Annotated in this window: 42 protein-coding genes and 1 other RNA gene (1 of these 43 running past the window's edge); 26 read left to right on the top strand and 17 right to left on the bottom strand. The window is 46.4% G+C overall.

Annotated elements, in window-relative coordinates; all coding sequences use genetic code 11:
- On the bottom strand, positions 1–141 hold the beginning of the coding sequence (locus tag OEY64_06615) for a hypothetical protein (protein MDH5542620.1). Its footprint begins 1,650 nt before the window's first position; only the first 141 of its 1,791 coding nucleotides appear in the window; the start codon lies at positions 139–141; the stop codon falls past the left edge of the window.
- A gap of 303 nt (positions 142–444) precedes the next feature.
- Positions 445–1,914 (bottom strand): response regulator, encoded by a 1,470-nt coding sequence (locus tag OEY64_06610; GenBank protein MDH5542619.1) that lies wholly within the window; start codon positions 1,912–1,914, stop codon positions 445–447.
- 289 nt (positions 1,915–2,203) lie between these two features.
- Between OEY64_06610 and OEY64_06605 the strand changes: the two genes are divergently transcribed.
- Positions 2,204–3,607: an O-antigen ligase family protein gene (locus tag OEY64_06605; protein MDH5542618.1), complete on the top strand. Its 1,404-nt coding sequence runs from the start codon at positions 2,204–2,206 to the stop codon at positions 3,605–3,607.
- A gap of 9 nt (positions 3,608–3,616) precedes the next feature.
- Here the strand turns inward: OEY64_06605 and OEY64_06600 are convergent, their stop codons facing one another.
- The 5 genes from OEY64_06600 to OEY64_06580 all read right to left on the bottom strand — a co-directional run bounded on the left by OEY64_06600 (position 3,617) and on the right by OEY64_06580 (position 10,083).
- Positions 3,617–4,135 carry a hypothetical protein gene (locus OEY64_06600; protein ID MDH5542617.1) on the bottom strand — a complete coding sequence of 173 codons (519 nt, stop codon included), beginning with the start codon at positions 4,133–4,135 and terminating at the stop codon, positions 3,617–3,619.
- A gap of 194 nt (positions 4,136–4,329) precedes the next feature.
- Positions 4,330–6,537 (bottom strand): polysaccharide biosynthesis tyrosine autokinase, encoded by a 2,208-nt coding sequence (locus tag OEY64_06595; GenBank protein ID MDH5542616.1) that lies wholly within the window; start codon positions 6,535–6,537, stop codon positions 4,330–4,332.
- A gap of 55 nt (positions 6,538–6,592) precedes the next feature.
- Positions 6,593–7,051 carry a polysaccharide export protein gene (locus tag OEY64_06590; protein MDH5542615.1) on the bottom strand — a complete coding sequence of 153 codons (459 nt, stop codon included), beginning with the start codon at positions 7,049–7,051 and terminating at the stop codon, positions 6,593–6,595.
- 131 nt (positions 7,052–7,182) lie between these two features.
- Positions 7,183–8,319 (bottom strand): outer membrane beta-barrel protein, encoded by a 1,137-nt coding sequence (locus OEY64_06585; protein ID MDH5542614.1) that lies wholly within the window; start codon positions 8,317–8,319, stop codon positions 7,183–7,185.
- A 141-nt stretch (positions 8,320–8,460) separates the two neighbouring features.
- Positions 8,461–10,083 (bottom strand): hypothetical protein, encoded by a 1,623-nt coding sequence (locus OEY64_06580; protein MDH5542613.1) that lies wholly within the window; start codon positions 10,081–10,083, stop codon positions 8,461–8,463.
- Positions 10,084–10,597: 514 nt separating this feature from the next.
- Here OEY64_06580 and OEY64_06575 point away from each other — a divergent pair.
- From OEY64_06575 to OEY64_06565, 3 genes are read left to right on the top strand one after another with little or no spacing between them, the layout of a single operon-like run.
- On the top strand, positions 10,598–12,883 hold the full coding sequence (locus OEY64_06575; GenBank protein ID MDH5542612.1) for an adenylate/guanylate cyclase domain-containing protein: 2,286 nt from the start codon (positions 10,598–10,600) through the stop codon (positions 12,881–12,883).
- Positions 12,884–12,890: 7 nt separating this feature from the next.
- A complete protein-coding gene (locus tag OEY64_06570) occupies positions 12,891–13,265 on the top strand; it encodes a hypothetical protein (protein MDH5542611.1) in 375 nt (124 codons plus the stop codon).
- Positions 13,266–13,296: 31 nt separating this feature from the next.
- On the top strand, positions 13,297–14,019 hold the full coding sequence (locus OEY64_06565; GenBank protein ID MDH5542610.1) for a hypothetical protein: 723 nt from the start codon (positions 13,297–13,299) through the stop codon (positions 14,017–14,019).
- A 47-nt stretch (positions 14,020–14,066) separates the two neighbouring features.
- Here the strand turns inward: OEY64_06565 and OEY64_06560 are convergent, their stop codons facing one another.
- The 4 genes from OEY64_06560 to OEY64_06545 form a co-directional block, all read right to left on the bottom strand.
- Positions 14,067–15,812: a hypothetical protein gene (locus tag OEY64_06560; GenBank protein MDH5542609.1), complete on the bottom strand. Its 1,746-nt coding sequence runs from the start codon at positions 15,810–15,812 to the stop codon at positions 14,067–14,069.
- Positions 15,813–16,103: 291 nt separating this feature from the next.
- Positions 16,104–21,479: a thrombospondin type 3 repeat-containing protein gene (locus OEY64_06555; protein ID MDH5542608.1), complete on the bottom strand. Its 5,376-nt coding sequence runs from the start codon at positions 21,477–21,479 to the stop codon at positions 16,104–16,106.
- A 422-nt stretch (positions 21,480–21,901) separates the two neighbouring features.
- On the bottom strand, positions 21,902–23,317 hold the full coding sequence (locus OEY64_06550; protein ID MDH5542607.1) for a hypothetical protein: 1,416 nt from the start codon (positions 23,315–23,317) through the stop codon (positions 21,902–21,904).
- Between the two features lie 331 nt (positions 23,318–23,648).
- Positions 23,649–24,407, bottom strand: a complete 759-nt coding sequence (locus OEY64_06545; GenBank protein ID MDH5542606.1) for a DnaJ domain-containing protein — start codon at positions 24,405–24,407, stop codon at positions 23,649–23,651.
- A gap of 101 nt (positions 24,408–24,508) precedes the next feature.
- On the opposite strand from OEY64_06545, the gene mltG reads away from it, so the two are divergent.
- From mltG to OEY64_06530, 3 genes are read left to right on the top strand one after another with little or no spacing between them, the layout of a single operon-like run.
- Complete coding sequence (gene mltG / locus OEY64_06540) at positions 24,509–25,549, top strand: endolytic transglycosylase MltG (GenBank protein MDH5542605.1); 1,041 nt, start codon at positions 24,509–24,511, stop codon at positions 25,547–25,549.
- Positions 25,550–26,233 carry a hypothetical protein gene (locus OEY64_06535; GenBank protein MDH5542604.1) on the top strand — a complete coding sequence of 228 codons (684 nt, stop codon included), beginning with the start codon at positions 25,550–25,552 and terminating at the stop codon, positions 26,231–26,233.
- Positions 26,234–26,260: 27 nt separating this feature from the next.
- Positions 26,261–26,839 (top strand): class I SAM-dependent methyltransferase, encoded by a 579-nt coding sequence (locus OEY64_06530; protein ID MDH5542603.1) that lies wholly within the window; start codon positions 26,261–26,263, stop codon positions 26,837–26,839.
- 63 nt (positions 26,840–26,902) lie between these two features.
- Here the strand turns inward: OEY64_06530 and OEY64_06525 are convergent, their stop codons facing one another.
- The 5 genes from OEY64_06525 to OEY64_06505 all read right to left on the bottom strand — a co-directional run bounded on the left by OEY64_06525 (position 26,903) and on the right by OEY64_06505 (position 32,780).
- A complete protein-coding gene (locus OEY64_06525; GenBank protein ID MDH5542602.1) occupies positions 26,903–29,263 on the bottom strand; it encodes a response regulator in 2,361 nt (786 codons plus the stop codon).
- A gap of 102 nt (positions 29,264–29,365) precedes the next feature.
- The gene (locus OEY64_06520; protein ID MDH5542601.1) at positions 29,366–30,217 is read right to left on the bottom strand and encodes a nucleoside-binding protein; all 852 of its coding nucleotides are present in this window, start codon (positions 30,215–30,217) and stop codon (positions 29,366–29,368) included.
- Between the two features lie 47 nt (positions 30,218–30,264).
- The gene (locus tag OEY64_06515) at positions 30,265–31,074 is read right to left on the bottom strand and encodes a menaquinone biosynthesis protein (protein ID MDH5542600.1); all 810 of its coding nucleotides are present in this window, start codon (positions 31,072–31,074) and stop codon (positions 30,265–30,267) included.
- Positions 31,075–31,079: 5 nt separating this feature from the next.
- Positions 31,080–32,174, bottom strand: coding sequence for an aminofutalosine synthase MqnE (gene mqnE / locus OEY64_06510; GenBank protein MDH5542599.1), 1,095 nt, complete (start codon positions 32,172–32,174; stop codon positions 31,080–31,082).
- 24 nt (positions 32,175–32,198) lie between these two features.
- A complete protein-coding gene (locus OEY64_06505) occupies positions 32,199–32,780 on the bottom strand; it encodes an inorganic diphosphatase (protein MDH5542598.1) in 582 nt (193 codons plus the stop codon).
- 189 nt (positions 32,781–32,969) lie between these two features.
- Between OEY64_06505 and OEY64_06500 the strand changes: the two genes are divergently transcribed.
- The 17 genes from OEY64_06500 to OEY64_06420 all read left to right on the top strand — a co-directional run bounded on the left by OEY64_06500 (position 32,970) and on the right by OEY64_06420 (position 53,319).
- On the top strand, positions 32,970–33,503 hold the full coding sequence (locus OEY64_06500; protein MDH5542597.1) for an isoprenylcysteine carboxylmethyltransferase family protein: 534 nt from the start codon (positions 32,970–32,972) through the stop codon (positions 33,501–33,503).
- A 104-nt stretch (positions 33,504–33,607) separates the two neighbouring features.
- Positions 33,608–34,231 carry a protein-L-isoaspartate(D-aspartate) O-methyltransferase gene (locus tag OEY64_06495; GenBank protein MDH5542596.1) on the top strand — a complete coding sequence of 208 codons (624 nt, stop codon included), beginning with the start codon at positions 33,608–33,610 and terminating at the stop codon, positions 34,229–34,231.
- Complete coding sequence (locus tag OEY64_06490) at positions 34,228–36,495, top strand: hypothetical protein (protein ID MDH5542595.1); 2,268 nt, start codon at positions 34,228–34,230, stop codon at positions 36,493–36,495. Before OEY64_06495 ends, OEY64_06490 begins: the two co-directional genes overlap by 4 nt.
- A gap of 43 nt (positions 36,496–36,538) precedes the next feature.
- Entirely contained in the window at positions 36,539–39,193 is a 2,655-nt protein-coding gene (locus tag OEY64_06485) for a CBS domain-containing protein (protein MDH5542594.1), read from the top strand.
- A 296-nt stretch (positions 39,194–39,489) separates the two neighbouring features.
- An RNA gene (ffs, locus tag OEY64_06480) (signal recognition particle sRNA small type) lies at positions 39,490–39,589 on the top strand.
- A gap of 60 nt (positions 39,590–39,649) precedes the next feature.
- Positions 39,650–41,329, top strand: a complete 1,680-nt coding sequence (dnaX, locus tag OEY64_06475) for a DNA polymerase III subunit gamma/tau (protein ID MDH5542593.1) — start codon at positions 39,650–39,652, stop codon at positions 41,327–41,329.
- A 23-nt stretch (positions 41,330–41,352) separates the two neighbouring features.
- Positions 41,353–41,667, top strand: a complete 315-nt coding sequence (locus tag OEY64_06470) for a YbaB/EbfC family nucleoid-associated protein (GenBank protein MDH5542592.1) — start codon at positions 41,353–41,355, stop codon at positions 41,665–41,667.
- A gap of 4 nt (positions 41,668–41,671) precedes the next feature.
- On the top strand, positions 41,672–42,268 hold the full coding sequence (gene recR, locus OEY64_06465; GenBank protein ID MDH5542591.1) for a recombination mediator RecR: 597 nt from the start codon (positions 41,672–41,674) through the stop codon (positions 42,266–42,268).
- A 50-nt stretch (positions 42,269–42,318) separates the two neighbouring features.
- Positions 42,319–43,326, top strand: coding sequence for a 2-oxoacid:acceptor oxidoreductase family protein (locus OEY64_06460; GenBank protein MDH5542590.1), 1,008 nt, complete (start codon positions 42,319–42,321; stop codon positions 43,324–43,326).
- The gene (locus tag OEY64_06455; GenBank protein ID MDH5542589.1) at positions 43,323–45,620 is read left to right on the top strand and encodes a thiamine pyrophosphate-dependent enzyme; all 2,298 of its coding nucleotides are present in this window, start codon (positions 43,323–43,325) and stop codon (positions 45,618–45,620) included. The genes OEY64_06460 and OEY64_06455 overlap by 4 nt, the downstream gene beginning before the upstream one ends.
- 21 nt (positions 45,621–45,641) lie before the next feature.
- Entirely contained in the window at positions 45,642–46,925 is a 1,284-nt protein-coding gene (locus OEY64_06450) for a cytochrome c3 family protein (protein ID MDH5542588.1), read from the top strand.
- Positions 46,926–46,935: 10 nt separating this feature from the next.
- Positions 46,936–47,226 carry a hypothetical protein gene (locus OEY64_06445; protein MDH5542587.1) on the top strand — a complete coding sequence of 97 codons (291 nt, stop codon included), beginning with the start codon at positions 46,936–46,938 and terminating at the stop codon, positions 47,224–47,226.
- 20 nt (positions 47,227–47,246) lie between these two features.
- The gene (gene galU / locus OEY64_06440) at positions 47,247–48,119 is read left to right on the top strand and encodes a UTP--glucose-1-phosphate uridylyltransferase GalU (GenBank protein ID MDH5542586.1); all 873 of its coding nucleotides are present in this window, start codon (positions 47,247–47,249) and stop codon (positions 48,117–48,119) included.
- A gap of 39 nt (positions 48,120–48,158) precedes the next feature.
- The gene (locus tag OEY64_06435) at positions 48,159–48,614 is read left to right on the top strand and encodes an Hsp20/alpha crystallin family protein (protein ID MDH5542585.1); all 456 of its coding nucleotides are present in this window, start codon (positions 48,159–48,161) and stop codon (positions 48,612–48,614) included.
- Entirely contained in the window at positions 48,607–51,078 is a 2,472-nt protein-coding gene (lon, locus tag OEY64_06430; GenBank protein MDH5542584.1) for an endopeptidase La, read from the top strand. The genes OEY64_06435 and lon overlap by 8 nt, the downstream gene beginning before the upstream one ends.
- Before the next feature lie 206 nt (positions 51,079–51,284).
- Positions 51,285–52,256, top strand: coding sequence for a pentapeptide repeat-containing protein (locus OEY64_06425; GenBank protein MDH5542583.1), 972 nt, complete (start codon positions 51,285–51,287; stop codon positions 52,254–52,256).
- An 85-nt stretch (positions 52,257–52,341) separates the two neighbouring features.
- Positions 52,342–53,319 carry a pentapeptide repeat-containing protein gene (locus OEY64_06420; protein ID MDH5542582.1) on the top strand — a complete coding sequence of 326 codons (978 nt, stop codon included), beginning with the start codon at positions 52,342–52,344 and terminating at the stop codon, positions 53,317–53,319.
- Between the two features lie 18 nt (positions 53,320–53,337).
- Here OEY64_06420 and OEY64_06415 read toward each other — a convergent pair whose 3' ends face one another.
- Positions 53,338–53,730 carry an acyl-CoA thioesterase gene (locus OEY64_06415; GenBank protein ID MDH5542581.1) on the bottom strand — a complete coding sequence of 131 codons (393 nt, stop codon included), beginning with the start codon at positions 53,728–53,730 and terminating at the stop codon, positions 53,338–53,340.
- 138 nt (positions 53,731–53,868) lie between these two features.
- On the opposite strand from OEY64_06415, the gene OEY64_06410 reads away from it, so the two are divergent.
- Positions 53,869–55,698 carry a bifunctional homocysteine S-methyltransferase/methylenetetrahydrofolate reductase gene (locus tag OEY64_06410; GenBank protein ID MDH5542580.1) on the top strand — a complete coding sequence of 610 codons (1,830 nt, stop codon included), beginning with the start codon at positions 53,869–53,871 and terminating at the stop codon, positions 55,696–55,698.
- Positions 55,695–57,671 (top strand): primosomal protein N' (priA, locus tag OEY64_06405; GenBank protein MDH5542579.1); only part of this gene is annotated, 1,977 nt, incomplete at its 3' end. The genes OEY64_06410 and priA, both read left to right, overlap by 4 nt.

Genomic DNA, 57,671 nt, shown 5'->3' with positions numbered 1-57,671 from the left:
TCTCTTCTCGCTTCCCGATATGGTTCCACCGCTGTTCTTTGGCGTAATATCGCCAGTATCAATCAGAAACCCGGTCCTTCTCCCGCCAACCCCGAAGCTTGTACGCCCATCATTGAATAGTGAGAATGCTTTATTTACCATTTTTTTTCACCGGTGCTAAAGTTAAACTTTTTCCTTCCGATAACGTATACGCGAAGTACCAAGGCTTCACTTTATCAATAGAAAAACAAAAAAAAGGCAGAATTCCGCTCGAAATAACCATACTATTCATTAAAGTTTTCATAACCTTTACCGATAAATACAAGGTGCCAGTTGCAGTGAACACCTTCAGGCAAAAATACGGGACATAACGCCATAGTTGCGCCCTTCCTGTCTACTTATCGGACGTAATTCGGCAAACTTTAGCCCTTGGGCAGTTTTATTTGAAATATTTTCGGCCTGTAACTAGCTGTATTTATTGCGTATTTTGCTGATAACACCCTCTTGGAATAGTTTGTCGAACGCATCGACTACCATTGGATCAAAATCCTTGCCTGAAAGTTTTATGATATATTCATGTGCATCTTTCTCTTTCCAGGCATCTTTGTAAACCCGTTTTGTAGTCAAAGCATCAAAAACGTCTGCGACTGATGTTATTCGCGCAGGAAGAGGAATACTGTACTCTTCTAGCCGATCCGGATACCCGCTTCCATCAAATTTTTCATGATGCCACCGAGCAATTTCCCGGGCTGTTTTAAAGAATTGAGTTCCTGAAAGAATTTCCTCTCCCTTGACAGTATGATTCTGCATTAGTCTTGCTTCGCTTTCACTAAGATTTCCGGGCTTTTTAAGTATGGAATCTGGGATAGCTATTTTGCCAACATCATGGAGTATTGCCGAGTATCGTATCTCATCCGCCTTTGATTCCGAATAACCCATCCCAAAAGTAATCTGATGGCAGTAGTCAGCAATTCTCCTAACATGGTTCCCCGTGTCAGTATCGCGATGCTCGGATGCCACAGCAAGCATTGTGATTGACTCCATATTCGCTTCGTACAACTCCTGGGTTCTGAAACTTACCATCCTTTCCAGTGAATCGTTGAACTTTTTCAGGTTCTCGTTCGCAACTCTCAGTTCCGCGTACAGCTGGTGCACCCGTGTATGCGCCTTTATTCTCGCGAGAAACTCTTCTTCCGAAAAAGGTTTGATCAGATAGTCGTCCGCGCCCGAATTTAATAGTTTTGCTATGTTATTTTTATCCGATATCGTGGATGCAATTATGATCGGAATAAATTCGAGATCCTGGGTTCCCCTTATCAGCCGGCACAATTGATAGCCATCCATATTCGGCATTGATATATCGCTGATGATCAGGTCAATATCCTTTTGTTCATTCAGAATATCCCAAGCCTCCATACCGTCTTTCGCCTCAACAACTGTATGCCCCTGCTTTTGAAGAATATTTACAATGATCGAACGAATGGTGTCGCTGTCTTCCGCAACCAAAAATTTCTGAGGAATTACCTTTTCATCTTTCTTTTCCAGAAATGACTGTATTTTTTTTGCCAGCATTCCCCGCGGGAATGGAGATTTGCAGAAATAGTCGGCACCCGCACCATATGCATTTTTCCTGTCACTCTCTGTGGGGGTGTGTGATACAATTATTACTGGAATGTCTTTCGTATCATTGTGCTTTTTCAATTCGGCACAAATTTGATGTTCTGTCATATTGGACAAGTCACTTGCCAACACGATTACATCTGGCCTCGTCCCCGCTACTGTAGCGATCGTCTTCCTGCCGTCAGTGAGAATCTCAATTGAAGCTTCCAGAATGCCAAGTTCACCTTCTAGGACCTTCCTGGCGATTTTATTTTCTTCTACCAGCAGAATCTTGAACTTGTCAACATCAGGCATAGCAGATATTTCTTCCTGCAAGGTTCTCCTCCTCGAAATTTCCGGACATCAACAGACCGTCATATTTTAACTTACTCGCAATTCATTGAACAGTGGTATTATTTATTAATATCGATATCCCGCAAGAACCTACTCCGGCATACCCACATGCTCCATATGCCTATATTATTATATTTCAGTGCCTTATTAACGCATATGAACAATACACTTCAATATATTCAGAGGTATAGTTCAACAGATTTGTTCCAGATCATATTATTTGAATGACATTTTCCCATTCTTGCGTTAATCTTAGTCACTCAATTGTAATATGAAACTTCGCAACCATTTTCACACTGGTAATAGCTCTACACATGGCTCGCCAATAATCCTATACATATTATTATTTGCTGTTTCAGTTTCGCCCCTGTTCCTTGGCAGCAACCGCCCTCTTCCTTGGAGCATGCTTTCTTTTGCTTCCGGCTTGCTTCTGTTGTCATGGTCTATTCAGGTTTCTTCGGGTAAGTTCTCCTTTTCGCCACAATTTGAATATATCAGATTCCCATTCTGGCTTTTTATTTCAGTTGGAGCCTGGATATTTTTCCAAAATTCTCCTTTTACTCCTTTGTCCTGGCAAAATTCTGCATGGCAGGATGCGTCGTTTGCTCTTGGAAATACTGTCACAGGAAGTATCAGCGTCAATCCATATGAATCATATATGGGGCTTATGAAGCTCTTTACATATGGCACAATTTTCTTTTTATCGTTTCAATATTCGACAAACACAAAAAACGCAAAGCTTATCTTGAAAATCGTACTCTTTTCCGGATTGGCATATTCTGCTTTTGGCCTTTACATTTATTTATCTGGAACAAGCACCGTCCCATGGCACGGTAATGACCATCACTCTGAAGGATTGAGAAGCACATTTGCAAACAGAAATCATTTTGCGACGTATTCAGGCATGATCGCATTGGTCGCTCTTGCACAATTCATGGATATTACCTTCAAGGTGTCGGGACAATATTCCTACCTTGGCGAAGAAATCGTGAGGACACTATACTCAATTTTAGAATCAGGCTGGATTTATATAATTTTATTCATTGTTTCCTTTTCTTCGTTATTGCTAACGTTCTCAAGAGGTGGGCTAATAAGCACTACTGGTGCAATTGCCATATTGTTTCTCCTGTATTTATTTAGCAGTAAAAATAGAAAGCTGAGTATCGCTCTCTCTTTTATTACCCTCTGCATTTGCTACTTTGGCATCATGTCTATTTCAGGAGAAACTACGTCAAATCGCATGAGAAACAGTGATCTTGAGGACTCAAGGATGATTGTTTATGCGAGCACGATTAAAGGCATATCCGAATCCCCGTTTTTTGGGAAGGGGTACGGCACTTATGCGGAATCATTCCCAAAATACAGGGACAGAGAAACAGGAATGTTTTTTACAAAAGCACATAATGTCTACCTTGAGACCGCCTTCGAACTGGGAATTCCCGCAACAGCCCTGCTCCTTTCGGCTTTTGGTGCACTGATATTTACTTGTCTGCGTGGGATTATGATGCGTGAACACAACTTTATGTTTCCTGTTATCGGACTAGCATCTACAGCCTTGGTCGCGATCCATTCACTGTTTGATTTCAGTATTCAGATACCAGCAAATGCATCACTCTACGCTTTGATAATGGGAATGTCGGCATCCCAATCACTCAAACGCAAGAGGTCATTATAAATCGAGTTACTAGCTATCCCCGCTACTCGAAAATGGATTATACATCTCATTGAATTTCTTCAGATGATCTGGCTGTTCCGCCAATAAATTCCTTATGATCGGAAGAATATTTCTGTTCCCCCAGGCTACTCTTACAATTTCTTTCGGATTATCTTCCATCCCTAAGATAATCTGTCTCTTTACTATATCCCTGCCTTCATGATCTATCTCGTTGAAGGCAGATAACGCGATCTTCAGGCGAGGCAAAAATAGCCTATCGTCGTAAAATCCATTCATATAGGAAACTTTAATCCCTTTTGCGGCTTTTGCGATATCCCCTTTCAGAATTTCCAATTGAGCATACCTTGCCCATGGATAAGGGCTTGCAGGAGCGTGTGATAAACCTTTCACCATGTTTTCGATTGCCAATTCATTCAGAAGAGAAGTTTCCTCTTCTGAAACTCCGGCTTGCATCCCCTTTATACCGTACAGGTGTCCTAATAAATTATGGATATTGTAATTGGGAGAAATACCTGCGACTGTCTGCAACCTCGTTATCAGGTAGTCGAGCTTTTCGTTTGAGACCTCGCCCCCCTCCCTTATAACGCTTAACCCCGGCTCGGCTGGAAAGAGGATGATTCCCTCCAGCATCCTGAACACCGAAAACCATATGATCAAAAGGGCTATAATGAAAACAACCAGTAACTCGGTAGAATTCTCCTTTGGGAACTCGCGACTATCTATTATGAGTACCCCTTATAATACTCGTATATTTTAGGGTTGTAATATCCGTGCGACCCGTAATCGTAGAGCGGGTATTTTTTTAGATTTACTTGCGTAAGCACAATGCCAAGAGTATTTTCATCTTCAATAGTACTGCTTATAACTTTTATCCCTTTGTTGACAGCTTCACGTCTTGTTTTTCCCCATTTAACGACGTACATGGTCTTGTCTACAAGTTTGCTTAAAACCAAAGCATCCGAAACTACCAATACTGGCGGAGTATCTAGAATCACTATATCGTAAATCTCGCGCAGTTTGGCGACAAGTTCCTTCATTTTGTCGGAAGCGAGCACATCAGCCGCCCCCCCTTCAAATGGCCTGCCAACAGAAATAAAATCAGCGCCGGTTACGTCTTTACTGATCACCTCTTCCAGCTCCTTGTCGCCGTACAGATAGTCCGCAATCCCTACCCATTTTGCGCCAGTCATTGCTTTTTGGATCTTTGGTTTTCTCAAATCGCAATCGACTACAACAACCTTATCTCCGTACTTTGCGGCAATCCTGGACAAGGACACTACAAAGGAAGTTTTTCCCTCACCTGGTTCCGCGGATGATACAAGAAATACCTTCGAGGACTTATTTTCCTTTATCATTGTCAGAGCGGTTCTGATATTGTAAAGAGATTCACCATAAATAGATTTTGGATTTTCCAAAATATAATCCGACGGTTTTTGAGGAATGGGCCCGTTAGATTCCAAATATGGAACCAGCCCTATGGTTTTCACGCCTGTCATATGCTCTACCTGTTCCACGTTGACGTAACCTGATTCCAGATTATCCATAAGGAATCCAAAAAAGACGCCTATCGCGATGGAAAATACAAATGCCATCATAATGATCAGCCTTGTTCTTGGAAAGGATTTTGTTGTTGGCGGAGTAGCCTCATAAATTATTTTTGCGTCTATATCCTGTATATCGGGTTGCGAATTAACTTCTTTGTAACGAGTAAGAAAAGATTCGTAAAGTCCCCTGTTCGCTTTCGCTTCCCTTTCCAGTGCTCTTAACTCAATCTCATATTTTTTAAAAGTGCCGATCTTTTCCTGGAATTCATCCATCGCCATTTTCATTGTCAGCTCTTTCTTTTTGGCAACTTCATATTCCGATTCCAGACTGAAGGCTATTTTTTTTATCTCCTGTACAATTTCATCCTGCACCTTTGTCTTTTCAGCCATGGCATTTATCATCACCGGATGTTTTGGTCCGTATATTGTGGACAATTCGGATATTTTTGAAGATATTTTGGAATTGTTCAGGTACAGATTCTGTAAAAGCGGAGATGTGCGTACCTCGACTGGCGCCGCTTCCAGATTACCGGATTTAAGCGCTTTTCGCACTTGGCTGATCCTGGCTTCCATATCGAGACGCGCATTTTTAGCATTCATAAATTGAGAACTGTGTTGGGAATGTTGTTGTGTATATATGGATTCACCTCCGCTTTCAGTGAGTCCAATCTCTCTCTTGTACTCCTCAACGGCGTTTTCTGATTCCTGCACTTTCTCTTTATACTCTTCCATGGTATCATTTAGCCATTTTGAAGCCTGTTTTGTCCCCTGATAGCGGGATTCCATCATCTCACCTATATATTCTTGCAAAAGCTGATTCGTGGCGATTGCCGCAGCTTCAGGAGATTCCGATGTAACCCGGACTTTTAGAAGTCCTGAATTGTCCTTATGATTGATTTCAAGACTATTACGCAATATCTCGGAAGCTCTGATTTTTTTCTCATATTCCGTCATTTCGCCTTTTTCCAAATCGGACTCTTTGCCTATAAGAGCTTCTATCCATTCCCTTGGAATGTACTTGCGAGGATTCAAAACGGAATATTTCTCTCCCGGCTGTGGATTGAATTCCTTATAGCGGAGTAAATTCCCCTTTTCAACGACTCTCTCTGACAATACTGTTGAAGTGAGAATCATTTTTTCCCTGTCAAGGTTTATAACGGAAGAAAATATCGATTCGATATTCATGACCCTTAACTGTTTATTTTCTATCAACAATCCGGCTTCAGCAGTATATCTTGGCGTCATTTGAGACACTACAAGAAATGCCGATATTGTAACGAGCAGCATCGTACCTAATATCATATATTTCCGGCGCCTTAACAGACCAATGAGCGATTGAAGATCCAATTCCTCCTGATCATGAAGACCATGCGTAGCCGGATACATCGGATAGTGTGTCCCCTTGATTACCATAGTTTAAAGTCCTTCTAATAATTTAAATTCAAAAAAACCGTTCGGGAATTTCAATAATATCTCCAGGCAAGACAACGGTTTCAGATTTCAACTTTACCTCTTTTGCCTTGCCCCCTCCTCTTGAGATCATTACTTCGCTTTTTTTTGCGCGGCTCGTAAAACCACCCGCCAAAGCGACAGCATTAAAAACCGTCATGCCGCTTATGTAGGGGTAACTCCCTGGCTTTGCAACTTCGCCAATAATGTAAAATGGCCTGAATTTAACGACTTCGACATTCACGCTTGGATTTACCAGATACCCGTCTTTAAGTTCGCGAATGATAGTTTTTTCAAGCTCTCTTATTGTCAGACCGCCGCATAAAACCGAACCTATTAGTGGCATGGAAATCGCCCCTGTATCGTCCACCAGAAATTCTCCGGAGAGATCAGCGTGACCGAATACGGTTATCCTTATTTTGTCTCCAGAACCCAGGTTGTAAACATCCATTGTGGAAGATGCTCCGGCTCCGAGAGCGATTGATACATCCATGAAAGCAAATACAGCGCACAAAATCACGCTCAGACCTGCCCTCTTTTTGCCAGGCTGTGTGTTAAAACAGCTTTTTATAACAGTTAATTTCATATGCGCCCTATGATTGAAAATTTGACTTCTGCTTTTTCAAAACCCGCGCCTTTTTCAGTGGAGACTTTGCTCTTCTGAGCGTATCCAAGTTTTAGATGGAGATATCTGTTTGTTAGATACCTTATGCCGATTTCTGGTATTGTCAGGTTGTCGACTCGCCCGGTTTGCTGAAATTCCATCACACTCCCTGCTATTCCAAGGTTGAATACCACGGTTCTAAGAATAGAGTGCTGAATTTCAAGAGACAAATTGCTAGTGAAGATACCTGATGATTTGTCTAAGGTCGTTTCTTCGACAGTTCTTTTCAAAATTGAGTTTATTGCGGTCAAGCGTGTCGGGCTCCATGACAATATGCCTGAATAGGAGACCCCTGTTGTTTTCGGAAACCTGGTATCTTCGTATATTTGAGTCCATTGACCAAACAAAAGTTCGGTTGAAAGAGGCCCGCCAAAATCGAACCTCATACCGGCGCTGATATCATTTCCTGTTGAATGCCTGTTATACCCGTTATCATCCTTTTCTGTCGCGTAGATGCGCTGGTTGATACCGTTCTTTATTACGAAGTGAAAACCGGGATGAAATTGAAATCCTAGTTTTACGGAGGCTGTATTTTCAGTCCTGTCTCTGTCTGCGTTGTCAATTATTCCTGCAGATGTTTCTGTATCTTCGTAGATGAAAGTCTTTACTCCACCGTCGATGCCTATGGAAAGAATTCCCCCTTTTCGCTCAATCAATAAATCAATCGCATTCAAGCCGTATTTTGTGGGTCTTTTTCCTTTTGCATCGTCAGGAGACCCTCGATCTTCGGATAACTGATTCATCATGTAATTTGTCAGGAAGGATGTCTGCGAGGTGATGTCCAATTTTACTCCGGTGCTGGCATTGACATCCGTATGATTTTCAGCAGGATTCTGCTGGTATGAAAACATGTCCCCGCCTCCTTGCAAGTAAAGGCGGTGCCTGGACCAGTTTGTCTGGAACAGCAAACTTGGTGAGATCTTCGTTATGCTGTCGCCGGTTGGATTTTGTTCTTCGGAGTAAATGTTGCTGTCTGTCAAATAACCAAGTTTAAGATTGGGAAATATCGCAAAACCGCCAGCTGAAATCCCTTTTGTCCGTAATTCGTCAAGCATCGCTGATTCTGCCAGCGGTGTTACCCGAATCATAAAAAAATAAACAGCAATCAATACAAATACTCCAATAAATGAGCCCGGATTCCTGGCCGGATGCTGGAAACCGGGCTTCAACTCGTTCTATCCTCAGTCAACCAATTCTTACTCAGCGCTCGCAATATCCTGAGCCGGATTTTCAATTCCTACCATCTCAAGCTCTGCGACTACACCTTCACCACTGGCAACATTTTCAGGACTTGGCCCAAATGCCACTGTTATTATTTCACTGACTAATTCCGGATGTTCAGCTGAGAGAGTGGTAACAATTTCCGTTGCCGCCGAAGGTACAGCGGCAGCTACGCTCCCGACAACCTGCACCGTATTTCCTGGCAAGGCTTTTGATACTCTGGAGGCGATTTGCACAGCCATTGTTGGCGAAATCTTCGCAACCTCTCCGGCTATCTCGGCGGCTTTCTCGGGCACAACTACAGCAACGGATTCGGCAATCTCCGCCGCCAGTTTAGGATTTGCCCTAGTGGCATATGTGGCTATTGCTACCGCTTTTTCCGGTGCAATCTCGGCGACTGCCGAAGCGATACCTGCCGCATCTTTTGGAGCTAACTGTGCCACAGTAAAGGCTATCTCTTCTGCCATCCCCCTGGAGTAGATCGCGGCCAATTTTGCAATATCTACGGATAGATCCGGGTATTTCTTAATGGCAATTCGAATAGCGTACTTCATAACATCCCTGTTCCTTGTCTGCGCGGCCTCTTGAATGGTCGCGATTACACTGGGTGGAAGTGTCTTTCTTAACGTCTTGGCCCTTTCTATCCTCGTTTCCTTTCCGGTTTTTGCAAGCATACTATCCAGTCTCCCCTTTAAATTCGGGGCGAAATTACCAAGCGCGGAATTTACACTTTTGGCGGAGGCCGGATTTACTTTTGCCAAATATGCGGCAATCTTAAGGGTAGCATTCGGATTTACTTCAGCAACTGAAGTGGCAATCCTTGGCGCAAGATTCGGGGAATTGATGGTCGCCGCCGCGGCAATCATTGATTCCTTCCCTGGGGCGTTCTTGGCCGCTGAGGCGGCTATCTCCGCCGCGCTTTCCGGATTATTTTTTGTTATCTCCGCAACGATAGTTGGGGAATCATTGGGATTTATCTTTGACATCTTCCCTGCCAATTCTACAGAGCTGTCAGGGAACACCTTCGAGATGGCGCTTGCAACGCTTGCTGCACTCTCTGGTGATTTCGTCGCCACCGCGGATGCAATGCCAACCGCCTCGCTGGGAACCTCTTTCGTTACCGTTACAGCAATTAATGTTGCCTGCTTTGGCGATACTGATGTCACCGCTGCGGCTATTTGGGAGGCAATATCTTTTCGTATGCCCGCAGCTGCGGCCCCGATTTTCCAGGCACTCCCGGGAACCTTCATGGAAACGGAAAAGACCGTTTTTAATGCCAGATCAGGATATTCCGTTACCATTACCGACACTATCCTTTCAGCCTGCGAGGGAGCTACTTCCGCAGCTCGAGCCGCTATTTCGGAGGCTAGATGGGGCGAAGATTGGGCGGCTAGCCGAGCCAATTCCGTAGCATACTTTGCGTCTTTCTTTACCGCCTCGGCAAAAGAGTCCAGATATGCTTTATCAATATTTTCCTGAAACTCCCTTCGCCTTGTCTCATCCTTGTTTTCAGTTTTTGAAGTGGCTTTTGCATCGCCTTCAGCTGAGTACGAAAATGTAACAGTGAAAATACCGATAGTCAAAGCTATGACGGTCACGAATAATCTACTCCGCTTTTGCAATGCATTAAAACCCATAATGTCTTATTATATAGCATCCTTTGGAAAATCCCAAAATCAGGAAAATGGAGCGTCAAAATTCCGTACATTGGCCTTAATGTTTTCAAAAATGTAATCAAATTACTTCGCTATGAAAGAGAATAAGCAATACCTAAATTCTGTATATATTCAATTTGAGATATGACTTGAAGCTTTATTGGAACGATTTGAGATGTAACATATCGTAATATTGCATTTTGTTTTCAAACAAAAGAAAAATTATCTTCCGGGTCATTGCCTTTTCCTATCTCTTTGTTTTTATTGAGGTAATAACATCTTTGCGCTTCTTGTTAATTTCCTTGAAAATTGATACCTAGCCAAAATAGTTGCAAATATCAACCTAATGTATTGAAACTATGTTGGATTATATCACTGTAACTGAGGTATACTTAGGTTTAACAAACAAGAAGTTTGTCAGGTGATTTTTATGTTTTCATGATTTGGGTGGGGGTTAATGAAAAAATTCATTCAGCTGAACAACCTCTCCATTACTGTCGCTATCACAATCCTTGTAATGGTTTCCTACCTCTTCTCTCCTCGGTTCATGGGGAGACTGGAACTCCTTATGCAGGACGCCTTTTTCAATGTTCGCGGCGAACTTGTACCAGGAAACGAAGTTGCGATTGCCACTATCGATGAGAAAAGTATTGATAAACTCGGCAGATGGCCCTGGAAGAGAACCGTAATAGCGGATCTTGTCGACGCACTAACCGAATATAACGTAAAAGTATTCGGGTTTGATATTGTCTTTTCCTCTCCAGAGATAGGGATTACCCCCGAACAATTAGACAGTATCAGGTCTAAAATGAATGAGGAGGGAATTCCTGACTCGAAGATTGAAAGTCTATTGGCAGAAATCGAAAACAATGCTGATAATGACCAGAAACTTTTCGATGCGCTCAAACGGTCAAAAAAGGCGGTATTAGGCTATTTTTTCCACTTCTCCGAAGAAGGTCTTGAGCATCTTTCTGAAGCTGAAATGGAGAGTTATCTTGATATTGTCGCGAAATCCCGATACTCCGGCCTCAAGAAGGATGAAGGGACAGACCTAAAGAATATGCGCTTGAAAAAGGCGTATGCGGTTGAAGCAACTATTGAAAAAATTTCCAACTCGACAAAAAGGATGGGATATTTCAACTTTGCGCCAGACTTGGACGGTTCTGTGCGGAAAATTCCATTAATCGTGAAATACCGCGATATGGTGGAACTCGAAGGCGAGGACGACTATCTCTTCCCCCCTCTTTCATTTACAGTGTTGCGAAAATATCTAAAAGCTACAATACTTATCTGGACAGGGCCGCTAGGAATTCAAAAAGTCGCGCTTATGAGCAAGGATGGTGACATTGAAATCCCTACAAACGAAATGGGCGAAATGTGGATAAACTATTACGGTCCTGGTGGAACATTCCCGCATCTCTCAATTGTAGATATAATCGAACGTAAAATTCCGCCTGAGCAACTTGACGGAAAGATCGTAATGATCGGCCCTACCGCAACTGCAATCGAAGATTTACGGATTACGCCTTTTGACAAGGTTTTTCCCGGAGTGGAATCCCACGCAACGGTTATTGATAACATAATACACCAGCGTTTTCTTAAGGATCCTCCGGTTCCAAATATCCTTATCGATTTTATCAGTATAGTTCTTATAGGAACCGTTTTATTTGTTACCGTCCCAAGGCTTGGGGCTGTCACAGGGGGAGGTTTAGCTCTTGCTATTGCGGTAATATCCCTTCTTGCGCATTATATCCTCTTTACTAGATATAACACGGTTTTTCATACGGTTCCGCCTCTTCTCGAAACTGGCCTCGCATACGCCTCCCTGGCAATCTACCGATTCATCATGGAAGAAAAGGAGAAGCGGTATATTCAGGGCGCATTTGGACAATACCTCTCTCCAGTCGTTATTGATCAGCTTATAAAAGATCCGGCAGCTCTTCAGCTTGGCGGGCAAAGAAAGGAGCTTACAGCCTTTTTCTCGGACGTTGCCGGATTTTCTACAATATCGGAAAAACTTTCCCCAGAGGAGCTTGTATTGCTCCTGAATGACTACCTGACGGCAATGACTGACATCATTCTCAAATACGATGGGGTTGTGGACAAGTTCGAGGGGGACGCCATAATCGCATTCTACGGGGCTCCTCTTGATTTCGAGGACCATGCGGAACGGTGTTGCCTTACTGCGATCGAGATGCAGGAAAAACTGGCTCTGATGAGGGAAGATTGGGCCAAGGAGGGAAAAGCACAGCTAAGAATGAGGATCGGAATAAATACCGGAAGCATGGTCGTAGGCAACATGGGCTCCAGGACAAGGATGGATTATACGATGATGGGTGACGCTGTAAACCTCGCCGCAAGGCTTGAAGGAGCCAATAAACCTTACGGCACAGAACTGATGGTAAGCCACTATACCCATAACATCTGTGGCCACCTCTTCGATTCGAGGGAAATTGACAGGTTGCGTGTCGTTGGAAAACAGGAAATAATAACGGTATACGAGCTTATTTGTCTCAAGGGAAAAATTGATCCTAAAAAACAGAATGTAATAACTTTGTATAATGACGGCCTTGGTCATTACAAGGAGAGAGAATGGAAGAAGGCCGTAGACAAGTTTTCCGAAATCCTTGAATTTGACGTAAATGATGGCCCTGCAATGACTTATTTGGAACGTGCGCTTGATTTCCAGTTAAAGGAACCTCCGAAGGACTGGGATGGCGTATTCATCCTGACATCAAAATGAGGATTTTATGAGATTTGGCGAATTTCTAATATCAAAGAATCTTGTTACCGAACAACAAGTAAATGAAGCGCTTGATATTCAGAGGCACAGCAAACTTCCACTTGGCAAGATTGCTGTCATGCACGGCTTTATCAGCAAGGTTGACAATCTTAAACTCTTGCTTGAGCAAAACCGCACCAACAAACGGTATGGTGATCTGGCCATTGAACATAACCTTTTAACAAACGAACAGATAAACGAAATACTCGTGGCCCAGCAAGCTGAAATGATTCCCATGGGGAAGGCCCTTATCGAGATAAAGGCCATATCGCGTCTTGATTCAATTATGGCGCTTGTTGAGTACGCCAATACATACGCAACAAAAAACAGAGAAGGAAACTGAAAATATTATGAGATCTACCAGCCGTTTCTTTTTGTTTATTCTTGTTTCCTCATTTATGACTTCTTGTGCAACACTGAAACCTTCTGAAGAGGAAATTAGACAAACAGAACTGAACGCCGCCCAAAAGATGTATATAGTCGGCCGTGAACTGCTCAATGAAGGAAAAATCGAACAGGCTGAAAGCAGGCTTGAACAGGCTTTAAGAGTAAGCATAGAACAGGATTATAAACAGGGACAAGTGCTCTGCCTGGAATCTCTAGCGTACATAAACATAAACCAGGAAAAAATTGAAAAGAGCTTGGGATATATCTCAAGGGCGATAGAACTCAGCAAGGAGAGTCAGGATAACATACAGGTAGCTTCCCTCCTTACTCTTCAGGGTACGGCCTACGCTAACATTGAAAAGTACGATAACGCACTTGCCTCATACAAGGAGTCACTCAAGTTTGATATTTTATCCGGCAATATCCTCGGAACTGCGGTCACTCAAAACAACATTGGAAAACTTTACTATAAAATGAAGAAAAACGACGCAGCCCTGAGGAACTACATGAACGCTCTCGATATATTCATAAAGCTTGGAGATTACGAAAGAGCAAAGGTAGTTGTACAAAATATGCGCTTTGTCGTGCCTGAGAGCGCGATTGAAATTGAGGATGACTTTGATAAAAACCCGGCAAAAAAGAAATCCAAGCCTAAAAAAAACAAAACCTCAAAAAACTCCGGGAATAAACCGCCTGCCAAAAAGCGATGATCCTAGGCGCTTCAAAATTGAACATACTGACTTGACATATGAGTCAACTAGTAATGATATGAAAATCCAAATGAGATATTTATAATTTCGTAGTTTGAACGAAAAAACAGCTCGTCCTTCAGATTTGATCTGGATGCTGAAACATCCAGCATTGAGCTAAAGCTCCAATGCTCATTCAATGTGTACCTGGCGCTTGCGCTGTAACTGTGCGCCCAATCTTCCTGCAGTTGATCGGTCAATTCGCCAAGTTCATTTCTGCTATATCTTGCATAAAAATTGGTTCTTGTCACGTTATACGCAGTTCTGAATGTGACTCTCTTCTTGTCAGATAATTGCATTATGTAACTGTAATCCGGAGAGACCGTTGTTGACTGATATGAAAAATAGTTCTTGTGAAAAATAAAATCAGGGAAGGAGCCTTCAACAAGGTTCTGGTTGCTAAGGTTATCATTTACGGTAATCCTGAAACCTATAGATGAATTCATGCTTGCCTTGTAAGTCAACATAAGAGAACCTGTTTGACTGACATCCAGTTGCCTTTCAGGATCTCTGCCGCCAAATTCGTTCTCCACCAGCTTGTCAACGTATTCCTTCAACAAATAATTCAGGTTTAACGTATATGAAAGTCCAAGTGAGTTATTTACCGCATACGTCATGGAATACGATGTTCCGGCAAAATCCTTTTCATGCTCCTCAAGCGTGCCAAACCCAGCGATGGAGAATAATGATTTAAAATTGGGATATACACGATCGTATTTCTGGTAACCTAGCGACATCGTGCTTGAGGAGGTATCGGTAGTCCCAACTACATACCGTATGTCAAAAGAATAGCCCGATTCCTCATAATCGTAAAGCCCCTTGAACCAGATTTCATCCTGGGTTTCCTTTGAATATGATTGAGTGAAAAACAGACCGGGACTTAAATCCAGCTTGTCCGAGTTGCTGTACTTGAATGTGGGGGTAAGAGTATTCGTCAGATATTCCGAGCTCAGCCGGGGCCCTTCATCCTCCGTATATACCTGCTTCCTTTTCTGATACGAGGTGTTGTTTAGGACTATCAGGAATTTATTATCTCCAAACTGTACAGTTGGAGCTAGAACAGCAGAGGCATTGCCGCCCATAATGGATGAACCGCCTACCAATGACGAGTAGGTGCTATTGGCCGAAATATCCGATAACCACATGAACCTCATCCATTCCGTCTTCTTAGGCGGTCTCCTGGGACCCTCCAAAGGGCCGACATCTATTATCTCAACACGCCGGTTCACATCCTGATTCAGCGGATCAAGGTAACAGCATGACCCTCTCCCGTAATACTCTATGACGAACACCCCTAACGACCGTAGATACAGTGCGGTAGTTGTAGCCCTTAATATGGCAAGCATATTATTGAACTCGATAGAACCTATCGAGTCTGTATAGCCTACCAGTTTATATTTCCGATTTTTCGGTAACGCGTTCAGCTTTTTTTTCGCCTTGTCCGACAGGACGTGGGTTTTGAAGGCAAAAAAGACCATCTCTACTACATTCTCTTTTGGCTCCTTTTTCCCCTTTTCTTTTGTTTTAGTATCATCCTGCTTTTTTGCCAGTTCGCTTTCTGCGTTAATTGGAGGTTTTGCGGAGCCGCCTGTCGATAAGTCAAGATAGCCTTCGCTTTTTAGCCTGGTGTTTTCTTCTGCGACGGTTGTGGTAGTTGGTTTTGTCATCTCGCTGTCAGCAAGATGAAACATGATACCTTCATCAGTGTTAAGAAATATTGTAAGAACCATTACAGCCAGATTGTTTATTGTCATCTCCCCCTGTGTTGGGTTATTTTAACCCGCTGTAATGGATTTTTTGGTATTTTTCAGTGAAGAACTGATACGGTTCCATCGATTTATTGTAAAAACTGCCAAAATTTCATGGCAAAATCCCATTTATTGCTGATTTTTGTACATATTCATGATTATCAATGAATTAAAGCAAAGTTTGTACCAATGGCGGGACTAATTTTGCCTCGACTATTTTGTGAATTTTGTGAACCAGTATAAATGAAAACGCCCCTCCATCTTCGTGCTGGAGGGGCGTCTGCAAGCTATTTTAAGCTAATCGTGGTGCCTTTCCACACTAGCGGCTTTCCAATCCATCCTCGGCAGAGGTATGTATACCAAATCAAGAGGATTTGTCAGCAATCCGCTGCTGGCTTTTGTGTTGGAGAACCTGAATTCAAGATTATTGTTTCCAACATTTACTGAGCTACCTTCTGTATTTGCACCAAGCCCCTGCCACACGTCCTTTACTCCGGTTTCAACTGAACCGTCAACTCCGACGTTATCGGCCAGATGCGCGTCGCCCACTACGAACAGGCTTACGTCGATGTCCTTCTTTTCTCCATTGCTATCCTTGATTGAGTACCTGTACTTCAATTCTCCGCCGGATACCATGGTAATCATATACTTCGACTTGGAATTCAAGTTCCTGTCATACTCGAACGATTCGCCGTTTACGGTCAAAGTCTCATCGAATATGGACTGTTTGCCATGATCCAATTCCTTAAAGGATCTTGATTCCTTAAGCGAGTCGCTACCCGATTTAAACTCAACAGACATCTTATCCAATTCATAGTCGCTGTCATGTTTAACATAACCGGTTTTTGATTCACCTTGTTTACCATGTTCGTTGCTATCACCACCGGTTTTACCGCTCGAATCCCTGTAAGTATTCAGGTAGTCTGCCCACGGCAGGTCAAGTATCGCACTTCCACCCGGCAGGTTTTTATCGAACTCGGTTTGCCAGTCCATTGACTGCAGACCGGAAAGATCTCCAGCCTCCGCGCCCCGCAGATTTACGCTTACTACCTGTAATGAATCGGATGTCGGGCGAATTACATACTGCTGAACCCTAACCCAGTTGCCATTTGCATCCTTAAGAACCCTGCCGGCCCTTGCGTCAGCTACTTCCTCAAGCAAGGCATCACGACCACGGATATCGGAGTTTTCAAGGGCACTATCTATATTGCCCCACAGTTCGTTTCGCACATGATCCCTATGATCATCGTCTTCTCCATCCATTGTAGCCCGGCTATCATTGAAAATTCTCAGCGAAGCCTTGTTCACAAAGTCCTCTTCAACCTGAACAGCATAGGAAAGGTATCCACTGCCAGACAGTGCGGTTTTCACATCTTCGCTGGTATACTCGCCTGTCTGTAGCTGGTAGTTTTCTGGTTTAAATCCGCCATCAATATCTTCCGCTGAAGCAAGACCTCCTGCTTTTATCGCAGCAACAACATCATCACTGGCAACGATTGCTCTTTGGTCGTTAGCTCCACCTGGAAGCTTCGAAAGCTCAGCTGCTACCGCATCGCCTATCTCGGCATCTGTCGGTGGATTCTGGCCATTATTGAGCTGAGCCTGCATTTCGGGTGACAAGGCGTTCCAGAAAGCCTGGCGCTCTGCACCCGTCAGTGAGTCAAGAATCGTCTGTGCCTGCATCGTATTCAGGCTGGGAATTATCGCGGCTTGGGTAGCCGGATCAAGCGTGAACCAGAAATTGACAAGAACTGCTCCAGACAAATTACCCGTGTTCATGATCGCAAGAGCCTGTGTGCCGTCAAGAACCACCCCTACCTGCTGAGAAGGGGTAAGAGCGTTCCAGAATGCAACAAGTTCTGCTCCGGCCATTCCGCTCAACATCGTCTGCGCCTGTTGAGCCGTAAGACCTGCGATCAACTGTCCCTGAACATCAGCGCCAAGTGATTTCCAGTAGGTTACGAGATTTGTACCCTGCAGATTACCAATATCCGACTGTGCAATAGACACTTTCTGATCTAGTGCAAGGAGGTTGCTTAAAAGAGCCTGCTCCTGCGGTGATAACGTATTCCACATCGCAAGGAAGTTTGCACCGCTTAATGCCAGAAGCGACGCTTCTTTATTATCACCAATACCATTACCATTAGCATCAGCCCACTCGGTCGGATCAAACGGGAAAGCATCCTTGTTGTCGCCTACACCGTCGCCGTCTGAATCAGCAGTCTCAGTTGGGTCGTTCGGGAATGCGTCCTTGTTGTTGCCTACACCATCACCGTCAGAATCTGCAGTCTCGGTAGGATCATTCGGGAATGCGTCCTTGTTGTTGCCTACACCGTCACCGTCAGAGTCTGCAGTCTCGGTAGGATCATTCGGGAATGCGTCCTTATTGTTGCCTACACCGTCACCGTCTGAATCAGCTGTTTCTGTCGGATCATTCGGGAAGGCGTCCTTGTTGTCGCCAACGCCATCACCGTCAGAATCCGCTGTTTCTGTCGGATCATTCGGGAATGCATCCTTGTTGTCGCCAACACCATCACCGTCAGAGTCTACGGTCTCGGTTGGATCATTCGGGAATGCATCCTTGTTGTCGCCAACGCCATCACCGTCAGAATCCGCGGTTTCTGTCGGATCATTCGGGAATGCGTCTTTATTGTCGCCTACACCGTCGCCGTCTGCATCAGCAGTCTCGGTTGCATCATTCGGGAAAGCATCCTTATTATCACCTACACCGTCGCCATCAGAATCTGCGGTCTCGGTTGGATCATTCGGGAAAGCATCCTTATTATCACCTACACCGTCGCCATCAGAATCTGCGGTCTCGGTTGGATCATTCGGGAAAGCATCCTTATTATCACCTACACCATCACCGTCAGAGTCTGCGGTTTCGGTAGGATCGTTCGGGAAAGCATCCTTATTATCACCTACACCATCACCGTCTGCATCAGCAGTCTCGGTTGCATCATTCGGGAAAGCATCCTTATTATCACCTACACCGTCGCCATCAGAATCTGCGGTCTCGGTTGGATCATTCGGGAATGCGTCCTTATTATCACCTACACCATCACCGTCAGAGTCTGCAGTCTCGGTCGGATCATTCGGGAAAGCATCCTTGTTGTCCCCAACTCCGTCGCCGTCAGAGTCTGCTGTCTCGGTTGGATCATTCGGGAATGCGTCCTTGTTATCGCCTACACCGTCGCCGTCTGAATCAGCAGTCTCGGTTGCATCATTCGGGAAAGCATCCTTGTTATTACCTATACCGTCGCCATCAGAATCAGCAGTCTCGGTTGAGTCGTTCGGGAATTTGTCGGAATTATCGCCTACGCCATCGCCATCAGAATCTGCCCACTCAGCCTTATTTTTCGGGAAGGCATCCTTGTTATCGCCTACGCCGTCACCGTCTGCATCAGCAGTTTCCGTTGCATCGTTTGGGAATTTATCGGAATTGTCACCGATGCCATCTCCGTCGGAATCTTTAGATTCCTTCGCGTTGTTCGGGAATGCATCCTTGTTATCGCCTACGCCGTCGCCATCTGAATCAGCCCACTCGGTAGGATCCTTCGGGAATTTGTCTGAATTATCGCCTACGCCGTCGCCGTCAGAATCTGCCTTTTCCTTCGCGTTGTTCGGGAATGCATCCTTGTTGTCACCTACACCATCGCCGTCTGAATCAGCAGTTTCCGTTGCATCGTTCGGGAACGCATCTGAATTATCACCGATGCCGTCTCCATCCGAATCTTTCGACTCTTTCTTGTTAGTCGGGAATGCGTCTTTATTATCGCCTACGCCGTCACCATCCGAATCGACCCACTCGGTTGAATCCTTCGGGAACTTGTCTGAGTTGTCGCCGATTCCATCGCCATCCGAATCCTTGGACTCGTTAACATTTGCCGGGAACGCATCTGAATTATCACCTACACCGTCACCATCCGAATCGGCAACTTCAGTAGCATCTCTTGGAAAAGCATCGCCGTTGTCACCGACACCATCGCCATCCGAATCGGCGCTCTCTTTCGGATCATTCGGGAACGCATCTGAATTATCACCGACACCGTCTCCATCCGAATCTGCCTTTTCCTTAGCATTTCTCGGGAAAGCATCTGAGTTATCACCGACACCGTCTCCATCCGAGTCAACAACTTCGTTTGGATCGTTCGGGAATTTATCATTTACATCCGGAACTCCGTCTCCATCCGAGTCTTTTTCCTTTTCAAGCTCAGCGGCTTTTTCCCCTCCATCGCCCTTATCCAGGGAAGCGACTTCTATAACGGTTTCCTCTGCAACGCTTTTCTCTTCGGTTTCTGTTCCAGCCTCAGTTGTTGCTTCCTCTTCTGTGGAGGCGACCTCTTCAGAAGCTGTCTCTTCGGAGGCGGTCTCAGTTGTTTCTGCTACAGGCTCCTCTTCTGCCTTTGCTTCTTCTTCAGTAACAATTTCTTCTTCCACTTTTGCAGCAACTTCTACAACTTTCTTCGCTTCACTTGCGTTTACCGCACCGCCGCCGGCTACAATTACAGGATTAATGACCGTGGTTTCCTTGATTATTTTCTGCATTTCAGCAGGCGGCACGTCAACAGGCCCGCTGGAATTACCCTCTTCTGAAACATCGGTAGAGGTGTTTGCGCCTAGAAGAACTTCTTCCTGTGCAGATGCAGCTTCAACCGGAGCAGATGATGTTTCTGCGGCGGTTGTTTCTGTAGTCGCTGTTTCTTCAGCTGAATCGCTCTGTTTCGCTACTTCCTCTTTTTTCTCTGCTTTTTCGGCTGCGGCTTTTTCTTTTACCTTCGTAGCCTTTTCAACGACCTTATTTATCTTTGTAACTTTCTTCTGAACATTCTTCGACCCGCCGTTTATTTTGAAAGGCTGAAGATTGGGCTTTACTGCAACTAGACCTTCGATAGTCGTTATTTTTGTTTTACCAGTATCATTAACGTCAACGACAAATTCTGTACCGCGTACACCGATAACGGCTGTCGGCGTTTCAATCTTGAAATTAACGTCTGCAGTGTTCAGTTTCGATGCTTTAACCTTTAATTTACCAAAAGCGACTTTGACGGTAATATCCCTGATGTTCTTCTTGGGGTCGAAAATCATCTGGTTTATCTCAACGGCGCTGTCTTCACCGAGAGTAAGTTCGGAGTTATCGTCAAATACCAGTTGCAGGCGGGATTCCTCTTCAGTCTCCGCTACATCCTTGAAAAGGACAGCTTCACTGCCGTTTATCCCAAAAGTCTTTTTGGTCTCGAAGCGGGTGAAAGTTACATCGCCTTCATAACTCTTTACCATGCCGATGTCGTTGGGGTCGACGACACCTTTTTCTTTTAGGAAGTATTTTCTCTCTATGAAGTTTCCGCCAGCATCACCTGTAAGGAAGGCATATGTGAAATCGACCATCTCAACTTTTGTAAGTGGGGATTTGAGATCATCTGATGAAAAAGGTTTAACCCCTTTTTTCGCCATTGATGCAAGAACGGATTTGTATAAATCGTCCTTCTTCATCTTCGATGCATTTTGAGGAATAAATTCATTTTGATGAGAAGATTTAAGATCCTTTTGAACGAGCAGATCTATGTATTCACCCTTGCTCATTACCTTGGCAGAATGTGCCTCTTTCGGAATGGCAACTAGTGTGAAAATAGATATGAGAACCGCGACCCCAAGCTTACTCACGTTTATCATTTTCCCAACCCCACTATAAAAGTTTTTCAAGAAGACGTCCTTCCACGATACCTTTGAAATTACGTAAAACTGCTTTCCTACTTCAATTATATTGTACCAATTCTTTTGGCACTTTCCAAACGACTCGGAATTGCGCCCCATATCACCTTTCACATATGCAACGAAATAATACATCAACCATATTATGCTACATCTGTGTCTATTTATACCTTTTCAGATTATCCTACTTCTTGTACCTCGAAGTCAATTTATTTTTAACTGCTATTCAAAGATTCTGCTATCTGACTTTAATCTATATTCTAATTCACTGGGACAAAGCATACAGAACTAACTCCTTATTTATCAATGAGAAGGAGGAGGCCCCGGGGGTGTGTCGACCCCGGGGCCCTAAGACAGGATCGGCTATTTGAGAGGAGGAGGAGTTAGATAGCCAAATCCCATAGAAGGAGCAGTTTGTTTTGCTGATCATATTCAGAAAGGACCCCATTCATGATGGTCTTCCTGGAATCAGCGTCTGATGTATCCATAGTTGCCTGTAAAGCAAATTTCACATTTTGAGCCGGCATGAAATCAATCTTGAAATCTGCCTTCGCGGCATTCGCTTCAGGTATTTCATGGTAGAGATCGTCATACATTTCTGAAAAATCCTTCGTTGTCGACTGCGCATACCTGGCGCCAATGGCTATTGAACTGCTGACCCTGTATACCCATGCGACGCTTAGCCCTGTTCTGTCGTTCACACCCCTTACATAGGTATGCATGCCTGTCGGATCTTTTCTCTCATCAGTTCTAAAGCTGTTTTTATCGAATACGAACTCTACCCGCCATCTTTCGGTCTCGTATTTCATATTCAGTATGATGTCTACGGTAGTTTCATTTGGATAGAGACGATTAGGTTTAAATTCTCCATCTTCATTAAAGTTATACAGGAATGTCCCGACACCACCGGTATCTACTCTCGTGAATGTTGTCGCTCCGGATTTAACCTGCCAATATTTGATAGAAAGCCCAAAATTGTCCCAGTCTATTCGGCCTGTTGCCCCTACCCCTTCACCATGCCCTCTGTAGGTTCCCCCTATCGTCTTTACGCCGGTCACATATACCAGATCGTAAGTGAATAGATGGTACCCCGGATTTCCATAGATCCTTATCCCGGTATCCGACGCACCAGCGTGCAGACCGTGCGCAAAACCGCGAAAACTCTCGTTCCCGTTATAAGCGAGGTTTGGCTCTCCAAACCATTCTCTGGTCTGAGGTACAATATCGTAGTCGGCGGTTCTTATCACGCCGATATCGAGTGCCATACCCCCTTGACCAAGCATATTTACAAGGCGGATGTACCCCTGCTCCATCTCCTTGCCTCCCAATGGATAGGAGATGAAATATGCAACATCCTTTGCGGCACTGCCGGCCGCGTAGAGATTAAGGCTGTTCGGCTCGGTACAACAGGCAAACCGTGTTGACTGCCTCCCTTCAAGGTCTGAAAGTGGGCTCTGGAGCTGGTACCCCCCTTTCAACCTAAGGCTTACCGGCGGATTTGCGTCCCCTGAGTCAAGATGAAGATTCCAATCAGGTGATACTTTCCCAAAGTCGCTCCCATCACGTCCATCTGGGAGCTGATAGCCGTTTATCTTGAATTGATAGCCGATCTTGTTAAGCCTTGGCCAAGTTGAGTGACAGAGCGTACATGGGGCCGAATATTTTTTTGCAAACGACGGAACCGCCTCTGCCTTCTCAATGCTGAAGCCGAGTAGAAGAAAAAATGCAAATATGACAAACAGGCTAACTTCTATATTTGTCTCAGATGAAGGGCAAGAACCAGTTGAAAACTTCCTCAAATCAAACTCCTCAAAAGGTGTATTTACCAAACGCTGAATAACTAAAGATCACCCTTTATTTTTGGAATAGATTACTTTAGTCTGACATAGATGTCAAGCATAATTCTTAAAATAATTTTATTTTATTATGTTATTTTATTTTGAACAAGGAAACGTATCTTATTGTATTTACAACATCATTCACAGCTGATACTTGAAATTCAATATTTTGAAGAAGAAAACTGATTATTTTTTTTTAGAAGTGGTTCATTTTCGACCCAATGCTCGGAGGTGAAAAGCAATTAGAGGAGACCCAAACATTGAGGATATGAAATAGTAAACAGACTTTGGTTTAGAAATTTCTCGCTTTTCGCAACGCGGTGTAAGCTTTGTTGATCTCTCCGAATTTAACTGTTGCGAATTCCACCAGCTCTTTTCCGAGGTGCGCAACCTTATCCGGGTGATATTGAGATGCCATCTGTTTGTATGCTTTCTTTATCTCTTCATTTGAGGCATCCGAAGTGAGACCAAGAACAGCGTAATCGTTTTTTTCCGGGTGTACCTTTTCTCCTGTTGAATGGTGCGATTCCCCTTTATATCCACTGTATTTGTATTTGATCCTTTCGTGCTCTTCCCGGCTGATTCCGAGGCTTTCAGCAAGAAATCCAAGTTCGTGCTGTTCCTGAAGGCTGATCGTACCATCAGCCGCTGCTACCTGGTAGCAGATATCAAGAAGTCTCAGAACATCCTCGTGACCAGCATTCTTTTTGAAATCACGGGCAACAACTCCAATATCCGGATTCAATCTTTGGGTTTCGGCTATTAAACCTTCAACATATCTTATTTCCATACCGGAAAAACCGAGCCCGTTTATGAAAAAGCTCCTTATCATTTCTATTTCACTTTTTGAAACTCTGCCGTCCGCCATCGAAATCTTCGTCATTATAGTCGTCAGGTAGGTAACGAAGAACGCGAGGTCGTTTTCCGGCCTCCCCTGCTCGAAATTTCGCTGTGCGTCCTTTGAGAGGAAATGTTGAAGTGAGCCCCCCACTATCGCTCCGAGTGGTCCGCCGAGGAGAAAGCCGAGCCCCGCTCCAAAAACCCACGCCATTTACTTCCTTGCCTCCAATGTAAATAATTCTGTTAGAATATCGCATAAATTCTAACAGAAGTGGAAACGTATTAATCTTTTATTGGAAGTTTTTTTCGAAAATGAAGTTTGACCTCCGTGAATTTTATGGAAACCTGTCACCCGCCATCAAGTGGCAACTCGGTTTCCTTCTATTATTCTTGCTGCTCTCACCCCTGGCGATCATAAGGGTGATGGTTGCTCCTGCGCAAGACGTCTCTTCATCCGTAAGCATTGAGATAAAACCCGGCACCGGAACCAACAACATCGCCTATATTCTGAAAAAAGCGGGGGTAATACGTTCTGAAAACGGATTTATTCTTTGGTCGATGATCTCCGGTAAATCGAGAGACCTTCAGGCTGGGGAGTATGAGCTCGATCCATCCAATAATATCTTTGAGATTGTGAGCATGCTTTCATCCGGCAGGGTAAAACTTTGGCCTGTCACGGTTCCTGAAGGGCTGACCATCACGGAAACAGCGAAAGTAATCGCGTCGGCAGGTTTCAGTGACGAAAAATCGATCATTGAAGCGGCGAAGAACAGGGAAATACTATCAAGGTTCATGATAAAGGGGAAAAGTGCAGAAGGGTATCTCTTTCCTGAATCCTATCGGTTCAGGAAAGGGGTGACTGCCGAGAGAATTATTGAAAAGATGATCACTACTTTCTTTGAAAAGATCGGACCTATAAAGGAAAAATACCAGCCCTACTCCGACCTATCTTTCGAGGAGATAATAACCCTCGCATCCATCATAGAAAAGGAGACCGCCTCCGATGACGAATACAACCTCGTATCCGCAGTTTACAACAACCGCTTAAAAAAGAATATGAAGCTCCAGGCGGATCCAACCGTCATATACGGTCTGCCGGATTTTGACGGAAATATACGAAAGAAGGATCTGCAGTATGATTCCCCGTACAACACCTATCTCTATACCGGCCTCCCACCAGGCCCGATCGCGAATCCCGGCATAAAGGCGATAACCAGCGCCTATACTCCCTCAAAGGTAAGCTACATCTATTTCGTGGCGACAAAAGCTGAAGGGAAGCATGTATTCTCCAATACATTAAGGGAACATGTGAATGCGGTAAACAAATACCAAAAGAAAAGGAGGAAACAATAGGTGCTCCTCTGGAGAAAGGCTTTTGAGAAACATCTAAAGAGAGTGTTTGGCGAAAAGCTTGAGGTAGTATGGACCGACAACCGCCGTACGATGGTATCGTTCAACAAGAAGAAGGATATTCCGGTATTAAGGCTCCACTCCGCTTTTGAAACGGCAGATGAAGATGTTCGAGACGATCTTGTTTACTACCTGCTGCATCCCCGCGCCAAGGTTCCAGAAAGCATTCATACTTTTGTAAAAAGCATACCCGCGCATGGGAAAACCGGTAGCCGAAAAACGAGAGTGACAAGCCGTGGGGATAACTACGACCTTCGAAAAATATACAACAAGCTGAATAAAAAGTATTTTGACGAAAAGCTTAATGGGCGCATCACATGGGGAAGACGTGTGTTCGGTAAAAAACGCTCTATCCTTTTCGGCTCATTCTCCCCCTCGGAAAACCTTATTCGGATACACCCTGTACTGGATACAGAGCTTGTACCCCTCTTTTATCTGGAGAGCGTTATTCACCATGAAATGGTGCATGAATACCTACATCTGACGGGAGAGAACGGAAGTGAAAATCTCCATTCACACCTTTTTAAAAAGATAGAGAGCAGATTCAGCCACTTTGAACTTGCCCGTGCCTGGCAAAAGAGGCACATACATAAACTCTTAAGATATAATCCTGCGAACGAAAAATAATCTTTTCCAGAATAATGGAGAACTGAAGTGGGCAATGAAAAGAAGTTTAATCCAAAATGCCTTGAGCGGCTCCGCAATCCGGAGAGGGAAACCAGGGAAAACATCGAAGTGATCTGGAACCGGCTCGCGCTTGTAAATCCCGACTGTGTAATCGATATCGGAGCCGGCATCGGGTACGCGGCGATACCGTTCGCGAAGAAAATGAGCCACGGCACCGTTTGGGCATGCGACATAAGCACGGAGATGCTTGCCGAGCTTGACAAGGAGATCAAGAAGGAAAATGTTTCAAACGTAAAGCCGCTTTTAATGGGAGAGGTGGACGTACCCCTTCCTGATGTGATAGCGGACGCGGTTCTTATGCAGAATCTGCATCATGAATTCGATGATCCGATAAAAAATCTCTTGGAAGTGAAACGGCTTTTGAAATCTGGAGGGAAAGCGGTGATCATCGACTGGAAAAAGGAAGAGACCCCCGCTGGTCCACCACTTGAGATACGAGTAACCGGAGAAGAGATAATGGAACAGCTCTCGGAAGCGGGATTCGGCAAAATTGAAAGTTTTTCCGACCTCCCCTACCACTCTTTTGTCACTGGAGAAAAAGCCTGACCCAGGATTTATAAATTTTCAAACTGATGATACTTGTCAGACAAAATTATCCGGGAACTCCGCTTACCCGGCATGGTTTAGTATCTTCTTGACCCTCGACAACAGATCTTCAAGTTCCACAGGTTTTGAGATGAAGTCGTTGGCGCCCATTTCGAAAGCCTTATCCCTGATATTGATATCAGCGTCCGATGAAAGCAAAATCACAGGCACTGACGCGGAGCCCGAACTGCTTCGAATCCCAGCTAGAAGCTCAAACCCTCCCTTAATCGGCATATCAATATCAGCGATTACCAGATTGTGCAGATCCTTCTGCATAATTTCCAACGCATCCTTGCCGTTTTCAGCTTCACTGAAGTCGGACTCGATTTTTTCAAGCAGTCTGCACAGGTTAATGCGCTCGTTCCTGTCGGCATTTGCCAGAAGAATCTTCGGTTTCATATATGGCAACTCCACGAAAAATACTGAACCTTTTCCTTTTACGGATTCCACTGTGAGGCTCCCACCATGGGCTTCGATTAATTCGCGGCTGAAAGGGAGCCCAAAGCCGCTACCTGTTTCTCCCGCAGTGCCGACCGTATTCGTTTTCACTTCATAACTGAAAATAGTCGGAAGATTTTTCTGGCCTATCCCTACGCCGTTATCCCTGATGGCTATCGTACTTTTCTTTCCAGACGGCACGAAAAAGGTAATTTCGCCACCTTTATTTGAAAACTTGATCGCGTTTGAAAGAAGATTTTGAATCACTTCAACAAACATGTTGGAATCAGCATATATCCGTGTTCCGGGTGGCACTTCGTTATGGATGACTATTTCCTTGTTTTGGGCGATATGAATATAGTTTGCGATGCAATGCTGAACAGCCATAAAACTGTCGATAAATTCAAAAATAGGGGTAATTTTGCCAAGTTGCAATCGGCTTATCTTCAATAATTCGTCGATCATTCTAATCATCCCTTCCCCGATGCCGGTTGCGCGGTTGATTATTCCAGCATGTTCCGGATCCAGCACTTTTTTATTGTCATCTTTCAGAACTGACAATAACCCGATGATCGTCGCAAAAGGCGATCGAAGGTCATGCGCAACAAGGGTAACAAACTTGTCCTTAAGTCTTGTTGCCTCCTCCGCTTTTTCTTTCGCCTTCTTCATTTCTTCTTCAGCTTTTTTTCTTTCATTTATTTCGGTCCAAAGATTTCTCGTTCGCTCTTCTACAACGTGTTCCAGGTTATTAGTATATTCGCCAATGGTGCGCGCCATTTCATGAAAGCTCTCTGAAAGCCGCCCTATCTCATCATTCTTTGGGTCTATATCCCTCTCCCTTGGCGTATATTTTCCTTTTGTAACAAGCCGCACAGAACGCTCCAGCCTGTAAAGACGATCAAGAATAAAATATTTAAGCAATGTGGTAACTATCAATAGCGTCAGGACAAGAACCCCAGCCATCAACCCTGCAAAATATGTAAAGCGGCCCGGCCCGATTAAAACTCTCAGGTCCATTAAGGTAATGTTGTACCACCTCATTTTTTCCAGATACGCGACCCCGGCAAGATAGCGGTTGCCGTCGATATTTACGAACATCGTTCCTACCCCTTTATCCTCTCCAGTCAGGGAATCCAGCAACGCGCGGAACTCCTTTTGTTCATCTGGCGAATCAAGCATCTGAAAAACAGTCTTTCGTTCATTGATGCTTTTTGTAAGACTCCGAAAATCTATGTATTGAAGATTGCGATGCGCCTGAATGGCTCCGCTTTCATCAACAAATATGTTGTTTACACCCGGTTGCTTGATATCTACTATCTGCTGTATGAAATTAAATAGATTAATTCCTGTTCCGATGATGCCTAGCGTCTTTCCATCTTCAGTTACCGGGCAGTTTATCCAGACCTTTGTCACTTTAAGTTTCCTGTCCTGATCCACATTCAGTTTGCACTCTGGGCCGGATGCCGCCGTCAAATAATACCAGCCATCTTTCGGGTTATCCGGACTCAGGGTGTATCTGTATTCATTTTTCGTGTATCTTCCATCCTTGTCGTTGTAATAGTAGTTGCCGGATTTATCTATTACGAAGAAGTAGCTTTTGTCCCTGAACATCTCTCGATACGATTCCAGCTCGTCAATCGCGCGTCTCTTCAGATCAGGATCATTTTCATTTTTTGCCCATTCACGAACTGCGGGAGACTGGACCAGATGCGATGCCAGATCCACTTCCCTTAACAACGGCTGGAGACTGCGTGATTTGTCGAAAGCGACCTGTTTTCTGGCTAGTATTTTCCCAAGCTCTTCCGTCGCATTATCAACGACAACCTCATATGCCAAAAATGAAATTGTTGAGATCAATATGAAAATCAGAAGGGTGAGAAGGATAAACTTCCCATTTAGGCTGCCGGTAAAGAGGCCTGGATCTCTATTTAAATTCTTTTCGTACATACAAAATTGCCAGGAACATTTTTAAAACTATCTGATGATGGAAACCAGCGACACGTCAAAGCGAATAACATGATAGATATTACCATATATTGAAAATTTGTATCATAACCTCCAGATTATCAAAACCTGGGCAATGTTCTCGTCGGTTTCACTGTCACCGAGCTTATTCATCCAGTACTGCCACTCAATGCCGACAAACAGCTTGTCACGAACTCCATTGACGTCCGCGCCCAGATCGTACCTTATCTGAGGCTGACCCAATATCCAGCTCTCCGCCTTATCGTTGAATTCGTTTGTTCGCGCCTCAATATATTCAACGTGCCCCTCAATGCTGAAACTACTACCGAACGACATGAATGGATATGCCCAATTCAGATCCACCATAAAGCTGTCGCTCTCTTTCGGCGCGCCTCCCGATGAAACTCCGCCGTTGCGGTCTATATACGCTGTAATGTCCGTATTTAGAAAAGCAAATCCTGGAATATCCCATGATAGTCGTATGCCTGGCAACATCTTTCGTACATTGGCATCTGCGCCTGCGTTTAAACCGAATATTATCCCTAAATCACGCACTGGCCCCACGCTCACATCCTGTCCTAAAACCTTCCCCATGCTAAGATTTATATACAACTCGCCGTATACATCCGAATCGTTGAAACCGTCCTTAACATTGTCCTGAAGGTAATCTATGAAATAAAAGGTATCCCCATAGGCCCAGCCGCTCGCATGTTGAAAAGTAAGGATATCGGTATCGGCTTTTTTCCCGCCGGTAAATGAGGGTGCCTGTAGCGCACCTTGCTGATAATGCAGTTCATTTATGCTCCACTCAGCCGCATGCGCAATTCCTAGTGGAAAATAAATGAATAAAAGAAATGAACATGCGATTGGGAATAGTTTTTTTACCAAGCGCGGTTTTGAAGGTATTTTCGCAAAATGTGATTTCGAAATTTGCATAAACTCCTTTTATTTCACAAACGAAACACAAATAGTTTTACTGTCTTTCACTTCCCGTAAAATAGAACCTGTTTTTCCTCTCCCGCACCTTCGGCTGAAGCGTATTTGAAAAAGAGTTTCATCCCGTCTATATCTTCATCGTCAAGATCGTACTTTATCCTGTGTAGCAGATAATCCCGGCACTCTTCATCCGATATGCCTATCTTGTCACATGCGTCATCGCAGATTGAAACGATATTTTCAAAGCCGATGGCTTTAGCTTCGGCAAGCTGCATGACAGCTTCATCGATATTTATCCCGTTCCGAACGCAAAGTATGGCAAAAACGAACGGCTTCCCTGTAAGGCCGTGCCACTCTTCCGACAAATCAATTACGCGATAATGTTCCAGATCCACTTGAAACGCCTCGTCACCTATCAGTAAAGCGCCATCCGCATTCGACAGCATTGTAGGGGGAACTTCGAAACTGCCGGTAACTTCGACAGTTTCAATATCGCGCCCATATTTTTTCCTGAAAAGTATTTTTAAAAGCGCAACCGATGTCCGGCTTCTGAAATCTACGGCGATCTTACGTATCCCTTCGACCAGCTTGTCGGAAAACATCAGCACCGTTTTGACACACCCTGCAGAGGCAATAGAAAAGCCGGGAACTATTTTCAAACCGGGTATCCTCAAATATTCGACCGCTGGTATCAACGCAAAATCCACCTCCCCTTTTTTCAGCATGTCTGCAAGCGCTGACGGGGGTGCGAAAACCGTTTCAAATGAGGGCTGAATGAGTTTTTCGGTGATCGCGTAGGTAAGCGGTTTTGAATTCAGGAAATCGTGGCATCCGAATTTCAACCTCTTGCTGTTCATCTGGTTCAGAGGATAAGGGCCTCAACCCTCTTTCCGCCCACAGCATTATAGAGCGTATCCCGTCTTACCGGTACGCGCCCAGCAGACGTTATCAGATTCTCAAGCATTGATACTGTGAGACCCTGCTCGGTTTCCGCTCCGGCGGAGTGGGTGATCCTCTCCTCTAGAACCGTTCCGTCGATATCGTCTACGCCGAATATCAGCGACAGCTGTGATATCTTTGGCGATATCATTATCCAGAACGCCTTTATGTGGTCAAAATTATCCAGCATCAGTCTCGATACCGCCAGCATCCTAATATCAAGCTGGCCCGAAGTGAAATGTCTCTCGGCAAGTTCGGTGTTTTTCGGATGAAAAGCTAGCGGAATAAAAGCCATGAAGCCGCCGGTCCTATCCTGAAGTTCGCGGAGCTGAACCATATGATCTATCCGGTCTTCCGGTTTTTCAATATGGCCGTAAAGGAGCGTAGCATTTGATCGCAGTCCAGCGTTATGCGCTGTCTCCATTACCTCCAGCCAGCGTTTGCCGGAAATCTTATTGGGACATATCTTTTTCCGTACTTTGTCGTTAAAAACTTCTGCTCCACCCCCCGGAAGTGAACCTAGCCCGGCATCCTTCAGATCGATCAACACATCCTTAATGTTTTTACCGGATATTTCGGCAAAATAATCTATCTCAACTGCGGTAAACGCCTGTAGATGGACGTTCGGATATTTTTCGTGAAGCCGTGCGATTATCTCCCTGTAATATGAATACGGTAATTCCGGGTGAAGACCGCCTACTATATGGAACTCGGAAATATCTTCGGAAAAATCTTCACCCGCTTTCTTCATTACTTCATCAATCGCCCAGGCGTATCCGCCATCCTCCCCTTCCTTCCTCTGAAAGGCGCAGAATCGGCATTCGTTTATACAGATGTTCGTGTGATTGATATGCTTGTTGATAATGTAGTATGCATTGTCGCCATTTTTCCTTTTGCGCATAATGTCGGCAAGCTGGCCTATAGCCAAGAGGTCGGGAGACTCCATGAGGAAAAGGCCATCATCGAATGTGAGCCTCTCCCCTCTTTCGACCTTTTTCGCTATCTTTTTGATGTTCATTCCATCTCCCGATATTTCCCTAACTCAGGTAGAATCCTTTTTCTGAAGTTCATCCGCATGGACAGTATAGAAATCCATCGCCTTCCTTACCACATTTTGCGCGTCCACTCTGCCGGAAAATTCATCAACCGCTACATCTTTACCCTTCTCGAGCTTCTTGTAATCCTCGAAAAACTTCCTCAATTCGTTTATCTGATACTCTGGAAGCTGGCTTATATCGTTATAATCCATAAAGGCAGGGTCGGCATTCATTACCGCTATGATCTTGTCATCGGCATCGCCGTTATCCACCATCCCCATACATCCGATCACTTTCGCTTCTACGATGGACCTTGGGTACAGAGGTTCCTGGCAGAAAACAAGAATATCAAGGGGATCCTTATCCTCACAGTATGTCTGAGGAATGAACCCGTAATTTGCCGGATAAAATACAGCTCCATAAAGGATGCGGTCGACCTTGATAAGTCCGCTCCTTTTATCAAGCTCATACTTTACCTTTGAGCCCATCGGAATTTCGATAATGGCATTGACGATTTTTGGAGCGTCATCCCCTACATCAAGTGAATGCCAAGGGTGTAGTATCGGGTAGTCCCTAAACCTGGTCAATATGTACCTCTTTCTTTGAAAAAGTCGTGTTGAGAATTGAGATTATCATATTCACGAAACTTAATATAGTACGCTTTCCCCCTGTACGGCAGTTATTTTCAGGTGTAACATAATGAATGTGGAAGAAAGCTTCCATCTGGATTTGAGACAGATCCTTTTCAACGTTGGTAAATGTTGCCGGAGGTTGAAATGATTAGAGTATCTGTTTTTGTTCTGGCATCTGCCGGGATAATAGTCTTCTCCTGGCCCTACCTCTGCAATACCAGATCCCACGGCTTTTACAGATTTTTCGCCTTTGAGTCTATCCTCCTGCTGGTTCTCCTTAACTCCGAATTCTGGTTTATTGACCCTTTTGGTTATGGGCAAATAGCCTCTTGGCTGATACTGACCCTCTCTCTCCTCTTCGTCATTGAGGGATTCAGACTGCTAAAGGTGGTCGGGAAACCGCAAAACCATATCGAGGACACCACCAGACTTGTTACAGTCGGCCTATACAGGTATATCCGTCACCCCCTATACAGCTCCTTGCTCCTCCTCACAATTGGAGCATTTCTAAAAGATACCTCCCTTGTCGCTACCCCCCTTTTTCTCATCGCAACAATATCCCTTATTGCCACCGCCAGAATTGAGGAAATCGAAAATTTGGAGAAATTTGGAAAGGAATATGAAGAGTATATGAAAACTACATGGATGTTTTTTCCATTTCTGAAACTTTGGAAATAACCATGAGTTTGGAGAGTTTGAGAAGCGTTTTAATGCGAATCGGGATTTTTCCGTTTTTATTCGCCTCATTTTTACCTTTTTCGACTTATGCAGGTGACTTTGCCATGGAAAGAAATTTGATGGTCGACAGCCAGATAATAGCCAGGGGGATAAAAGATCCCCGTGTCATTAAATCATTACGGGAAACACCCCGGCATCTCTTTGTACCTTTGCAAAATAAAAGGGCTTATGGAGATCATCCCCTGCCGATTGGAGAAGGGCAAACTATCTCCCAGCCATATATTGTCGCTTTAATGACCGAGCTTTTGGAGCTAAAGGGGACCGAAAAAATCCTGGAAATCGGTACAGGCTCCGGATATCAGGCGGCTGTCCTCTCCCCACTCTGCAAGGAGGTCTATACAATAGAGATTAAAAAAGTCCTTTTTAACAGGACCGCTCCGCTCCTGGAAAAGCTGGGCTATACCAATGTACATCCGATATTCGGGGACGGCTATTTCGGGCTGGAGAAGAAAGCCCCTTTTGATGCTGTGATCATAACCGCGGCGGTAAACCATATACCTCCCCCCCTTATAGCCCAACTGAAAGACGGCGGAAAGCTGGTTTTGCCTCTGAATACCAATTGGCTGTTCCAAACGCTGGTACTAGTTACCAAAGAGGGTGACGATATAAGGATGAAAAATATCGCTTCCGTAAATTTCGTTCCGATGACCGGTAGGATGCTGGATTGAACGGGAGAAACTTTAGCTCGGTATTTTTCGTTACTTCTTCGGCTCTCCTCTTTGAAATATACCTGACTTCGCAATTCGTCATCTCTTTTGACCACCATTTCGCCTCCATCGTAGTCTCGACAGCGATGCTCGGTATCGGCGCTTCTGGGGTGGTAATTCGTGTTTTTCCAAATTTTTCGCAAAGGTTCAGTCTGAAAACGACAGCTTTTCTACTCTCGGTTTCATATCCGCTCTCACTAATGACCATACGATGGGTTGAATTCGACCCTGTTCAGCTTGATTGGGATCTATGGCAAATTCTCAAACTATCAACATACTACCCAATTCTAGCCATCCCATTTTTATTATCATCATTTTTTGTAGTAAAAACGATGAAGGAGAACTTCTCCGAGTCGGGCAATATCTATTTTACCGATATGGCTGGAGCCGGTTTTGGCTCGATTCTCTTTTTAGCGCTATCACGCCATATCGGATTCCCCCCAATGACCTCCACAGCTCTTGCGCTTTTCGGGGCAAATCTGGTTGGGAAAAGGGATGAACTTTTTAGAAATATCGCCATTTCAATAATGGTTCTCACTTTTTCAGCTATGAAGATCGACACTCTGGAACTCCCGATCTCCAACTACAAGGATATCTCCCATTTCCAGAAATACCCCAACACCGAAATCCTGGCCTCGTTTCGAGGTCCCGAAGGGAGAGTGGATATCGTCAGATCACCCTACCTCCGCCATGCCCCAGGATTGAATCCCTCTTTTTCCAAACCGGTTCCACCTATGAGAGGTGTATTCTTTAATGGAAGCCTCTACGCCCCCCTGTATGAAAATAGTAAGGGTTCAGATTTGCCCCTTCCGCTCCTTTTGCCCTACCTATATCGAAAACCTAACTCAGTATTGATAGTCGGGGCATCGGGTACCACAGAATATGACATTTCAAGGGATATCGGGTGCGAAGTTATCCACATGCTGGAGGAAAACCGCCTCATAGCCAACAGCATGCTCTTTTCAAGGGAATTCGTCTACAAAATTGAAATTTCCGGACTCCGAAAGTATCTCTCAGAGGCTATTCATTATGATTTGATATCCTTTTCAAGGCCTTTCACAGGTGCCGGAACAGGTACAGGTACCCTATCTGAGGACTATTTATCCACAAAGGAGGTAGTAAGGTCATCAATAGACCACCTCACTGCTGACGGAATTTTGACGGTGGCCGTTCCGCTACTTCCACCGCCAAGGGTTGAAAATACACTTGTACAACTTTTTGTCAGCGCATCATCTGACGGATGGAACAAGGTTGTCGCCTTCCGATCATGGGGGACCTTCACCCTCATCTACCAAAACTCAACCTTTACAAAAGAACAGATCTCGAGGCTGAGAGAGATTGCCGATGGTCTGTTTCTCGATCCTGTCTACTTCCCGGGTATCTCCGAAAATGATACAAACCGAAATGTTGAATTCAGAGAGCCGATCTACTTTATGGCCATACAGGATTTGAAAAACGGAAAAGAGACGCTTTTCAATACCGACCCGCCAACTGACGACGCCCCATTCTTTGAAAATTTCCTCAAATTTTCGCGTATCCCAGAAACGGTAAAAGCCTTCGACGGGAGGTGGCTCCCGATCCTTACCGGTGGAGGGATGGATATTTTGATCATCGCCCAGACAGGACTATTTTCGCTTTTCCTTCTTCTCCTTCCACTCATTCGAAAAACTGCCGAACCTCTGCCAAAAAACTGGATAACCTACTTTTTCTCCCTCGGCGCCGGATATATGCTTGTTGAGATGGTTTTCATCCAAAAAGGAGTTCTATTTCTGGGGGGGCCTGTGAAATCTTTTGCGTTTGTTGTCCCTGTTATGCTCTTCTCGTCAGCTATCGGAGGCTATTTTTCAAAAAAGGTGCAATTTCATCAAAAAATAACGGTTTCCATTGCAATAATACTGATAATCGACTGCTTTTTGTTCAAATCGGTTTTTGCAAACATGCAGAACATGAATTTCACTCTGATGAACCTGCTCTTCATCTTGATGGTTGCTGTAACCGGTTTCATTTTGGGATTTCCATACCCGCTCGGTCTGAGAGTTGCCGGATCGATCTCGGATTACATCATACCTTGGGGGATGGCCGCTAACGGGTTCGCTTCGGTACTTGGCGCATCGTCCGCCCCGCTCCTCGCATACCTGGTTGGATTCTCCAATGTCCTCCTGATAGGAGCCTTAATTTACCTCATTGCTTCATTTGTGGCATTTCAGCCCCATAGAGGAAAATAACGATGCCATTTAAAAATCTTACACCTCCTGTTAGAGTTAGGTAATGATTGTCATCACCACACATGTAAACGCCGATTTCGATTGCCTCGCCTCCATGATGGTTGCATGCAAGCTATACCCGGACGCGATCATAATCTTCCCCGGCTCCCAGGAGAAGAACGTCCGAACCTACCTTGAAAGGAGCGACCACCATCTCCCGATCCGCCGCCTCAAGAATTTCGACCTTTCAAAAGTGACCAAACTGGTTATAGTCGACACCACCTCCAAGGAGCGGCTCGGCCCGTTCGGAAAACTCTGCGACGATCCCAACATCAAGGTCGAGGTGTACGACCACCACCCGAAGGATTCCGGGGATATCACTTTTAAAGTTGGACGCATCGAACAGAGAGGGGCGAACACAACCTTGATGCTCGAAATAGTACGCGAGAAAGGGATACCCCTCTCCCCCGAAGAGGCGACCCTTATGATGCTAGGAATATATGAAGATACGGGATACCTAACCTTCACCTCAACTACCCCGGAGGATTTCCGCGCCGCCGAATACCTCCTCGGCCTGGGGGCTACACTCCCGGTGATAACCGAATTCCTGCAAAGAACCCTCAGCGCGGAGCAGATCTCCATGCTCCATGAACTATTGAACCGTCTCGAATATCATGTCATTAATGGAGTGGAAGTCGTCGTTGCATTCGCAAAAGCGGACAGATATGTTGGTGACCTGGCGGCAGTTATCCACACCCTGAAGGAGATGGAGAACATCTCCGCGCTCTTTGTGATAGTCGAAATGGAAGCTCGGCTACACCTTATCGGTCGCAGTAATATAGCCGCACTCGACGCTTCACAGGTCGCGGCAAAATTCGGCGGTGGGGGTCACACAAACGCCGCATCGGCCACCATCCGAAATATGCTCATGAAGGAGGCGCAGGACACCCTCATCAATACTCTTGAAAAGATCATCCCCCCGGCCCCTTCCGCGGAACAGATGATGGTCGCCCCTGTCGTCTCCGCTGGTGAAAAGGAGAGCCTCGAAAATGTGGAGATCCTCCTCACCCGGCAGAATATAAATTCAATGCCGGTGCTAAAGAGCGGAAAACCAGTCGGCATCATCACGCGCCAGTTGGTCGAAAAAGCGCTCTCCCATAATCTGGGTAAATCGGAAGTCCGGGATTACATGCAGACCGAGTTTGCCACCATTCCTCTTAACGCTTCGTACGAGAATGTGAAGGATATAGTCATCCGCCAGAGGCAGAAGATCGTCCCTGTAGTCGACGACAGTGGAAAGCTCCTCGGCATCGTCGGACGTCTGGACGTAATGCGTGCCATCTATTCCGACTTTATGAAATCACCCTCCACAATGCTGCACCCCGAACGGAAGGTACAGCGGTACGTTGCCCGTTCCCTCACGGGGCTGATGAAGGAGCGCCTCCCGGATGAGATTCACAAACTTCTCGAAGCGGTTGGCGATGCCGCCTCGGAACTCGGATTTACAGCCTACGCCGTCGGCGGATTCGTGCGCGACCTCCTTATGAGGCGAAAGAACCTCGACCTCGATATTGTCATAGAGGGTGACGGAATTGAGTTCGCCGAGCGGTTCGTGGAAATACATGGCGGAAGGATAAAGACGCACAAGAAGTTCAAGACAGCGGTCATGCTTCTCAGCATGGGGAAGAAGATAGATGTCGCAACCGCCCGAACCGAATATTATCCGGAGCCTGCCGCCCTCCCGATAGTCGAGATGAGCTCGATAAAGAACGACCTCTTCCGGCGCGATTTTACCATCAACGCGCTGGCGATAAAGCTGAACGGAAAGGACAAGAACAGGCTGATAGATTTCTTCGGCGGACAGCAGGACCTGAACGACGGAATGTTGCGCGTCCTTCACAACCTCAGTTTCGTTGAGGACCCGACAAGGATCTTCCGCGCGATCCGCTTCTCGGAGCGGTTCCATTTTGCGCTCGGATCGCAGACCGAAAATCTGCTGAAACTTGCCGCCAAGAAGGAACTCCTCAACAAGGTCTCAGGGAGCCGGCTGATGGGGGAACTGCAGAACATCTTCAAGGAGGAGCATGTCGAGCGGGCGACCAAACGGATAGCGGATCTCGGTCTATGGCGCTTCCTGCAACCAAATATAAAGTACGACCACGCAACCCACTCCCTCGTCGAACATGCAAAGGAGGCGATCGCCTGGCACGACCTCACCTTCGAGGAGGAGAAATTGCGGAAATGGCTCGTATACCTCTACTCCCTTTCGGCGAATCTCACGCGAACGGCGACGGCAGAGTTTTTCAGGCGTCTCGGATTTGAAAATCATCCTACGAAACATTACGTCGAGCAGAAGTGCAAGGGGTGGGAACAGATGAAGGAGTTCAATACCCTCTCGCTTAACAAACCGGTGGAGGTATATCAGGCGCTAGTCGGCCTGGAGCCGGAAACATTGATACTCATAATGGCGGCGGTGAAAGGGAGAAACCGGAAACGGATGGTCGCCGAATTCATGACGACCATAAGGAACATAAAGCCGATGCTAAGCGGCAACGATTTGATAAAAGCCGGAATGGAGCCCGGCCCTCTTCTAGGGAAGGTTCTGGACACGCTGAGGATCGAAAATCTGAAGAACGTCTTCGCTTCGAAGGAAGAGGAGCTCGCCTTCGCAAAAAAATATTACGCAACACTGAAGAAGAAAATTACGGGAAAGAATTAGCAGATAGGCATTACTGTCATCCTCGCGCATGCGGGGATCCAGTTTCGCAAAAGCATAGAACCTCTGAAACCCAACTTTGAGGGAATGACAAGGTGAAGGCGGGGCAAACGCAGACTGAAGTCTACGCTACCGAAATACACTCAGACTAAAGTCTGTGCTACCGAAATATACGCAGACTGAAGGCTACGATACCGAAATTCACGCAGACTGAAGTCTGCGCTACCAGGGCAATGCGTGAAACCCACTCCTCCCGATTATTGCGGTTGCTATCCACCGCCACTTTGGTAAAATCTCCTTGCCGGGTCTTACGCGACTCGACCCTGTTAACCCCGTCAGATCCGGAAGGAAGCAGCGGTACGCGGTGTGTCGGGGGCGCTGTAAGGGTGCCCGGCATAATTTAATGTTGGAGGCTCTTTCCTACAATCGATATTTGCATTGGGGTGCATGGTCCCGCTTATGGAAACTGATAACGCTAAATCTTCCGGCAACTACCTTGTTTTCGCAAGGAAATGGAGACCCCTCACCTTCGCCGACGTTTCGGGACAGCAGCACATCGTCCGCGCACTTCAAAACGCCATCAAGCTCAACCGCTTCCCGAATGCCTACATCTTCTCCGGCATAAGGGGGGTCGGCAAAACCTCGCTCGCCCGCATACTCGCCCGCTCCATAAACTGCGAGAAAGGGCCGACCGTCGCGCCGTGCGGCGAGTGCGCCATATGCAATGAGATAGTAAGCGGTTCATCCATCGACGTGATAGAGATAGACGGCGCCTCCAACAACGGCGTAGACGACATAAGAGAGATACGCGAGGCGCTACAGTACGCCCCGGCGAAATGCAGGATGAAGATATACATCGTTGACGAGGTGCATATGCTCTCGAAACCGGCGTTCAACGCTTTCCTAAAAACTCTCGAGGAGCCGCCTCCGCATACCCTCTTCATATTCGCCACCACGGAGCTTACAAAGATCCCCGAAACGGTACTGAGCCGTTGCCAATGTTTCGAGTTCCGCGCTCTTTCCGAACTTCAGATAGCCGAAAAACTGAAGGCGATCGCCGACAAGGAGAAGCTCTCCGTCACCGACACCGCATTAAAGATGATAAGCCGACGCGCCGAGGGGAGCATGAGGGACGCCGAATCCCTAATGGACCAGCTTGTCTCATACAGCGACGGCGAGATTGGGGAGGAAGAGGTCGGCATGGTACTCGGCCTGGTATCGCGCGACAGGATTTGGTCGATAATAAACTCGCTGTTCGTGAAGGATTCCGAGAAAACTCTCGCTGAACTTCACGACCTCTACTATACCGGATACGACACGGCGGTTATCCTGCGCGAAATGCTTGAGGCTGTTCGCGAGCTTACGATAGTAAAACTTATCCCTAAGCCGGAAAGCATCATCCAGGAGACCCCGGAGCGGATAGTGTTAATGAAGGAGATGGTGAAGAACGTCTCCCCGACCAAACTACAGCAGTTCTACGACCTCCTCACGAAGGCGGAGTACCAGGGGAAGATGGCAAGCAACGACCTCTCCGTGCTGGAGATGGCGCTATTAAAGATGAACGGTCTTGATGACGTGGTTCCGGTGGACGAGCTACTTAAAATCCTCAAGAGCGAAGGGGTCACTTCCGGTCAGCCTGCGCAGGCTCCCCGCTCGGCTGTCTCGTATCAAGCAAAACCCTCCGGCGGGTATCAGCCCCCCGCGCAGAAGCGAGTCACCGCAACTCCCCCAGTCGACGATTCGCCATACATCACTGAAGCGGTCGAAAAGCCTGCCGCTCCCCGTGCGCCGGGCGAGGTGGACTGGAACTCTATAAAGGGTTCCGCTTCCGGCTTTCTGGCAACGGCGCTTGCGAACACTACTCTGGTTGTTAATGGTGAGAATGCGACACTTTTCTACCCTCATGGGGATGAATATGTCGCCAATCAGTGCCAGAGGAACAAGGAGTTCATTGAAACCGAAATAAACAAACATGCTGGCCGGAAAATGACCCTCAGTTTCCAGGCGGGTGAGCCTGTGGCATCTGAAAAAAAAAAGAGTAACGGCATAGACAACGCCGCGAAACTGGAGATATTGAAGGACCCTCTCATCGCAAAGGCGATAGATATCTTCGAGGGGAGGCCTGAATTTGAAGAGTAACCTGGAACCTATGGAGAAAAGTTATGTCAAGACTGTTGGGTGATCTGCTTCAGAAAGCGCAGAATATAAAGTCGAAAGTGACCGAATTCCGCGACGAGCTGAAGGAGAGAAAGGTCGATGCTGTATCGGAAGACGGCTTGATAAAGGTTGTTGCAACCTGCGACAAGGAGATCGTCTCTATATCCATTGATCCCGGCTGCCTGACGGACGGCGGCAAACTGCAGGAAGCATTATTGAAGACCGTGAACGACGCCCTGGATAAGGCCGGCGAGGTTCAAAAAGAGGTTGGGCAACGCGCAATGAAAGAAGCGGGAATATCGCTACCCGGCCTGTTTTAAAGGTATGGAATCCTCCATTACGGTAGCTACGCTGACCGAGGAACTGCAGAAGCTCCCCGGTATCGGCAAGAAAACGGCAGAACGGCTGGTGTATGCGCTTCTGAAATCGGAAAACAGGCAGGCGACGACGCTTGGAAACGCGCTAAGGGACCTGGACGAGAAGGTGATACTTTGCGGCGAGTGCGGAGGTATCACCGAGACCGACCCATGTTCGATATGCGTTTCCGGGGAACGGGATCGCTCAATAATATGCGTAGTGGAACAACCTCTCGATATTGCGATCTTTGAGAGGATGGGGAAATTCAAGGGGCTCTATCATGTGCTGATGGGGACCATCTCCCCGCTGGATGGAATGGGGCCGGAGTCGCTGAAAATTGACAAACTTATGCAACGAATTGAAAAAAATAAGGTTAAGGAGGTTATTGTGGCCACAAACCCGACCATGGACGGAGAAGCGACGGCCCTTTATCTCTCGAATGTACTGAAAAAATTGGCCGTAGAGGTGACCAGAATAGCCCGCGGGATACCTGTTGGGGGGGATATCGAGTATGTTGACGAAATTACTCTGCTTAAATCACTTGAAGGCAGACAGAAAATATAGGAGACTTTAGCTTTTGAAAATATTTATTTGGGGTAGCTGAAGGAGTAGGAATGCAAAAATTACCTATAACGAATGATCTGGGATTTTACGAAATCCGAATGGCAAGCATCGGGGGTTTCGGCGCCAATCTCGCCGGAAAGATACTTGCCGAAGCCGGGATTCTTAACATGGGCTTTAACGGCTCAAACTTTTCGAGTTACGGTTCCGAGAAGAAAGGCTCTCCTGTCGGTTCGTTTGTCAGGTTTTGCGCCGCCGACCACAATGTAAGGGTGAACGCCCCCGTAACCGAGCCGCACATGCTGGTCATCTTTTTGGAGGCGATTGCCCAGAATGAAGGGATGCTTACCGGCGTAAACGAGGAGAGCATAGTAATCCTCAATACAAGCATGAACGCGGAAGAAGCGAGGGATTACATCAAACTCCCTTGCGGCACGCTGGTGGTCATTGACGCCATGAAAATCGCGCTTGAAGAGAAGACCCGCGTAAACACCGCGCTCCTTGGCACGATGGCGGCCGTAAGCGGTTTCATCTCACAGGACGCTGTAAAGGATTCCATAAAGACCGCGCTTGGAAAGAAGTACGCGTTCCTGATAGAACCGAACATAAAGACGTTTGACAGAGGAGCGAGTGAATATAGCTCCAAGAAATTCGCATCGGACGGGAAATATCCGCTACAGCCGTTCTCCCCGCACGGGCAGAAACTCGGCTATCTCAACCAGCCTATCGGCGGCGTCATCCCTGCGGCAGGGACATCGATGTTCAAGGATCTTACCGCCAGCCGCTCCGGCATGATTCCAGTATTAAATGTCGAGAAATGCACAAACTGCGGCGAATGCGACATCACATGCCCCGATTACAGCTTTGAATGGAAGGAAGGGGCAAACAAAAAAGGTAAAATAGAGCAAGTGCTTCAAAGGATCAACTACCGCTACTGCAAAGGTTGCCTTCGTTGCGTAAGAATATGTAAATTTGACGCCCTCACCGAGCATGTTGAAGCGTCGGTAAATCCGGCGGTCATCGAAAAGGGCTTCGTGAAAGACCTAAAGGAGATAGAATGAGCAAGGTAACAGCAAACTCAAAAGGAACTTCCAAAGGGTCCGCCAAACAGGTAACGGATTTCCTGAGCGGTAACGAAATGTCGGCTCTCGCCGCGTCACAGGTCAACTTCCATGTGATGGGATACTACCCTATCACCCCTTCTACTGAAGTTGCCGAATTCCTCGACGAAATGAAGGCCTCCGGCAAACATGAAACGGTACTAATACCGGGCGATGGTGAGCATGGCGCCGCTGGTATCTGCTACGGCGCATCGACAGCCGGTGGACGCGTTTTCAACGCGACATCCGCAAACGGTCTTCTCTTCTCCATCGAACAGATGCCTGTACAGTCGGGAACCAGAATGCCGATGGTGCTAAACCTTGTGTGCCGTTCAGTATCCGGTCCGCTTGATATCCGCGGCGACCACAGCGACCTGTACTCCACGCTGAATCTTGGTTGGCTCATTTTATGCGCCAAGGATCCGCAGGCTACCTACGATTTTGTCGCTATTGCCACAAAGGTAGGCGAGCATAAGGATGTAAGGCTTCCGGTAATCGTTGCCGATGACGGATTCTTCACAAGCCACCAGAAGCGGAGAATAAGCCGCTTCGAGGACGCAAAAACCATACAGGATTTCGTTGGGCCGTTCCAGTATGAATACTCTTCTGTCGATCCGGCAAACCCGGTCACATTCGGCCCGTACATGAACGACCCCGATCAGATAAACAATAAAAAACAGCTCTCCCTTGCCATGGAAGCATCCAGGGCCGTGTTCAGGGATGTGTTTGCCGAGTGGGAGAAGCTTTCGGGCAGAAAGTACAATATGCTCGAAACCTACAGGATGGAAGACGCCGAAGCGGCAGTAATGATACTCAATTCGGCGGCAGACACGGCAATGAGCGTCTGCGATAAGCTCCGAGCTGAAGGAAAAAAGGTCGGCGTGGTATATCCCACGGTTATCCGCCCCTTCCCAGGCGAAGAATTAAGGAAAGCCTGCAAGAATGTAAAAGCTCTTCTTGTAGCTGACCGGGCCGACGTATACGGCGCCCAGGGTGGAGCGATGACTATCGACGCCAAATCGGCCTTAAAGGACGACCCGAACAACAAGACGCTTGTATTGAGCCGGATCTATGGACTCGGAGGAAAGGATTACTACGATCACGACGCGATTGAGATGTTCAATCTCGCGCTCGATACCGCCGCAAAAGGGAAAGTGGAAATCGCGTACGACTATATCGGTGCCGAACCGGGGGATGTCAGCTACTCCATCCTAACCAAGAACGACGCTATTAAAAAAGAAGCAAGCTCACCGGGGGTTATCTCTGCCACGAAAGATGAAGCAACCGGTAAAGTGGTCGTAAAAGGGGTAAAACCGAAAGACCTTACGAAGATGCCTCAAAGGATAGCCCCGGGTCACGGCGCATGCCCAGGTTGCGGGATATTCACAAATATCGGCACTTTCCTCAAAGGGATCGAGGGGCATGTGGTGATGCTTTGGCACACCGGCTGCGGAATGGTCGTGACCACCGGCTACCCGAATACAGCCTTCAACATTACATATATCCATAACCTCTTCCAGAACGGCGCCGCAACACTTTCAGGCGTGGTAGAGATGTTCGCCGAGCGAAAAAGAAGGGGCGAGATCCCAAGTGATGAAGAGATAACGTTCATAATGGTAACAGGTGACGGCGGCCTTGATATCGGTCTTGGACCGGCACTTGGAACAGCTTTCAGAAATCATAAGATGATCATCCTTGAGTACGATAACCAGGGTTACATGAATACAGGGCATCAGCTGTCATATACAACCCCTCTTGGTCATGCCACCTCCACCTCGAACGTGGGGTCACACCAGACCGGAAAGACGTTCAACCACAAGGATTCGGCCCAGCTCTTTGCTTCGTGCCATATTCCGTATGTCTTCACCGCGACGGACGCCAACTACAAGGACCTTATGACCAAAGCGGCAAAGGCACAGTGGTACGCCAGGAACGAGGGGCTCGTATTCGGCAAATTCTTCTCTGTTTGCCCCCTTAACTGGAAGCATGAGGATGACCAGGGGATGCCGGTTGGCGAAGCGGCCGTAAACAGCAACTTCTTCCCCTTGTACGAAGTTGAGCATGGAGTTACTACGCTGAACTACGATCCTGAAGCGAAAGGTAAAAAAGTAGATGTAATCGAATGGCTGAAAATGATGGGCAAAACCAAGCATCTTCTTAAACCGGAGAACAAACATATCGTGGACAGGTTCCGGGATGAGGTAGACAGGAGATTTGCCAGAATAAAGGCTATGTCTGAACATCCACTGTTGTAATATATAAGGATGGAAACTGAAGTGGGCAAACCGAAAAGCCTTTTGCGATTTGGGTGCTTCCCGATGATCGTTTCTTCGTTTCTGTCCTTTGCCCTCCTCTCGTTCAGCCTCCCTGCATATGCGGAAGAGGCTGAAAGTGAGAACGTCTGCATAAGTTGTCATCTTGAAATGGAAGATGTACTTAAGCAGGTCGTGGACGATTGGAAGCTTTCGGTTCACGCTGAAGGGGGCGTTGAGTGCCAGGACTGCCATGGTGGTGATCCTACCGACTTTGGCGAGGCGATGGAACCTGCCAAGGGTTTTGTCGGCAAGCCGGAGATAAAGGACATTCCGAAGTTCTGCTCGAAATGCCATTCCGACCCCTTGAAAATGCGCCCGTACAATCTCCCATACGACCAATTCGAAAAGTACTCAGACAGTGTGCATGGTGAAAAACTTGCCGCTGGAAATGAGAATGTACCGACTTGTATGAACTGTCATGGAGGGACGCACGCCATAAAGCGGGTAGCGGATCCGGAATCAGCTGTTAACCGAAAGAACATCGTTAGAACCTGCGCTTCCTGCCATTCAAATGCATCCCAGATGGCCGACAGCAAACTCCCCATAAACCAATACGACCTGTATAAGGTCAGCACACACGGTATGCGTTACTTTGAAGGCGACATGGGTGTACCATCATGTACCGACTGCCATTCAAACCACAGGATCAGAAAACCGCAGGAAATGTCCGTGAAACTCGTTTGCATGAACTGCCATATTTCGCAGGAAGAGACCTACAAAATGAGTCTCCACTGGGATGCCGCCCAGCAGAATGGAGTCCCTACCTGTATAGATTGCCATTCGAATCATGACGTAATGAAACCGACTATTGCCAAATTTGTGGATGAGGGGAAAGGCAACTGTGTCACCTGTCACGCTAAAAACTCCCTGCAGATGGAAACGGGAACAGCATTGCACAAACTGCTAAAGGATACCGAAGACAATCTGAATAAAGGGAACGATGCTGTTAAGAGAATAAATGAATGGAGCGGCAGCGGTTTTGAAACATCGCACCTCACCAATAAAATGAAAAAAGTAAACAGCATGCTAAAGGAGATGGTTGTAGCTTCTCATTCCATGGATGTAGACCCGCTAAACGAAAAAGCAAATTCAGCGGAAAACCTCACGAAGGAAGTCATGGAAGAAGTTGATGCCAGAACCCATGAACTTTCCAGAAGGAAATACGGACTGGTGGCATCATGGCTTGTTTTTCTCGCGTTTAGCTGGTCCCTGGTTAAAAGAAGCAGACATTGTAAAAGGGATTAACACATAGTTAATGGGCCAAAACAGGGAAGATGACGGGTTTTGGAACGATTTGGAAAACAAGATCGAGAAAAAAGCTTCAACTCTTTCCACTAATAATAGCAAAGCTGTAGATCTTCTTTTCTCCCCTCTTCTCAGCTTTTTCAAGTCATACTTCCTTCGCGGTAATTTCCTGAGAGGCCGAAAGGGATATCGCGCCGCCATTCAAGAAGCTGTCTTTGTCTTTTCCGTTAATGCACGATATTATGAGCTGAACCATACCGACAAAACAGCATTAGAAACCATTAAAAGAGAGTGGAGTTAACCTATTCATATGGAAATCGAATCATGGCTAAAGTAAGAAAGGCCGTCCTCCCTGTTGCGGGAATGGGAACCAGGTTCCTCCCTGCCACAAAAGCATCCCCAAAGGAGATGCTTCCGATAGTTGATAAACCGATGATCCAATATGTCGTTGAAGAGGCAATTGAATCAGGAATCGAAGAGATAATAATGATCACAGGGCGCGGAAAGAACGCCATCGAGGATCATTTCGATAACGCAATAGAGCTTGAGCTGTTGCTTCAGCAGAAAAACAAGCATGAAGAGCTGGAGATGATCAGAAACATCTCCAACATGTGCGACTTCTGGTACATTCGCCAGAAAGAGCCGCTCGGCCTAGGACACGCGATACTGCGCGCAAAGGACCTGATAAAGGATGAACCTTTTGCTGTCCTTCTCGGAGACGACATAATATATTCAGAAACCGAGCCAGCGCTTAAACAGCTGTTGACCGTGCACCATGAGACCGGCGCCTCTGTAGTAGCGCTTGAAAGAATTCCAAAGGAAGATATCTCAAAATATGGAGTGGCCGATATCGTTTCCGAAACGGGGCGCAAATCCAGGATCAAAGGGCTTGTGGAAAAACCTGAAACCGAAAAAGCCCCTTCCGATCTGGCTGTCATAGGTAGATATATCCTTACACCTGATATATTCGAGCTTCTTGAAGGGGTTCAGGCGGACGGCTCAGGGGAGATACAGCTTACCGCCGGCTTGAATATGCTTTGCAAAAACGAGGAGATGAGCGGATACCGCTTCACCGGTCTCCGATATGACGCGGGAAACAAACTGGGATTTCTGAAAGCGACTGTTGAGTTTGCCCTTCGCCGCGATGACCTTGGGAGCGATTTCAAAAACTACCTAAAGAACCTGAATATGTAGAACTGCTCATTTTTGATATAGTGGTAGTGAAGGTGGCATATGGGTTCACAAAACGACGATAACAACGAGACCGGATTTGATCCTAAAAAGGATTATATATTCCATCTTAATTACGCTGAAGAGGATATAGTCACCTCGGAAGGCGGTTTCGGCAAGGATACCTTCATCACCGCGGTAGATATTTACGAAAACGAAAAGTTTGTTATGGTGGATATTGAAGTTCCCGGCATCGAAACTGAAAAAGTATCAGTGACCATTGAAAAAGACCTTCTCACAATCGAAGGGGTAAAAAAGGATGAGCCAACTCCTGGTCCGGTTACCTTCCACTGCGCGGAAAGGAATTACGGGTGGTTTAAACGCCGCTTTGGACTCGGCCAGGCCGTTGATTCAAATTCGATCACAGCTACATGCAAGAACGGCATACTTCATATCTGCATACCCAAGCTCCTTGATCGTCGAAATCCTGTCCGAAAAATAGAGGTTCGCGATGAATGAAAAACCGGTAATACTTACGGAAATAACCGAAGAAACGCCACTCGAACTGAGCATTCCTGAAGAACTCCCCCTCCTCCCCGTAAAAGATATTGTGGTTTTTCCCTATATGATCCTGCCGCTGTACGTCGGGAGAGAAATCTCCACCAATTCTGTAAATGAAGCGATGGCGACAAACAGAATGATGATGCTCGTGGCCCAAAAGGACTCCAAAGTGGAGGAACCGCAGCCTGAAGACCTCTACCGGATTGGAACCCTCGTCAATGTCCTGCGTATGGTAAAGATATCAGGGGACAAACTCAAGATACTAGTTCAGGGACTGGTGAAGGTTAGCATTAAGGAATTTACCACTCTCTCCCCTTTCATGAAAGTCAGGATCGAACTTTTTGACGATACGGAAGGATCTGGCGTGGAAAACGTCGAATCCGAGGCTCTAAGACGCACCGTGCGTCAACAGATCGCTACAATGGTCGATATGGGCAAAGGGATATCTCCCGATATTGTCATTGTCGCAGACGGAATTGAGGATTCGGGCAAACTGGCCGACCTTGTCGCAAGCAATATTGGCCTCCGCGTTGAAGACGCACAAAAGGTAATAGAGACAAAAGGGGCGATAAAAAGACTTAAAAAAGTAAGCGAATTTCTCGGACGCGAGATCCAGCTGCTCACCATTCAGGAGAAAATCCAGTCAAAGGTGCAGGATAAGATGACAAAATCCCAAAAGGAATACTTCCTGAGGGAACAGCTCTCACAGATACAGAAAGAGCTTGGTGATACCGACGATTCCCAGGCAGAGATAATGGAGCTGGAAAAAAATATAAAGAAAGCTAAAATGCCGGAGCCGGTTCTTAAAGAGGCTGAAAAACAACTGAAACGCTTCAGCAAAATGCACCCTGAATCGGCAGAAGCGACTACCGTGCGCACATATCTTGAGTGGCTTACCGATATCCCATGGTCCGTGGAGACCAAAGATAACATCAGCATTTCGAAGGCAAAAAAGGTTTTGGATGAGGATCATTACGACCTTGAGAAGATCAAACAGAGAATTCTTGAATACCTTGGTGTTGCGAAACTGAAAAAGGATATCAAGGGGCCGATCCTCTGCTTTGTAGGCCCTCCAGGAACAGGAAAGACCTCCCTCGGTAAATCGATCGCAAAGGCGCTTGGAAGGAACTTCTCAAGGATGTCGCTCGGTGGTGTCCGGGACGAATCTGAAATAAGGGGACACCGAAGGACATATATCGGAGCGCTACCCGGAAGAATAATACAGGGGATTAAAACCGCCGGATCGAACAATCCTGTATTCATGCTCGACGAGATAGACAAACTGGGGAGCGATTTCAGGGGAGACCCCTCCTCCGCACTCCTGGAAGTTCTGGATCCGGAACAAAACCACTCCTTTGTAGATCATTATCTCGGCGTTCCTTTCGATCTTTCAAAGACGCTCTTCATCGCAACAGCCAATATGACCGATACCATCCCCGGCCCATTGCGCGACAGAATGGAAATACTTTATCTCTCCGGTTACACAGAAGAGGAAAAACTCGGTATCGCTAAAAAATATCTCGTTCCGCGACAATCAAAGGAGAATGGATTGACATTAAAACAGATATCTTTTTCCGATGGCGCTATCAGGGAACTTATTAGCGGCTATACCCGCGAAGCAGGATTGCGCAATCTGGAGAGGGAAATCGCGAACATCTGCCGCAAGGTAGCGCTGAAAATAGTACAGAACAAAACAAAAAACCATTTCACCATTTCCGACAAATCAACCGAAGATTATCTTGGCCCGGCTAAATTCCTTAATGAATCTGAAAAGGAGAAGCCTCAAATAGGAGTCGCTACAGGTCTCGCCTGGACTCAGGTAGGGGGCACCCTGATGCACATTGAGGTTACCACCATGAAAGGACGCGGAAGCCTCATTATCACCGGGAAACTCGGAGAGGTCATGCGCGAATCGGCCAAAGCGGCATACTCCTACTGCCGTACCAACGCAAAGAGGATCGGTATCTCCGAGGAGTTCGCAAAAAATACCGATATACATGTCCATGTGCCTGCGGGCGCTGTCCCCAAGGACGGCCCGTCCGCTGGAATAACTATCGCAGTAGCCCTGGCAAGCGCCCTTTCCGGAAAACCCGTGAGAAACGATATCGCCATGACGGGAGAGATCACTCTCAGGGGAAGGGTTCTGCCGATAGGCGGCCTGAAGGAAAAAACCCTCGCCGCGCTTCAGGCGGGTATTTCCAACGTTATTATCCCTGATCAAAATGTACCCGATCTGAAGGAAATCCCGGATTACATCAAAAAGAAGATAAATTTCATCCCGGTAAAGACCGTTGATACTGTCCTTGAAAATGCATTCAAAAAAGGGGTCGGAGGCTTAATTAATAAAACCGCAAAGAAGCCGATTACGTCTAAACGAAGGAAAACACCGGTAAAAGCATCAATAAAAAAAGGAAAAAAATAGGAAACCGTACGAATATCCCAGCCACAAAATTACCGATTTACCGACTGCAATCTGTTGTTGATTGATTCTTTTCATTTGATACCGGATTTTCCATCACCTGTAACCTCCTGTTACCTGCCAAAGCCTTTGGTGAATGATATTTTCACTCAGGTTAACATTCTGTTTTTTTTAGTCGAAATTCATTTATTTTGAGGTAACATTAGCAGATGGAAAATTCCTGCACATACCAATACCGGGACAAAACAACCTGCAAGGAGCCACAACAGGGTAACTCTGGATACTGTTTCTGGCACGACCCAAATGCCGACAGGCTCGGAGCCGACATTAAAAAGATCCTTGATGAAAAGCATAAAAAAGGGGAAAAGCTCGAAGGTTTTAACCTTCAAAAGGCAAATCTTGAGGGAATAAACTTCACCTATTCCGACCTGTATAACGTCAACTTCAAAAGAGCAAATCTACGAGGAGCCCACTTTTTCGGATCAAATTTGAATAAAACCAACCTCTTTAAGGCCAACCTTGAAAGCGCAAACCTGAAACAGACCACACTGTATGACGCGGAACTCCTTGGAGCCAGACTTGGTAACGCAAGCCTGGATAATGTTGAATTTGGTAACGACAACAAGATAAAAAATGAAATAGAGGGAGACATCTTCCTGAGCAGAGGCGAGACCGATAAAGCGGCGGAGAAATATTACGAGGCGATGGAGATATATCTCAATATCAAAAACAATTTCAAGAACCGTGGCCTGCAGAACCAGGCGGGCAGATATTTTTATCGCGAGATGGTAATGCAGAGAAAACTGATACCTTATTTCACGTTTGAAAGGTTTTGGTCTTTTCTGCTCGATATCTCTTCCGGCTATGGTGAAAAGCCGTTCAAGATTATCGGCTTTTCCGCTATCATAATGTTCGGATTCATGTTCATATTCAGTCTCACCGGCCTGAAGGATTATACCGGTGAGATTTCTGCGCTAAGCGCGAACCAAACGATGGATGAATCGCTCTTAGTCCTTTTTAACTCGCTCTATTACAGCGTTGTTACATTTACCACTCTTGGAAACAGTGAGTACATACCGTACGGCATTGGAAAGATATTCACAATGCTGGAAGCGTATACCGGATTTTTTCTTATTGTTCTTTTTGTTATCACAATATATAAAAGGTACATGGAGCGGTAAAATCAGTATGGCCGGAAAGGCATGTTGGTCTGGGGGAGCCGTGCTCACATATTATTGAACCGTATTTGCAAGGGGTATATCCAAAATGAGCCAAGGGACATGTAAATACCAGTTCCGCGACAGTACCTCCTGCAAAGAGACGGCGGGGAAGGATTCCGTCTATTGCGTCTGGCACGACCCTTCTTTGGATAGAAAAGGGATTGAGCTTAAAAAACATCTCGAAGACGCACATAAAAGCGGTAAACGACTGGAAGGGTTTAATCTTCACAACGCAAGTCTGGACGGCGTGAACCTGACATACGCGAATTTGACGGACGTCAACTTCAGGAGAGCCTCCCTGCGCGGCGCGCATCTTTTCGGTTCCGACCTTACTGGCGCGAATCTTTTTAAGGCTAATCTGGATAACGCAAACTTTAAACAGACCGTCCTTATTGATGCTGAACTGCTGGGGACAAAATTTGGCAACGCAAGTTTCGAAAATGTCTATTGGGGGCCTGGATATAAGGTTAAAAACGAGCTTGAAGCGGATAACGCATCTGATGAAGGGGATTTGGACAAGGCTAGTGAAAAATACTATGAAGCGATGGAGATCTACCGAAATGTCAAGAACAACCTGCAAAGCAGGGGTCTCTCACACTATGCCGGGAAATTTTTCTATCGCGAAATGATAATGCAGCGAAGGCTCATGCCAGCCTGGTCGCCCGAACGCTTCTGGTCAATCTTCATGGATTTTTCAACCGGATATGGAGAAAAACCGTACAGGATTATCACCCTATCCACCATCACCATAACCATATTTGCCCTTATATTCGGCTTTCTGGGATTGACGCACTTTTCAGGGGTTTCAACCGATTCCTTCTCGCTTTCACTCTCCGTTGCTGACAACCTTTTGATACTCTACAACTCGTTTTATTATAGCGTCGTAACATTCACCACTCTTGGCTATGGCGACTACTCGCCGGAAGGTGTAGGCAAGATACTCTCCGCGCTTGAAGCATACATGGGGTATTTCCTGCTTGCGCTGTTCGTTATCACCATCTATAAACGGTACATGGAGCGATAACCCCCCTCCCCTTTTTGATTACCCTCTTTCCAACGCCTCTCTTATTTCGTCCGGGATCATGATAGGTTTCATACTTGAGTCCACGCAAGCCATTCGTGTACTCCCGGTTATCAGCAATTTCCCGTCGCTCTTTCTCTTTATCCCGTACTTAACTACAAAGCTCGCCCCCCTGATTTTTTCTATCGAGGTAGCAACGCTTAAGATGTCGCCGTAAACTGCCGGGGATTTGTATTCGATGCTGGCATTAACCACAGTGAACACCACACCTCTCTTCTGGTATTCCGGCAGGGATATACCCTGGCTCTCGAGGTGCTCTGTCCTCCCCCTTTCGAAATACCTCAGGTAGTTGGCGTAATATACCACTCCGCCGCAGTCGGTATCCTCGTAATAAACCTTTACTTCTGTTTCCATGATGATTCTGGATTATATGTGAGATATCCCGCCAATTAAAACCTTTTTCCCATGTCTCTCCTCGAACATTTACTCGCACCTCATGTTCGAGAAATGCAAGGGTATGACTATCTGAAGAAGAGGTATAATATCCTGACAATGAAGAAATTCAGAGAGGCTCTAAAGGAAAACATTCTAGTCTGCGACGGCGCAATGGGGACGCTCATCTATCAGAAAGGGGAGTATATAAACCGCTCGTACGACCAAGTGAACCTCACAAAACCTGAACTTATCAGAGAGATACACCGAGAGTATATCTCTGCCGGCGTTGATATCATAGAGACCAACTCCTTCGGCGCAAACAGGTTCTCGCTCGGCAAGCACGGCCTTGAGAGCCAGGTGAGAGAGATAAATCTCGCCGCCGCGTCCAACGCCACCTACGAAGCGAGAGGAGCCGTTTTTGTTGCCGGAGCGGTTGGTCCCCTTGGAAGCCCTATAGCCCCGTTCGGCAAGATATCGCACAATGCCGCTTTCGATGCGTTCAAGGAGCAGATATCCGCCCTGATTGAGGGGGGGGTGGATCTCATTATCTTCGAAACATTCCTGAATACCGCCGAGCTGGAAATCGCCATCGGCGCCGCCAGAAGCGTTAAAAAAGATATCGCAATTATCGCCCAGATGACGTTCAACGAGGAGAGCGCCACACCGGTCGGCGAACCGGCTGAAAAGGTCGCCAAATTCCTTGAAAATCTGAAAGTGGACGTAATAGGCGCCAACTGCTCAGTAGGCCCCGCTCCGATGCTGGAAACGCTTGAGCGATTGGCTTCGAGTACTGAACTCCCGATTTCCGCCATGCCTAATGCCGGAAATCCGCACCTCGTAGACGGACGCCACATTTACATGACCACCCCCGAATACCTCGTCACCTATGCGAAGCGATATATCCGTACCGGTGTGAAGATAGTCGGTGGATGTTGCGGTACCACTCCACAGCATATAAAGCTCATCCATAATACGGTAAAGGCTCTCTCCCCTTCCCGCATTAGCGTGGAAGCAAGGGAGACCCAAAAGGCAGAGCCTGTCGATATAGTGCCGACGGCTGAAAAGTCGAATCTAGCCAAAAAGCTAAGTGAAGGGAAATTCATCACCTGCGTGGAGATACTCCCCCCAAAAGGTTCCGACCCTGCAAAAACGCTTGAAAAGGCACGTAAACTGAAGGATGCGGGGGTTGACGCCGTAAACATCCCGGACGGCCCCAGAGCGTCCGCAAGGATGAGCCCGATGTCTCTTGCCCACCTCTTCCGGCAGGATGTCGGGATAGAGCCTGTTCTCCACTACACATGCCGGGACAGGAACCTCCTCGGCATGCAGTCGGATATCCTCGGAGCTCATGCCGTAGGACTCCACAACATACTCGCCGTCACAGGCGACCCTCCAAAACTCGGCAATTATCCAAACGCCACCGCTGTTTATGACGTTGACGCAATAGGCCTTGTACGGCTGATAAACAATCTCAACCACGGCCTCGACGTTGCGGGGAACCCTATCGGAAAACCTACCGCCATCCATATCGGGGTTGGGGTAAATCCTGTGGCGATCAACATCGAGGAAGAGATAAGAAGGCTTTACCAGAAGGTGGAAAACGGAGCGGAGTATATCTTTACTCAGCCTATATTCGATTCGCGGATTTTCATCGAATTCAGAGAGCGAACCAAAGATATCAAGGTGCCGTTCCTGATAGGTATTTTACCGATATCATCCGTAAGGATGGCCGAGTTCCTGCATAACGAGGTTCCAGGAATGAAAGTGCCGGATGAAGTAATGAAGAGGCTCGAATCGGCAGGTGAACACGCCTCAGAAGAAGGTATCAAAATCGCGGTAGAAGCTCTCGACGAGACAAGGGATATCGTGCATGGGGCCTACGTCATGGCACCGGGCGGTGCCGTAAAGCCCGCGCTTGCCGTTCTTGAAAAATATCTCCCAGAATGATTCCGTCCGAAACCGAAAAACCCCCTGAAGTGCTATCTGCGGAGATAGCGGTCTTCGTTCCATTAAGACAAACGTTTTTCTATTCTTTCACAAAAGTGGATGAACCTAAACTTCTCCCCGGCGTACGGGTCGTTGTCCCTTTTCGAAATCGCGACATGGTCGGCGTATTCCTCCGCTTCAAAAAGACCGACATAAAAACCAAATCTGTAAAAACTGTTCTCGATGACAAACCGATATTCAGCGAAAAGGTCGTGGAGCTTGCAGAGTGGACCGCCCTTTACTACCTTTGCGGAGCGGGAGAGGTTTTTAAAATGATATCTCCCAGGGAGGAACTAAAAAGCAGGATTGTTGTTTCACGCTCCGGGTCACTCCCGGAACGGTCCAAGGGAGGAATAATTGAACTCCATGAAATACTGAAAAAACCGCTCTCTATTCAGACGCTATCAAAAAAACTCGGCATGACGGCAAGCGAAACCGAAAAGCATATAAAACCTCATCTTAAAAAGGGATTTCTGACACGATCGGAAGAGTTCTATTTCACGGTTTCATCGGATACGTCCAAGAGGAAATTTAATCCCCCTTCCGTATCTCTCAGAGCTGTGAAGGAATTTACGGCAGAACAGCTTGATGCTATAGAAAGCATTTCAGCGGAGATAGAAAAGAGAGCCGGCACAACAACGCTTCTTTTCGGCGCGACAGGATCAGGCAAGACCGAAGTCTACATGGAGCTATGCAAACGCGCAATTTCCAATGGCGGCGGCGCGATCGTTCTCGTCCCGGAAATTGCGCTTACATACCAGCTTGTCCGGAGATTCGAATCCAAATTCGGCATTTCTATTGCCATACTCCATTCAGGGCTTTCGCCCGCGCAGAGACGGGAAGAGTGGATGCGCGTAGCCAGAGGCGAAGCGAAAGTCGTTATAGGCGCCCGCTCTGCCGTATTCGCCCCTATCGACGACCTGAGGCTCATCGTAGTCGACGAGGAGAATGACGGCTCCTACAAACAGTCCGAACATCCATATTACAATGCCCGCGACGTCGCCGTGATGAGAGGTAAAATGAGCGGAGCGGCTGTTGTGCTCGGTAGCGCGACCCCATCAATAGAATCGTTTTATAACGCCAGCGAGGGGAAATACCGCATATGCCGCATGCCACACAGGATCGATAAGACCCCTTTCCCGAAAACGACGCTGGTCAACTCAGACCCTGACGATAAGCGCCTCCTCCCTGCGAACGTCGTAGAAAATATCATCAAGAGAAAAGAGCGCAATGAGCAGGTTCTTATTTTCGTGAACAGAAGGGGGGATTCAAGGTACCTTAAATGCAATACATGCAACGCCTTTGTGCTCTGCCCCAACTGCTCCATCACACTTACGCACCATTCGGCGGGAGGAAAGGGGCTTCTATGCCATTACTGCGGTTACTCCCTTTCAAAGCCCGGTACATGTTCCGAGTGCGGTGCGGGAAAGACATTTTCATATCGCGGCGTCGGCACACAGAAGGTGGAAGCATACCTCAAGGAACTTTTTCCAAAATTGAAAGTGGATCGGCTTGACCAGGACACTGCTCCGACTCGCGATAAAACCTTTGAAATACTGAAAAGGTTTGAAGAGAATGAAACCGATATCCTCGTCGGCACGCAGATGGTCGCCAAAGGACACGACTTCAGGAACCTGACGTTCACCGCAATAGCGGGCGCCGATGATTACCTTGCCTTCCCAGATTTCAGGTCTGCTGAGCGCACATTCTCTCTAATCACGCAAGCTGCAGGGAGAACCGGGCGCGGAGGGGATACAGGCGAGGTGATGGTCAGCTCCACAAGCGGACACTACGCAATAAATCACGCGCTCAACCACGACTACGAGTCCTTCTACAATGAGGAGATCGAAAAAAGAAGGATAACCGGATACCCCCCTTTTGCGCGAATAATCGGTTTGAGATTTGAATCGACATCCGAGGAGGGTAAAAAAAGA

It is taken from the genome of Nitrospinota bacterium, from assembly GCA_029881495.1.
Taxonomy (GTDB): Bacteria; Nitrospinota_A; UBA7883; order JACRGQ01; family JACRGQ01; genus JAOUMJ01.
Note: the sequence above shows the minus strand (reverse complement) of the source record. Positions and strands in the feature narration are given on the sequence as shown.

Bases quoted from the DNA above. Each gene is read 5' to 3' on its own strand.
- OEY64_06500 (MDH5542597.1), top strand. From the start codon at position 32,970: ATGATTAGAGTATCTGTTTTTGTTCTGGCATCTGCCGGGATAATAGTC.
- OEY64_06470 (MDH5542592.1), top strand. From the start codon at position 41,353: ATGTCAAGACTGTTGGGTGATCTGCTTCAGAAAGCGCAGAATATAAAG.
- OEY64_06560 (MDH5542609.1), bottom strand. From the start codon at position 15,812: ATGACAATAAACAATCTGGCTGTAATGGTTCTTACAATATTTCTTAAC.
- OEY64_06410 (MDH5542580.1), top strand. From the start codon at position 53,869: ATGAAGAAATTCAGAGAGGCTCTAAAGGAAAACATTCTAGTCTGCGAC.
- OEY64_06570 (MDH5542611.1), top strand. From the start codon at position 12,891: ATGAGATTTGGCGAATTTCTAATATCAAAGAATCTTGTTACCGAACAA.
- OEY64_06425 (MDH5542583.1), top strand. From the start codon at position 51,285: ATGGAAAATTCCTGCACATACCAATACCGGGACAAAACAACCTGCAAG.
- OEY64_06520 (MDH5542601.1), bottom strand. From the start codon at position 30,217: ATGCAAATTTCGAAATCACATTTTGCGAAAATACCTTCAAAACCGCGC.
- OEY64_06485 (MDH5542594.1), top strand. From the start codon at position 36,539: ATGATTGTCATCACCACACATGTAAACGCCGATTTCGATTGCCTCGCC.
- OEY64_06435 (MDH5542585.1), top strand. From the start codon at position 48,159: ATGGGTTCACAAAACGACGATAACAACGAGACCGGATTTGATCCTAAA.
- OEY64_06590 (MDH5542615.1), bottom strand. From the start codon at position 7,051: ATGGATGTTTACAACCTGGGTTCTGGAGACAAAATAAGGATAACCGTA.
- OEY64_06415 (MDH5542581.1), bottom strand. From the start codon at position 53,730: ATGGAAACAGAAGTAAAGGTTTATTACGAGGATACCGACTGCGGCGGA.
- OEY64_06460 (MDH5542590.1), top strand. From the start codon at position 42,319: ATGCAAAAATTACCTATAACGAATGATCTGGGATTTTACGAAATCCGA.
- mltG (MDH5542605.1), top strand. From the start codon at position 24,509: ATGAAGTTTGACCTCCGTGAATTTTATGGAAACCTGTCACCCGCCATC.
- OEY64_06525 (MDH5542602.1), bottom strand. From the start codon at position 29,263: ATGTACGAAAAGAATTTAAATAGAGATCCAGGCCTCTTTACCGGCAGC.
- OEY64_06595 (MDH5542616.1), bottom strand. From the start codon at position 6,537: ATGTATCCGGCTACGCATGGTCTTCATGATCAGGAGGAATTGGATCTT.
- OEY64_06555 (MDH5542608.1), bottom strand. From the start codon at position 21,479: ATGATAAACGTGAGTAAGCTTGGGGTCGCGGTTCTCATATCTATTTTC.
- dnaX (MDH5542593.1), top strand. From the start codon at position 39,650: ATGGAAACTGATAACGCTAAATCTTCCGGCAACTACCTTGTTTTCGCA.
- OEY64_06545 (MDH5542606.1), bottom strand. From the start codon at position 24,407: ATGGCGTGGGTTTTTGGAGCGGGGCTCGGCTTTCTCCTCGGCGGACCA.
- lon (MDH5542584.1), top strand. From the start codon at position 48,607: ATGAATGAAAAACCGGTAATACTTACGGAAATAACCGAAGAAACGCCA.
- OEY64_06605 (MDH5542618.1), top strand. From the start codon at position 2,204: ATGAAACTTCGCAACCATTTTCACACTGGTAATAGCTCTACACATGGC.
- OEY64_06420 (MDH5542582.1), top strand. From the start codon at position 52,342: ATGAGCCAAGGGACATGTAAATACCAGTTCCGCGACAGTACCTCCTGC.
- recR (MDH5542591.1), top strand. From the start codon at position 41,672: ATGGAATCCTCCATTACGGTAGCTACGCTGACCGAGGAACTGCAGAAG.
- OEY64_06585 (MDH5542614.1), bottom strand. From the start codon at position 8,319: ATGCTTGACGAATTACGGACAAAAGGGATTTCAGCTGGCGGTTTTGCG.
- OEY64_06445 (MDH5542587.1), top strand. From the start codon at position 46,936: ATGGGCCAAAACAGGGAAGATGACGGGTTTTGGAACGATTTGGAAAAC.
- OEY64_06495 (MDH5542596.1), top strand. From the start codon at position 33,608: ATGGAAAGAAATTTGATGGTCGACAGCCAGATAATAGCCAGGGGGATA.
- OEY64_06515 (MDH5542600.1), bottom strand. From the start codon at position 31,074: ATGAACAGCAAGAGGTTGAAATTCGGATGCCACGATTTCCTGAATTCA.
- OEY64_06575 (MDH5542612.1), top strand. From the start codon at position 10,598: ATGAAAAAATTCATTCAGCTGAACAACCTCTCCATTACTGTCGCTATC.
- OEY64_06455 (MDH5542589.1), top strand. From the start codon at position 43,323: ATGAGCAAGGTAACAGCAAACTCAAAAGGAACTTCCAAAGGGTCCGCC.
- mqnE (MDH5542599.1), bottom strand. From the start codon at position 32,174: ATGAACATCAAAAAGATAGCGAAAAAGGTCGAAAGAGGGGAGAGGCTC.